The sequence below is a fragment of the Paenibacillus sp. Y951 genome, from assembly GCF_056786395.1.
On record NZ_JBXCIY010000006.1, the window covers coordinates 1 to 57,671 of the forward strand.

General features: G+C 40.7%; 53 protein-coding genes and 1 tRNA gene (1 of these 54 running past the window's edge). 19 read left to right on the plus strand and 35 right to left on the minus strand.

Annotated features, from left to right (window positions below; genetic code table 11):
- Positions 1-77: 77 nt before the first annotated feature.
- From AC1TPB_RS10135 to AC1TPB_RS10150, 4 genes are all read right to left on the minus strand, one after another.
- Positions 78-941 (minus strand): sulfurtransferase, encoded by an 864-nt coding sequence (locus AC1TPB_RS10135; RefSeq protein ID WP_482076374.1) that lies wholly within the window; start codon positions 939-941, stop codon positions 78-80.
- A 343-nt stretch (positions 942-1,284) separates the two neighbouring features.
- Positions 1,285-2,058 carry a type I methionyl aminopeptidase gene (map, locus tag AC1TPB_RS10140; RefSeq protein WP_482076375.1) on the minus strand — a complete coding sequence of 258 codons (774 nt, stop codon included), beginning with the start codon at positions 2,056-2,058 and terminating at the stop codon, positions 1,285-1,287.
- 203 nt (positions 2,059-2,261) lie between these two features.
- Positions 2,262-2,450 (minus strand): hypothetical protein, encoded by a 189-nt coding sequence (locus AC1TPB_RS10145; RefSeq protein ID WP_482062895.1) that lies wholly within the window; start codon positions 2,448-2,450, stop codon positions 2,262-2,264.
- Between the two features lie 232 nt (positions 2,451-2,682).
- Positions 2,683-2,850 carry a hypothetical protein gene (locus tag AC1TPB_RS10150; protein ID WP_482076376.1) on the minus strand — a complete coding sequence of 56 codons (168 nt, stop codon included), beginning with the start codon at positions 2,848-2,850 and terminating at the stop codon, positions 2,683-2,685.
- Between the two features lie 63 nt (positions 2,851-2,913).
- On the opposite strand from AC1TPB_RS10150, the gene AC1TPB_RS10155 reads away from it, so the two are divergent.
- Positions 2,914-3,144, plus strand: a complete 231-nt coding sequence (locus AC1TPB_RS10155) for a hypothetical protein (protein WP_482076377.1) — start codon at positions 2,914-2,916, stop codon at positions 3,142-3,144.
- On the opposite strand, the gene AC1TPB_RS10160 is transcribed toward AC1TPB_RS10155, so the two are convergent.
- The 6 genes from AC1TPB_RS10160 to AC1TPB_RS10185 form a co-directional block, all read right to left on the minus strand.
- The gene (locus AC1TPB_RS10160; protein ID WP_482076378.1) at positions 3,111-3,527 is read right to left on the minus strand and encodes a PaaI family thioesterase; all 417 of its coding nucleotides are present in this window, start codon (positions 3,525-3,527) and stop codon (positions 3,111-3,113) included. The two genes, AC1TPB_RS10155 and AC1TPB_RS10160, sit on opposite strands and share 34 nt — an antisense overlap.
- The gene (locus tag AC1TPB_RS10165; RefSeq protein ID WP_482076379.1) at positions 3,520-5,496 is read right to left on the minus strand and encodes a long-chain-fatty-acid--CoA ligase; all 1,977 of its coding nucleotides are present in this window, start codon (positions 5,494-5,496) and stop codon (positions 3,520-3,522) included. The genes AC1TPB_RS10160 and AC1TPB_RS10165 overlap by 8 nt, the downstream gene beginning before the upstream one ends.
- Before the next feature lie 14 nt (positions 5,497-5,510).
- Entirely contained in the window at positions 5,511-7,310 is a 1,800-nt protein-coding gene (locus AC1TPB_RS10170; protein ID WP_482076380.1) for an acyl-CoA dehydrogenase family protein, read from the minus strand.
- 96 nt (positions 7,311-7,406) lie between these two features.
- A complete protein-coding gene (locus AC1TPB_RS10175; RefSeq protein ID WP_482076381.1) occupies positions 7,407-8,618 on the minus strand; it encodes an acetyl-CoA C-acyltransferase in 1,212 nt (403 codons plus the stop codon).
- Between the two features lie 30 nt (positions 8,619-8,648).
- Positions 8,649-11,120 carry a 3-hydroxyacyl-CoA dehydrogenase NAD-binding domain-containing protein gene (locus tag AC1TPB_RS10180; protein ID WP_482076382.1) on the minus strand — a complete coding sequence of 824 codons (2,472 nt, stop codon included), beginning with the start codon at positions 11,118-11,120 and terminating at the stop codon, positions 8,649-8,651.
- A gap of 267 nt (positions 11,121-11,387) precedes the next feature.
- Positions 11,388-13,712: a (Fe-S)-binding protein gene (locus AC1TPB_RS10185; RefSeq protein ID WP_482076383.1), complete on the minus strand. Its 2,325-nt coding sequence runs from the start codon at positions 13,710-13,712 to the stop codon at positions 11,388-11,390.
- A 212-nt stretch (positions 13,713-13,924) separates the two neighbouring features.
- On the opposite strand from AC1TPB_RS10185, the gene AC1TPB_RS10190 reads away from it, so the two are divergent.
- The 3 genes from AC1TPB_RS10190 (at position 13,925) to AC1TPB_RS10200 (ending at position 15,921) form a co-directional block, all read left to right on the plus strand.
- Positions 13,925-14,755 carry an electron transfer flavoprotein subunit beta/FixA family protein gene (locus tag AC1TPB_RS10190; RefSeq protein WP_482076384.1) on the plus strand — a complete coding sequence of 277 codons (831 nt, stop codon included), beginning with the start codon at positions 13,925-13,927 and terminating at the stop codon, positions 14,753-14,755.
- The gene (locus AC1TPB_RS10195; RefSeq protein ID WP_482076385.1) at positions 14,755-15,762 is read left to right on the plus strand and encodes an electron transfer flavoprotein subunit alpha/FixB family protein; all 1,008 of its coding nucleotides are present in this window, start codon (positions 14,755-14,757) and stop codon (positions 15,760-15,762) included. The genes AC1TPB_RS10190 and AC1TPB_RS10195 overlap by 1 nt, the downstream gene beginning before the upstream one ends.
- Positions 15,763-15,844: 82 nt before the next feature.
- A tRNA-Asp gene (locus AC1TPB_RS10200) sits at positions 15,845-15,921 on the plus strand.
- 157 nt (positions 15,922-16,078) lie between these two features.
- Here AC1TPB_RS10200 and AC1TPB_RS10205 read toward each other — a convergent pair.
- From AC1TPB_RS10205 to AC1TPB_RS10220, 4 genes are all read right to left on the minus strand, one after another.
- On the minus strand, positions 16,079-16,912 hold the full coding sequence (locus AC1TPB_RS10205; protein ID WP_482076386.1) for a carbohydrate ABC transporter permease: 834 nt from the start codon (positions 16,910-16,912) through the stop codon (positions 16,079-16,081).
- Positions 16,912-17,754, minus strand: a complete 843-nt coding sequence (locus AC1TPB_RS10210) for a carbohydrate ABC transporter permease (protein WP_482076387.1) — start codon at positions 17,752-17,754, stop codon at positions 16,912-16,914. The genes AC1TPB_RS10205 and AC1TPB_RS10210 overlap by 1 nt, the downstream gene beginning before the upstream one ends.
- Before the next feature lie 122 nt (positions 17,755-17,876).
- A complete protein-coding gene (locus tag AC1TPB_RS10215; protein WP_482076388.1) occupies positions 17,877-19,268 on the minus strand; it encodes an ABC transporter substrate-binding protein in 1,392 nt (463 codons plus the stop codon).
- Between the two features lie 309 nt (positions 19,269-19,577).
- Complete coding sequence (locus tag AC1TPB_RS10220; RefSeq protein WP_482076389.1) at positions 19,578-20,234, minus strand: universal stress protein; 657 nt, start codon at positions 20,232-20,234, stop codon at positions 19,578-19,580.
- Positions 20,235-20,480: 246 nt separating this feature from the next.
- Between AC1TPB_RS10220 and AC1TPB_RS10225 the strand changes: the two genes are divergently transcribed.
- Genes AC1TPB_RS10225 through mnhG form a run of 7 tightly spaced genes read left to right on the plus strand, consistent with a single transcriptional unit; the run spans position 20,481 to position 26,293 of the window.
- Positions 20,481-22,880: a Na+/H+ antiporter subunit A gene (locus AC1TPB_RS10225; protein WP_482076390.1), complete on the plus strand. Its 2,400-nt coding sequence runs from the start codon at positions 20,481-20,483 to the stop codon at positions 22,878-22,880.
- A 3-nt stretch (positions 22,881-22,883) separates the two neighbouring features.
- The gene (locus AC1TPB_RS10230) at positions 22,884-23,309 is read left to right on the plus strand and encodes a Na(+)/H(+) antiporter subunit B (protein WP_482062910.1); all 426 of its coding nucleotides are present in this window, start codon (positions 22,884-22,886) and stop codon (positions 23,307-23,309) included.
- The gene (locus AC1TPB_RS10235) at positions 23,309-23,647 is read left to right on the plus strand and encodes a Na(+)/H(+) antiporter subunit C (RefSeq protein ID WP_482062911.1); all 339 of its coding nucleotides are present in this window, start codon (positions 23,309-23,311) and stop codon (positions 23,645-23,647) included. Before AC1TPB_RS10230 ends, AC1TPB_RS10235 begins: the two co-directional genes overlap by 1 nt.
- Positions 23,640-25,127: a Na+/H+ antiporter subunit D gene (locus AC1TPB_RS10240; protein ID WP_482076391.1), complete on the plus strand. Its 1,488-nt coding sequence runs from the start codon at positions 23,640-23,642 to the stop codon at positions 25,125-25,127. Before AC1TPB_RS10235 ends, AC1TPB_RS10240 begins: the two co-directional genes overlap by 8 nt.
- A gap of 32 nt (positions 25,128-25,159) precedes the next feature.
- Positions 25,160-25,636 carry a Na+/H+ antiporter subunit E gene (locus AC1TPB_RS10245; protein WP_482062913.1) on the plus strand — a complete coding sequence of 159 codons (477 nt, stop codon included), beginning with the start codon at positions 25,160-25,162 and terminating at the stop codon, positions 25,634-25,636.
- Entirely contained in the window at positions 25,636-25,920 is a 285-nt protein-coding gene (locus AC1TPB_RS10250; protein WP_482062914.1) for a Na(+)/H(+) antiporter subunit F1, read from the plus strand. The genes AC1TPB_RS10245 and AC1TPB_RS10250 overlap by 1 nt, the downstream gene beginning before the upstream one ends.
- Positions 25,898-26,293 (plus strand): monovalent cation/H(+) antiporter subunit G, encoded by a 396-nt coding sequence (gene mnhG / locus AC1TPB_RS10255; protein WP_482076392.1) that lies wholly within the window; start codon positions 25,898-25,900, stop codon positions 26,291-26,293. The genes AC1TPB_RS10250 and mnhG overlap by 23 nt, the downstream gene beginning before the upstream one ends.
- 85 nt (positions 26,294-26,378) lie before the next feature.
- Here the strand turns inward: mnhG and AC1TPB_RS10260 are convergent, their stop codons facing one another.
- Positions 26,379-27,296: an AraC family transcriptional regulator gene (locus AC1TPB_RS10260; protein WP_482076393.1), complete on the minus strand. Its 918-nt coding sequence runs from the start codon at positions 27,294-27,296 to the stop codon at positions 26,379-26,381.
- A gap of 110 nt (positions 27,297-27,406) precedes the next feature.
- On the opposite strand from AC1TPB_RS10260, the gene AC1TPB_RS10265 reads away from it, so the two are divergent.
- Positions 27,407-28,450: a phosphotransferase enzyme family protein gene (locus tag AC1TPB_RS10265; RefSeq protein WP_482076394.1), complete on the plus strand. Its 1,044-nt coding sequence runs from the start codon at positions 27,407-27,409 to the stop codon at positions 28,448-28,450.
- A gap of 2 nt (positions 28,451-28,452) precedes the next feature.
- On the plus strand, positions 28,453-28,992 hold the full coding sequence (locus AC1TPB_RS10270; RefSeq protein WP_482076395.1) for a GNAT family N-acetyltransferase: 540 nt from the start codon (positions 28,453-28,455) through the stop codon (positions 28,990-28,992).
- 257 nt (positions 28,993-29,249) lie between these two features.
- Here AC1TPB_RS10270 and AC1TPB_RS10275 read toward each other — a convergent pair whose 3' ends face one another.
- The 3 genes from AC1TPB_RS10275 to bshB2 form a co-directional block, all read right to left on the minus strand.
- Positions 29,250-29,501, minus strand: a complete 252-nt coding sequence (locus AC1TPB_RS10275; RefSeq protein WP_482076396.1) for a DUF2804 family protein — start codon at positions 29,499-29,501, stop codon at positions 29,250-29,252.
- A 265-nt stretch (positions 29,502-29,766) separates the two neighbouring features.
- Positions 29,767-30,294 (minus strand): DUF402 domain-containing protein, encoded by a 528-nt coding sequence (locus tag AC1TPB_RS10280; protein WP_482076397.1) that lies wholly within the window; start codon positions 30,292-30,294, stop codon positions 29,767-29,769.
- Positions 30,295-30,371: 77 nt separating this feature from the next.
- Positions 30,372-31,031: a bacillithiol biosynthesis deacetylase BshB2 gene (bshB2, locus tag AC1TPB_RS10285; RefSeq protein ID WP_482076398.1), complete on the minus strand. Its 660-nt coding sequence runs from the start codon at positions 31,029-31,031 to the stop codon at positions 30,372-30,374.
- 111 nt (positions 31,032-31,142) lie between these two features.
- Here bshB2 and AC1TPB_RS10290 point away from each other — a divergent pair, with 111 nt between their 5' ends.
- Positions 31,143-31,316, plus strand: a complete 174-nt coding sequence (locus AC1TPB_RS10290) for a hypothetical protein (protein ID WP_482076399.1) — start codon at positions 31,143-31,145, stop codon at positions 31,314-31,316.
- Between the two features lie 10 nt (positions 31,317-31,326).
- Here AC1TPB_RS10290 and AC1TPB_RS10295 read toward each other — a convergent pair whose 3' ends face one another.
- From AC1TPB_RS10295 to AC1TPB_RS10305, 3 genes are all read right to left on the minus strand, one after another.
- Positions 31,327-31,671, minus strand: a complete 345-nt coding sequence (locus AC1TPB_RS10295) for a YojF family protein (protein WP_482076400.1) — start codon at positions 31,669-31,671, stop codon at positions 31,327-31,329.
- A 541-nt stretch (positions 31,672-32,212) separates the two neighbouring features.
- Positions 32,213-32,716: a GNAT family N-acetyltransferase gene (locus tag AC1TPB_RS10300; RefSeq protein WP_482076401.1), complete on the minus strand. Its 504-nt coding sequence runs from the start codon at positions 32,714-32,716 to the stop codon at positions 32,213-32,215.
- Between the two features lie 33 nt (positions 32,717-32,749).
- Positions 32,750-35,500, minus strand: coding sequence for a HAMP domain-containing protein (locus AC1TPB_RS10305; RefSeq protein ID WP_482076402.1), 2,751 nt, complete (start codon positions 35,498-35,500; stop codon positions 32,750-32,752).
- Between the two features lie 289 nt (positions 35,501-35,789).
- On the opposite strand from AC1TPB_RS10305, the gene AC1TPB_RS10310 reads away from it, so the two are divergent.
- The 4 genes from AC1TPB_RS10310 (at position 35,790) to AC1TPB_RS10325 (ending at position 39,434) form a co-directional block, all read left to right on the plus strand.
- Positions 35,790-36,128 (plus strand): DUF4280 domain-containing protein, encoded by a 339-nt coding sequence (locus AC1TPB_RS10310; RefSeq protein WP_482076403.1) that lies wholly within the window; start codon positions 35,790-35,792, stop codon positions 36,126-36,128.
- A gap of 40 nt (positions 36,129-36,168) precedes the next feature.
- The gene (locus AC1TPB_RS10315) at positions 36,169-38,064 is read left to right on the plus strand and encodes an MORN repeat-containing protein (protein WP_482076404.1); all 1,896 of its coding nucleotides are present in this window, start codon (positions 36,169-36,171) and stop codon (positions 38,062-38,064) included.
- A gap of 60 nt (positions 38,065-38,124) precedes the next feature.
- Positions 38,125-38,592 carry a hypothetical protein gene (locus tag AC1TPB_RS10320; RefSeq protein ID WP_482076405.1) on the plus strand — a complete coding sequence of 156 codons (468 nt, stop codon included), beginning with the start codon at positions 38,125-38,127 and terminating at the stop codon, positions 38,590-38,592.
- Positions 38,593-38,774: 182 nt separating this feature from the next.
- Positions 38,775-39,434, plus strand: coding sequence for a hypothetical protein (locus tag AC1TPB_RS10325; RefSeq protein ID WP_482076406.1), 660 nt, complete (start codon positions 38,775-38,777; stop codon positions 39,432-39,434).
- 43 nt (positions 39,435-39,477) lie between these two features.
- Here the strand turns inward: AC1TPB_RS10325 and AC1TPB_RS10330 are convergent, their stop codons facing one another.
- The 12 genes from AC1TPB_RS10330 to AC1TPB_RS10385 form a co-directional block, all read right to left on the minus strand.
- Complete coding sequence (locus tag AC1TPB_RS10330; RefSeq protein WP_482076407.1) at positions 39,478-41,148, minus strand: hypothetical protein; 1,671 nt, start codon at positions 41,146-41,148, stop codon at positions 39,478-39,480.
- Between the two features lie 22 nt (positions 41,149-41,170).
- On the minus strand, positions 41,171-43,240 hold the full coding sequence (locus AC1TPB_RS10335; RefSeq protein WP_482076408.1) for a phage tail protein: 2,070 nt from the start codon (positions 43,238-43,240) through the stop codon (positions 41,171-41,173).
- A 595-nt stretch (positions 43,241-43,835) separates the two neighbouring features.
- The gene (locus AC1TPB_RS10340; RefSeq protein WP_482076409.1) at positions 43,836-45,992 is read right to left on the minus strand and encodes a baseplate J/gp47 family protein; all 2,157 of its coding nucleotides are present in this window, start codon (positions 45,990-45,992) and stop codon (positions 43,836-43,838) included.
- 15 nt (positions 45,993-46,007) lie between these two features.
- Complete coding sequence (locus AC1TPB_RS10345) at positions 46,008-49,139, minus strand: baseplate J/gp47 family protein (RefSeq protein ID WP_482076410.1); 3,132 nt, start codon at positions 49,137-49,139, stop codon at positions 46,008-46,010.
- 19 nt (positions 49,140-49,158) lie between these two features.
- Entirely contained in the window at positions 49,159-49,560 is a 402-nt protein-coding gene (locus tag AC1TPB_RS10350; RefSeq protein ID WP_482062933.1) for a GPW/gp25 family protein, read from the minus strand.
- A 20-nt stretch (positions 49,561-49,580) separates the two neighbouring features.
- On the minus strand, positions 49,581-50,297 hold the full coding sequence (locus tag AC1TPB_RS10355; RefSeq protein WP_482076411.1) for a phage baseplate assembly protein V: 717 nt from the start codon (positions 50,295-50,297) through the stop codon (positions 49,581-49,583).
- Positions 50,298-50,299: 2 nt separating this feature from the next.
- The gene (locus AC1TPB_RS10360; RefSeq protein WP_482076412.1) at positions 50,300-51,400 is read right to left on the minus strand and encodes a phage late control D family protein; all 1,101 of its coding nucleotides are present in this window, start codon (positions 51,398-51,400) and stop codon (positions 50,300-50,302) included.
- 18 nt (positions 51,401-51,418) lie between these two features.
- Positions 51,419-52,048 (minus strand): CIS tube protein, encoded by a 630-nt coding sequence (locus AC1TPB_RS10365; RefSeq protein ID WP_482076413.1) that lies wholly within the window; start codon positions 52,046-52,048, stop codon positions 51,419-51,421.
- 95 nt (positions 52,049-52,143) lie between these two features.
- Entirely contained in the window at positions 52,144-55,488 is a 3,345-nt protein-coding gene (locus tag AC1TPB_RS10370) for a hypothetical protein (protein ID WP_482076414.1), read from the minus strand.
- A gap of 75 nt (positions 55,489-55,563) precedes the next feature.
- Positions 55,564-56,004 (minus strand): phage tail protein, encoded by a 441-nt coding sequence (locus AC1TPB_RS10375; RefSeq protein ID WP_482076415.1) that lies wholly within the window; start codon positions 56,002-56,004, stop codon positions 55,564-55,566.
- Positions 56,005-56,034: 30 nt separating this feature from the next.
- The gene (locus AC1TPB_RS10380) at positions 56,035-56,199 is read right to left on the minus strand and encodes a DUF6760 family protein (RefSeq protein ID WP_482062939.1); all 165 of its coding nucleotides are present in this window, start codon (positions 56,197-56,199) and stop codon (positions 56,035-56,037) included.
- Positions 56,200-56,219: 20 nt separating this feature from the next.
- The gene (locus AC1TPB_RS10385; RefSeq protein ID WP_482062940.1) at positions 56,220-56,597 is read right to left on the minus strand and encodes a phage tail assembly protein; all 378 of its coding nucleotides are present in this window, start codon (positions 56,595-56,597) and stop codon (positions 56,220-56,222) included.
- 180 nt (positions 56,598-56,777) lie between these two features.
- Here AC1TPB_RS10385 and AC1TPB_RS10390 point away from each other — a divergent pair, with 180 nt between their 5' ends.
- The gene (locus AC1TPB_RS10390; RefSeq protein ID WP_482076416.1) at positions 56,778-56,936 is read left to right on the plus strand and encodes a hypothetical protein; all 159 of its coding nucleotides are present in this window, start codon (positions 56,778-56,780) and stop codon (positions 56,934-56,936) included.
- Positions 56,937-56,998: 62 nt separating this feature from the next.
- Here the strand turns inward: AC1TPB_RS10390 and AC1TPB_RS10395 are convergent, their stop codons facing one another.
- Together AC1TPB_RS10395 and AC1TPB_RS10400 are read right to left on the minus strand one after the other, a co-directional pair.
- Positions 56,999-57,436, minus strand: a complete 438-nt coding sequence (locus AC1TPB_RS10395) for a phage tail protein (RefSeq protein ID WP_258200848.1) — start codon at positions 57,434-57,436, stop codon at positions 56,999-57,001.
- A gap of 38 nt (positions 57,437-57,474) precedes the next feature.
- Positions 57,475-57,671: the final stretch of a phage tail sheath subtilisin-like domain-containing protein gene (locus AC1TPB_RS10400; protein WP_482076417.1), read on the minus strand. The gene runs 1,519 nt beyond the window's last position; only the last 197 of its 1,716 coding nucleotides appear in the window; its start codon lies off the right edge, out of view — the gene reads right to left on this strand; it ends in the stop codon at positions 57,475-57,477.

Consider the following 57,671-nt stretch of genomic DNA (forward strand, 5'->3'; position numbering starts at 1 on the left):
ACAAAGAGGCTAGCAACTATGCCTTAACGTCACAATTGCTAGCCTAAACGTCGTGTCACGACGGGATTTTGTGGATTTTAATTAGTGCCCGTTTCAACAGAATTTCCCAAATTGCTACTCCAGTCGCTCCAGCTACCCGCATAAAGCTTTACATTACTGAAACCAGCTTCCTGCAAAGCGAAGAAATTCGGTGTCGCCGTGACACCTGAACCACAGTAGACAATCACTTCAGCATTCTTATCTATCGATGCAAAACGCTGAGCTTGTTCTTCAGCACTTTTCCATGACCCGTCAGCTTTCTTACCTTCTTGCCAGAAATGATTGATTGCCGATGGAACATGTCCTGCTGCTTTATCAATTGGCTCTACCTCGCCACGATATCTTGCGCCATCTCGTGAATCTATAATTACTGTCCCTGCAACACCAATCTTGCTACGCACATATTGCTGATCGACCAGTATATGATCATTCAATAATACAGGTAGCTCGCAGTCTTGTACTCGATCTGGAATGTCCATACTAACTGCAAGTCCAGCTTCTTGCCAAGACTTGAACCCGCCTTCTAGCACATATACTTCTCCGTCAAAACCAATCCATTGCAACAACCAACGAAGACGAGATGCCATAGCACCACCTTGATCATCATAGGCTACAACTACTGATCCAGTTGTAATACCAATTGTTCCAAAAAATTGTGCCACCGTCTGTGGATCAGGTAACGGATGTCTGCCGCCTACTCCATCTGGACGTTTTCCACTTGATAGATCATAACTTAGATTAGCATAATGTGCTTGTGGAATATGACCTTCACGATAAGCAAATTCCCCAGCATCTTCATCTGCAAGATCATATCTAACATCTACAATAACAAGCTGAGCATCATCAGCGTTTGCTGCTGTTAACTGCTGCTGCAACCATTCCTTACTAACGAAATATGACATATTGCTCCTCCTAAAACTTTTTGTGACTTCCTGAGTTGCTTCCTGCAAATAAAAAGTTACTTCGGAAGCATTATCTAAAACTTTTTGTGACTTCACTTGTATTGCTTCATAATAATAATAATAATAAGAAGTCGCATCGGAATCCTTTTTAATTCAATACCTTTGCATTTAGTTTACTCCATTAATTAATTGTGTACTAGCCTATATATTGTATGTATTCACAGCAATGAACATGATTAATCAAATATGAATTTATTATGACTGCATTCTCCCAAACTAATTTATAGGTACAGCAACAAAGAGGACCATCTCAGTGAGAAAGCCCTTATATTTCAATAATAGTCTACCGCTTTGGCTTACTTGGCGTTAATTGTGTTAATATTTTGGGTCCTGCTTTCGTAATTGCAATCGTATGTTCAAATTGTGCAGTTAGCGCATGATCGACTGTTCTTGCTGTCCATCCATCGTGTTCAATATAAATTTCTGGAGATCCTGTTGATAGAATCGGCTCGATCGTAATAACCATACCTTCTTCAAGCTTAATGCCAGATGTTCGCGTACGTACATGGTGCACATGTGGAGCTTCATGTAACTCCCTACCAATACCATGCCCGAGAAAAGAAGCAATCACTTGAAAGCCCTCTCGTTGCGCCCTTTGCTCGATCGCATAACCAATATCTGAAATATCATTACCGATGTTCGCTTGAGCCAATCCAGCTCGAAAAGCTGCCTTTGCTGCTCTTACTAACCGACGAGCTTGCGGTGATACTTCACCAACCATATACGTCCATGCGGAATCAGCCTTCCAACCTTTATAATCAGCAACGATATCAATCGTAACGATATCCCCTTTTTCTAGCTTATAGGAACTTGGAAATCCATGACATGCTACTTCATTTACAGAGATACAACTCGCATATGGATAGCCTTTATGACCTTTTTGTGCAGGATATGCACCATGCTCAACCATATACCAATCAATGAATCGATCGATTGCCGCTGTTGTTATTCCAGGGACACATTTCCCCACTAATGCTTTATGACATCCTGCAACAATTTTACCTGCTCGCGCAATTCGTCTAATTTCCTCAGCTGTCTTTGGAACAATCGACTGCATCGTTAACACCTCCCACTTAAATATATTCCGCGAAACTAAGCTTCATGCTCATTTTATGTCGATGCATGTCCGATACTAAGTATGTTTTAACGTTCCAACTAAGCAATGATTACTACCTCAACGCTGAATTACTTACGCTGACAACGCAAAAAAGAGCCTGATGAGCGCTTTGCGCCTATCAGACTCTTTTCCGTATATTTGACCTATACAGCCGAGGAGTTCATTCTTCCAAGTTCATCCTCAACTAGTGAGGTTAATTCATCTTCATAGCCGCCAGTAATTCGATACTTACGGACATACTCTTTCACAAATTTCCTTGGGTCCTTAGGTTGGAATATTCTCGTCAATTCCTTCAGGCTTTCCTTGACTTCATTTTGGCTGTGCTTTGCCATGAAATCTCCTCCCTTATATAATAATGGATGGTCGTCCTATAGTACTACTCGAGAACAACAACAAGAAGTTGTCGTCATCGTTCCGACTCTTATTCCTCCTTAGGTGTAATTCATTCCACGGCTAATAGGTAACTGTTTCAATATTCTTACTATTATAACATTTCAGATAACAATATAAAAGCATTTCAATGATTAGAAAATTTTATCGATATTGTAAAGGTATGTGTGCTCTCTACAATAATTGTTCATCATTACTAGTATTGTCGAAAGAGGTCGAATCATGAGCTTTGTCCTGCGATTGTCTTTGCTTTCTAAACATTTGCAAATAGATAATTACACCGATAATGGCTACAACTACTCCAAATATCACCAATACGAGCGCTGCAACATTTTGCCACAATACGACCTCCTCCTTCCTACTATTATTTTACATTATTTTCTTGATTACTTCATTAGTCTATAGTTGTATTTTCAAAATGCGGGCTTGTTGAATTTCCTCTTAACAATAATAGTTCAACAAGCGGGCTTTCAGAGCCGAGAAGATGGAGTGCTACTTGAGAAAGGCGGAAGCGCAAGTGTACGTGTTTGGTACACGCGAACCGTACTTTCCAAGTTCACTTCATATTCGATGCCGATTAAGCTTCTTGCATCACTTCGTTATCAAAGTCTGCTTGTTGAATTTCCTCTTCTGTAAGCACCACTTGCCCACGCGAGTAACTCATCATGCTCATCATATAAAGAAGCTGTTATAGTATTAGTACGCTTGGTACAATGTAAAAGTTCCGCCTTGCAGAAAATTTTTCCAGAAGCGACATTAGATAAAAAATGAGTGTTCATCGTTGCTGTAACTGTATTCTCTCCTGTTCCAAGCATAATAATTAACCCCATAGCATTATCGAGCATTGACATCATTACTCCGCCATGTACTATCCCCATTAAATTTTTATGATGGTCAGCAAGTTCAAGCGAAATAATAACCGATTTTTCCGTAGCTTCAACCAATTCACAACCTAAATATCCCCAAAATGTTGATTTGGCAAGCTCCTGTAGCTGCTCATATCTGTTCTGATCATTCATGTTGTTGTTCCTCTTCTACCAACTTACGTCTAAGCACTTTTCCAACCATAGTCTTTGGCAAGCTATCTCTGAACGCATATTGATGAGGCACTTTAAATGCAGCTAACCTTTCTCGACACCAAGCATCCAATTGCTCATCTGAAACCATATAGTTATCCTTCAATACAATAAAGGCTTTCACCGTTTCTCCGCGATAAGCATCTTTAATACCCACTACTGAAGCTTCGGCTATTCCAGGATGTTCAAAAAGTACTTCTTCAATTTCACGAGGATAAATGTTAAATCCACTTGCGATAATAATATCTTTAATCCGATCCATAATGATGAAGTAACCGTCTTCGTCCATCTTCGCTAGATCACCCGTTTTTAGCCACCCATCAGCAAGAACCTCATCAGTTGCTTCTTGTCTATTCCAATAACCGCTCATCACTTGAGGGCCTTTAACAATAAGTTCACCTAATTGTCCTGGTGGTAATCGTTCACCAGTCTCAACGGAGATAATGGCAGCATCCGTATCTGGGAATGGCAAACCTATCGTTCCAATTTTTCGTTTCCCCCATATCGGATTAGCATGTGTAACTGGTGAAGTCTCGGTTAAGCCATAGCCTTCAATTAACCTGCCTCCAGTTAAGCTTTCAAATTGCTCTTGTACTTCTAATGGCAACGCTGCAGAACCACTAATACATACTTCAATTGAGGATAAATTTAATGGTGTTGTTTGTTTTCTTGCAGCTTGTATTAACGCAACATACATCGTTGGAGCACCTGGGAAAATTGTAGGCTTCATCGTATCTATCGTTTTCAATACTTCATTGACATCAAATTTTGGTAGGAGCACGAGACATCCTGCTGTTCGTACCGACATGTTCATTAGTACCGTTAACCCAAATACATGAAACAACGGCAACGCTGCTAAATACCTCTCTTCTCCAATTTTAACTCGACTACACCATTCCATCGTTTGTAATGTATTAGTAACGAGATTACGATGAGTGAGCATAACTCCCTTAGGAGTTCCTGTTGTACCTCCTGTATATTGCAAAGCAGCTAATTCATGATGCTGAGCTAATGTAGGTCGCTCATATGATAAAGATTTTTTGGTTAATAGTGTACTCCAAGCGACATATCCATCCTGACCATATGGGATTACCGACTTAAACCCTTCCTTGCGTTGCTTAATCGGATACAGTAAATTTTTGGGGAATGGTAAGCCATCCTTAATAGAAGTGACAATTACATTTTTCAATTTCGACAATGGCCCATTCTCAGGATCTTTGCCTCTAACTCGCTCGATTCTTGGGTAAAGTAGATCTAAAGTAATTAATGATATTGCACCGCTATCCTGCAATTGATGCTTCAGTTCGCGCTCTACGTACAAAGGATTCGTCTGCACAACAACTGCACCAGCCAGCAATACGCCGTAATAAGCAATTACCGCCTGCGGACAGTTAGGTAACATAATTGCTACGCGGTCTCCTTTATGGATGCCTAGTCTACCTAATCCTCTTGCTAGTTGATCAGCTGCTACATATAGTTGTTGATACGTTAACGTCTTACCCATGAAAGAGATAGCTGACTTATTAGCATAATTAGTCGCCGAATCAATCAAAAACTGAGCAATATTAACTTCAGGGTAATCGATTGTAGTTCGTATATCCTTAGGATAATGCTTATGCCATATTTTATCGGACGACTGCTCAACCTCAGTTTCTGCTTCTGCTTCTGCTTCTGCTTCTGCTTCTGCTTCTGCTTCTGCTTCTGCTTCTGCTTCTGCTTCTGCTTCTGCTTCTGCTTCTGCTTCTGCTTCTGCTTCTGCTTCTGCTTCTGCTTCTGCGCTAGTATCCTCGACTTGTTCCGTACTTTCAACTACTTCTTCGCTCGATACCTCTGATTCTACTTGAACATCTCTTTCGGTCTCTTTCTGCGTCTCATCATGAACATTGGAGTGTTGAGGATTTTGTGATTCCATACTAGATCACTCCTTCACACAATATATTGCTCACTTCCGATAACCTTTGCAGCGATTTGGCGTTTCAATGTAATGACGTCTGTGAGAGATGCTTTCGTTAATTTCTTCACAATCGATAATTGCATACGCAATGTGTCACCTGATTCCATTCGCACAAGTGCTGTTCTAGCAATACTCTCAATTTGTTCCATAGCTTCTTGCACATAAACTTTTGTCATCATTGCTACAATAGAAGACTCATCATGATCAAGTCGAAGTAGTAATCGTTTCTGAGCTCGTAAGTAAGCGCTCTCCATTGCAAACGTTAAAATCATTATATTAGCAAGCCCCTCTAATATTTCTTGTTCCTTTTCAAGCCTTGCACCATATCGCTGGACAGCAATACCACCAAGCATCAAAAATAACTTCTTCGCTTGCTTAATGCGATGACCTTCTAGACTTAGAACTCCTTCAAGATTAGGGGCCGATTGTGGTTCTAATAACTGCGCTTGCAGTTCTTGAATTTTATCAAGTAATGGTAGCTCGTTTTTCATTGCTTTCTTAATGAGTGTTCCGGGAATTAATAAGCGATTAATCTCATTCGTACCTTCAAATATGCGGTTAATTCTTGAATCTCGATAAATTCGCTCAACCTTATATTCCTTAATAAATCCATAGCCACCATGTATCTGCACAGCTTCATCACTTACAAAATCCAACGCTTCCGATGCAAATACTTTAACCATCGAACATTCCATCGCATATTCACCGATTGCTTTGGCTGCAAGTCTGCCGCTATGAGCAGCTGCATCGGATGAGGTTTGATCGATCTCAGATAGCATCGCATCCATCCAACCAGCAATTCGATAGACCATACTTTCCATTACGAAAGTAACAATATTCATATCCGCTAATTTAGCTCCAATTAGTGGATATGAGGAAATTGGCTGATTAAATTGCTTACGAACATTAGCATAGGAGGCTGCCAATTGAATCGCTTCCTTCGATGTACCTAGACAGGCTGCACCGAGCTTAAATCTGCCAATATTTAATATGTTAAAAGCAATCAGATGACCTTTGCCGATTTCACCTAATACATTATCAACAGGAACATGCACATCTTCAAAGTACAATGGACAAGTAGATGAGCCTTTTATGCCCATTTTATGTTCCTCAGGACCAATGCTAAATCCCCCCATATCGCGTTCTACAATGAATGCCGTGAACTGTTCATTATCTATTTTCGCATAGATGATAAATACATCTGCAAAGCCAGCATTCGTAATAAATATTTTCGAGCCGTTCAATATATAATGTTGACCATCGTCACTTAGCCTCGCACTCGTCTTCGCACCTAGTGCATCGGAGCCCGAAGCTGGTTCTGTCAGACAATAAGCGGCGATCTTTTCACCAGTTGCGAGTAGCGGCAAGTACTTTTCCTTCTGCTCAGTAGTGCCAAAAAAGACAATCGGAAGTGTTCCTATCCCTGTATGAGCACCTACCGACAAAGCAAATGATGAGCTTTTGGCTAACGTTTCTGCGAGTAATGTTGTACTGACCTTATCAAGACCTAGACCACCGTACTGTTCTGGTATATCCGCACTTAGCAAACCCTGCTCCCCAGCAATACGCATTAATTGAACCGTTAGTTCATAATTAAGTGCCTCAATCTCCGCATCCTTCGGAGCGATCTCAGCATCCACATATTGCTGTGCTGCTTCAGACATTAGCCGCTGCTCACTCGTAAAATCCTCAGGAATTGTAGTTAGCAGCGGATCACTATTCTCAATAACGAATCGTCCGCCGAAAGAAGTTACCTTCGTTATAGACATCATAATCACCTCCAAAATTATTGTTATCGTATTCCCCTTTCAGCAACGTTAGCCGATTATGCAACGTCAGCATAATCATCCCTCAGACAAGCGAATTGTTCAGTTGGAGTAGACCTCGAGCAAACCAGCTGCCCCCATTCCCCCACCAACACACATCGTGACAATGCCTAATCCCCCACCACGACGCGCTAATTCATGAATAAGTGTGACGCTTAACTTCGTCCCTGTACAGCCAAGTGGATGGCCAAGCGCGATAGCTCCCCCGTTCACATTTACCCGTTCAATCGGAATCGATAATTCACGAACAATCGGAATACATTGTGCAGCAAATGCTTCGTTCAGCTCGAATAGATCAATATCTTTGATTGTCACTTTAGCCTTGTCTAGTAACTTAGGGATTGCTACGATTGGACCAATTCCCATCACTTCTGGCGCTACCCCCGCTACAGCGTAATGACGAAATACAGCTAACGGCTTCAGTTCTAATTCCTTCGCCTTACTGCGACTCATTACTAATACAGCAGCTGCACCATCACTCATTTGCGAGGAGTTCCCTGCTGTAACTGACCCACCAATTGTGAACGCTGGCTTCAATGCTGCTAACCCTTGCGGTGAAGTCGTTGCACGAACACCTTCATCAAGCTTGAATTCAAAGCTTTTATCGCGATACTCGCCCTTTTCATTACAGATGGAACGCGTTACCACAATTGGTACAATCTCATCTTCAAATGCCCCTGAAGCAATGGCCCAAGCCGCTTTCTGATGACTACCAGTTGCAAATTCATCCTGATCCTCTCTAGTCACCCCATACCTGCGAGCTACTTCCTCTGCGGTATGCCCCATTCCCATATAAACTTCGGGGATACGATCAACGATATCGGGATGCGGTGATAATCTGAATCCTGTCATCGGCACATGGCTCATACTTTCGACACCACCCGCTACTATAACTTCAGCTTCACCGAGCTTAATTCGCTCAGCAGCATAAGCGATTGACTGTAAGCCTGAGGCGCAAAAGCGATTGACCGTTACCGCTGGTGTCGATTGCTCTAAGCCTGCATGAAGAGCTATTATTCTTGCCATATTCAAGCCCTGCTCACCTTCAGGCATAGCACAGCCAATGATGACATCTTCAATTAATGTCTTAGACATCGTCGGAACTGTAGCTAGCAGCCCTTCGATCACACTTTTCCCAAGATCTTCGGCTCTCGTATCTGATAAACTTCCTTTTTGGGCTTTCCCAACGGCTGTTCGTACCGCAGCTACAATAACCGCATCTGTATCATGATCATCGAAGTATTTGCTCGGCATCTCCCATTCTCCCTTCTAATTTGCTCTATATTAGTTACGAAGCGGCTTGCCTGTCTTCAACATATAACTCATTCTTGCCTGCGTTTTCGCCTCACCACATAGACTTAAAAATGCTTCGCATTCAAGATCTAGCAAATATTGCTCACTGACCATCTCACCGGAAGCAAGATCCCCCCCGCTTAATACATGTGCTAGCTTCGAGGCTATTAATTCGTCGTGACTGCTAATATATTTACCTAGCTTCATGGACTGAATAGCAAGCTTTAAGACGGCTTTACCTTCTTTGCCTGCTACCGCAACAAGTTGTTCCTTCGGCGCTTCATAACCTGCTTGGTCTAGTCGTAGTACTTCTTTCTTTGCCTCGGAAATCCGATTTTCCTGACGCATAATGACTCGATCCTGTGGCCTTGCAAAGCCTAAACGTGCAATTTCATGACCACTTGTTGATGTCTTGGCCATGGCAATTGTTTCAAACATATGATTGAGATGAGGCTGTAAGTCTCCCGCTAGCAGCTTCCGCTGGATGACTCCATTCGGCCCTGCACCAGCAGCAGCTCGATTCATCACAAATATAGCAGCCTCTTTACTACCACCACCAGCCGGTATTAAGCCTACCCCTGTTTCTACTAATCCATAATACGTTTCAGGGGAAGCAATAATAACGTCAGCTGGCAAGCAAGCTTCTACTCCACCGCCTAAAGTCATGCGATGCGGCGCAGCAACAACTGGGCGATCCAATCGTTTCAGTTGGAGCATACTTTGTTGGAAGAAACGAATAATGTCCTCCACTTCATCCCACTCTTCATTTTGCGCTTCCATAAGTAACAGCATAATATTGGCACCGACGCAGAAATTTTTACCTTCATTGGCAAGTACAAGCCCACGCCAATTACGAGCTACTTCATGACTAGCATAACGAATCGCACTTAATACTTCTGAGCCTATCGCATTGCTTTTGGAGTGAAATTCCAGTGCGACCACATCATCCCCAATATCGATCAGGCTTGCTCCCGAATTACTCCAAATCGTTGCTCCACGTTCCTTGCATTGATGAAGTGAAATAACATTAGCATCTTCATCTAGTTGTACAAATTGTTGTTGATGAACATGCCAAGTATTGCCGAGCTCTTGCCTATAGAAATGAGTGTGACCATTCGCAAGCCACTCCTCTACCCACTGCGGAATAGACTCGCCTTCTTCCTTCATCCTTGTCACTGAAGCCTGCACCCCAATCGCATCCCATAATTCGAAAGGACCTAGTTCCCAGTTGAACCCAAGCTTCATTGCCTTATCAATATCTACGATAGAATCCGCGATTTCACTTAAAACTTTGGCAGAATAAAGTAGAACAGGCTTTATCGTGTCCCATGCGAACAGAGCATGAGGATGCTCTGGGTAGGTATGGAGTAAAGCTTTCACCTTACCAGCTGCACCTTTACCTTTCTTCACCGCCTCGATAACAGGAGAAACAATCGGCTCGGCACTCTCATAGGTAAGCGAATCTAGCTGCAACGATTCGATAAAGCTTTTTCCAGCTGGTGATTTGGATTTGCGATAAAATCCTTCACCACTCTTTTGACCGAGTGCACCTTTCTTAACCAATGCTTCTAATAACGGTGGGCGTGTAAATACTAATTTCTCCGCTTCATCGCTACTTCGATTATGGACGTTATCTACAACATGTAATAACGTATCCAGACCAACAAGATCAAGCATGCGATAGGTGGCTGTTTTCGGACGTCCCATCGCGACACCGGTAAGTGCATCTACCTCATCTATACTTAACCCATAATGCTCCGTTGCCCCTAACGTCACGAGCATGCCATATGTACCGATGCGATTAGCAATAAAGTTAGGAGTATCCTTCGCACGCACAACACCTTTACCAAGTTTTTGTTCACATAAGTACTGAAGTGTATCGACGATTTGTGGTAGTGTATCTGAAGTTGGGACAACCTCTACGAGATTCATATAACGTGGTGGATTGAAGAAATGTGTCACGGCAAAATGCTCTCGCATATCTTTACTACAATGCTCAACCATCTGGTGAGCAGATAATCCTGATGTATTCGTGCTGACAAGCGTGCCCATTCGTCTTGCTTGATCAATAAGCGTACATACTTGCTGCTTAATATCTAGTCGTTCTACAACTGCTTCGACAATCCACTCTACTTCACCTAACTGCTTAGTATGGTCGGTTAAATTACCAGCAGTAATACGATGAACAAAGCTATTGTCATAGAGTGGCGCAGGCTTTTGCTTGACCATAACTCCAATTGCTGCATTGGCAAGTCGATTGCGTACTGCTGGAGATTGTAACGTTAGACCTAGTGATTGCTCTTGTGCAGTGAGCGTCACGGGGACAATATCTAGTAACCAGACGGAATAACCGCTATTAGCCATATGTGCTGCAATTCCAGCTCCCATAACTCCTGAACCAATGACTGCTACTTTGCGCACATTTATTACTGACTTCTTATTGTTCACAATAGTTGAACTCATAGTAGATCCACTCCTTTCCTTCTTCCATTCATACGCACTACTATATGTATGTGAAGGGGGCATATCTCATGATGGTTCCAATAAGCGGAATTTCAAAACTGAGCAGGTGAAGCGTTACTTGAGAAAGGCGGAAGCGCAAATGTACGTACTTGGTACATGCGATCCTACAATGTTTCTGCAAGAAACATTGTAGGAAGCTTACGCTATACTTTCCAAGTTCGCTTCAGATGCGATGCCGATTATGCTACGTCAGCATAATCATCGTTATCAAAGTCCGCTTTTTGAACTACCGCTAAAGCCTAGTACACTAACAGCTAGCACCTCAGCAACATCTTTCGTCGCCACGCTGCCATCCTCCACCAGTGCTTTTACCCCATCTTCTAGCATCGTTAGACAATAAGGACATGCCGAGCTTATCATCGTTGGCTGTACCTCCAGCGCTTGCGTCGTTCTAGCATAATTCACTCGAGTACCGCTATGTTCTTCCATCCACATTAATCCACCACCAGCACCACAACACATGGCATTTTCCTTTGAACGCTCCATCTCTTTCAGAACGACACCTGGTATTGCTTGCAATATCCTTCTAGGCGCATCATAAAGTCCGTTATACCGGCCTAAGTAGCAAGAATCATGCAGCGTAATCGTTTCATCTAATCGAATATTCGGCCTCAACCTGCCCTGCTGTACCAATTCATCAAGTATTTCTGTATGGTGCTGCACTTGAATATGAGTTGCCAATCCAAGCTGCGGATATTCCTGCTTGAAGGTGTGGAATGTATGGGGGCACGGCGTAACGATATGTTCAATATGATAGCGGTGGATCATTTCAATATTTTGCATTGCTAGCTCTTGATAGAGCATCTCATTACCAATTCTGCGTGCGGTATCACCTGAGCTTTTCTCTTCTAGCCCTAATACTGCAAAGTTAATACCCGCATGTGTTAGAAGGCGGATAAAATCATACAACAGTTTGCGACTACGATTATCGTAAGAGCCCATTGAACCGGCCCACAGTAAAATATCTGTTGGTGCTCCTAAAGCTTGCCGCTCCTTCATCGTCTCAACTGTAATTCCCGTCTTTTTCTGACAATCAAGCAGCCAGTCTGCACGCTCACTTCGACTAATCCCCCATGGATTGCTTTGTCGTTCAATGTTTTGCAATGCGCGTTGTGCATCCGCAGGCATTCTCCCTTCCATCAACACGAGATGTCTGCGCATATCAATAATTTTATCAACATGCTCATTGCCTACAGGGCACTGTTCTTCGCAATTGCGACAAGTTGTGCATGACCATAACTCTTCTTCTGTCATCACATCACCAATTAACTCTACTTGTAGCGGATTACGGCTCACATCGTATTGCCAAGCTTTACTTTGCTTGTTCATCGTCTCTGAAATATCTCCCTTCCATGTGGATTTGTTAGACATCGTTGCTGCTTGAGCGTTATGCACCTGACTATCTCCGTTTGGTGGCTGTTGCTGATCCGCTGTACTACACATTGTTTTCATAACATGAGCGCCTTGCGTAAGATCACCGATTCCCCAAGGGGGTTGTTGCCAAAGTCCTTGCGGCAGCCATGGTGACTTTGATGTAATCGCTGCCCCTTTTTCTGTTGCATGATCGCGAAGTTTAATAATCATATGCATCGGCGATAAGATTTTCCCTGTACTTGTTGCAGGACATACATTAGTACAGCGACCACATTCTACACAAGCGTACAAGTCTAACATTTGTTTCTGGTTAAATGCGTGAATATGCCCTACGCCAAAGGTTTCAGCATCCTCATTTTCAAGGTCGATATGACTCAACTGTCCTGTAGGAACAGAGCGTCGATACCATAAATTAATCGGTGCTACTAATAAATGAAAATGCTTCGACTGTGGAACATAGATAAGGAAACTTAATAGAATGAGTAAATGCAACCACCAGCTGATCTCGAATCCAATTGCCGCATTCTGGCTGCCTTCGTTAATACCTAGCGCTTGTATAGCTGTTGCAAGTGAATGACTAATCGGTGCGTACGTTGCCGCAAGTGGATCGCTCATCGATGCAGTTGCTTTAGCAGTTACAGATGCTGCAGTATGAGTTAATCTTTCAAAGCTCAATGACATCAGCACACTTACCATAAGCATGCCAATAAACCAATAAACTAACGACGGCTTTGCACCACGTTTTAACCGGGGTAGTCGTTCTCCATAACGACGAAATGCTCCTAAAATAATAGCAACTAATACAATAACTACGATCCATTCCTGGAGCCAACTGAAATAGCCATATAGCGGCATCCACGGAATTAATGGTATGCCAAATAAGCCCTTAAGCATTAGATCAAGTGCACCGAGCTGTAGCGATAGAAACCCATAAAAATAAATAATATGCAGCAAGCCGCTACGAATGTCTTTCAATAATTTACGATGCGTTATAATCTCTATTGTTGTTTTTGAGGATGGTTTTCTTTTGATCCATTCTGTAGATGTTGCCAGTGCTATATATTGGATTCTGCGCTTTATGATTTCGACAAACATCCAAATCGATGCTCCAGCTACACATACCGTAATAAATAGTCTAATGTAATGGGCATCATCCATATCGCTTCCCCCCTTTCGCCAGTAACCACATTAATTATTTGATGATCGTTGTTCAATTATATGTAGCCCAAAGAGTTAACATGCTCTCGCGTAATGAGTAAACTAGCGGTCTATTTTGCTGCATGCTTTCATATGGTTATACCGTACGAGCTATAATCTCTTCGGACCATGTTATATGTTCAAATGCACAACGCTATGAAAGGGGCATCCGTATGTTCAAAATTGTTGTCTTATTGAAGCAAACGTTTGATACAGAGGAAAAGATTCATATTGATAATGGTGTAGTTAATGAGGGCGGTGCGAAATTCATTATTAATCCCTATGATGAATATGCACTTGAAGAAGCATTGCGGATTAAGGAACAGCATGACGCAGAAATCATCGTCATTTCGGTAGGTCCGGAACGCAGTACGCATGCCTTACGCTCAGCTCTTGCGGTAGGCGCTGATCATGCCATTCTGATTGCTGATCATAATTTAAGTCAAAGTAGTTCGATTGCTCATTTACTAGCAGCTGCCATACGACCGATGAACGTGGATCTTATTCTAGCAGGATTGTTCGCAGTCGATAGTGGTAGCGGTAGCGTTGCTTTACAAGTAGCAGAATTGCTGCAATTGCCGCATGCTTCAGCTGCAATTAAGCTGCAGCTTGGTGATGCGCTGGAATTGAATATTAAGGCAGCACCATGGGAAGGTAAGCTTGCCTTAGTCGAGCGAGATGTTGAAGGCGACATAGAAACCGTGCTACTTCCACTTCCCGCACTTATTACAGCACAGCAAGGCTTGAATGATCCACGCTACCCTTCCTTGCCAGGCATTATGAAGGCAAAGAAAAAGCCATTAACAGAATTATTTTCATCTGATTTACTACTATCAGACGTAATAGAGAAAATCTCGACAAGCGCTACATATTGTGAACAGGTTCTCCCTCCAGCCGCTAGACCTGCTGGGCAGTTCATTACAGGAACAGCCCAGCAGCAAGCTTCTACTCTATTAGAGCAATTATTTGCACGTTCTATTATTAAAAAAGGTGGAGAATGCTAATGAGTCAACCTATCGTTATTGTCGCTGAGCGCAAAGGTCAACAATTACGAAGAGTTACATTGGAAGCTATTACTGCTGCCAGAACGCTATGCAATGGACAATCAAGAGTGATTCACGCCTTCTTATCAGGTAGCGATACCGATGATAGCTTAATGGCTTCAGCGAAGGAACTAATCCAACATGGCGTCCATGAAGTACATATTGCCAAACATGTTCATTTTGAACCGTATCAAGCAACGATTGTCCTACCTGCGCTAACAGATATCGTGCGAACATTACAGCCTAGTTATGTCATTATCGGGCATACATCTAATGGTCGCGAGCTTGCGCCTCGTCTAGCAGCAGCCTTACATAGCGGCTATATTGCCGACGTTACAACAATAGAAGCATCCCAGGATAAAGTTAGCTTTATACGTCCGATCTATGCAGGCAAAGCATTTGAACGTCGGAAATTTCAAGGGGTTGCCCCTTATATTTTTTCTATTCGTCCAAATAATAATGCCCCTGCACCATTCGTTGAACAGGCAACGATTACTGAGCTAGAGGAACATATACATCCTGTCAATTGTGAAGGGATACAACTCTCATCGATTGTGCAACATGTAGTAAAGCGTATTAATGAAGGAATTGATCTTACAGAAGCAGATATTATTGTCGCAGGAGGAAGAGGTGTTCGCGGGACTGAAGGTTTTGTAGTATTGAAGCAACTAGCTGATGAACTCGGTGGTGCTGTTGGTGCATCGCGTGCAGCTTGCGATGCAGGTTATTGCGATTATGCTCTGCAAATTGGTCAAACTGGAAAAGTTGTCACTCCAGAGCTCTACATCGCTTGCGGAATTAGTGGTGCAATCCAACATCTTGCTGGAATGAGTCAGTCTCGTACTATTATAGCGATCAATAAGGATCGTGAAGCACCGATCTTCTCTATTGCTGATTATGGTATTGTCGGTGATTTATTTGAAGTTGTGCCACTTCTTACTGCACAATTAAAGGAATTTCGACAATAATTCATTTATTTCGAAATAACTCTTGCTTATATAGTTCCTGCGTGATAAGATACTACTTGTCTCTAAGAGATATTTAATACATGGAGCTGTGGTGTAGTGGCCCAACATGCCTGCCTGTCACGCAGGAGATCGCGAGTTCGAATCTCGTCAGCTCCGCCATTATTTTAACGACATAGAGTCCTTCGGGGTTCTTTTTTTGTTTTAAATTTCCGCTACAAGAACCAATTGCTGATCAATGGTTAGTCCATGATCTTCTAGCACTTGCTTATACCCCTGTTATCGCAATTGACCAATACTTCGATCTTCCATTGGAGTATTAACCCTTTACTGCGCCTGCAACAACGCCTTCAATAATGTATTTCTGACAGAATAAATAGAAAATGACAATAGGAATAATCGCTAGAACAAGCATCGCCATCATCGCACCCATATCAATCGATCCATATCCACCTTTAAGATATTGGACAGCAATCGGAATCGTTTTATATTCTGTACCGATGATTAGAAATGGTAGTAAATAGTCATTCCATACCCACATGACATTCAAAATAGCTACTGTAATAGCGATTGGTTTCAATATAGGAAGAATAACTTTAAAGAACATTTCTGGTGGTCCTCCACCATCTATCATTACAGCTTCCTCAATTTCAAGCGGTATTGATTTGACAAAACCGCTAAACAAGAAGACTGAAAGCCCCGAACCAAACCCTAAATAAATAATTAAAATACCTATGGGGTTGTCTAAACCTAATACGTTAGCTGTTTTTGACATTGTAAACATAACCATTTGGAATGGTACGATCATAGAAAAGACAAACATGTAAAATAATGCGCTAGCCCATTTTGTTTTCACACGCGTTAAATACCAACCCGTCATAGATGTAAAAAATACAATTGCTGCAACTGCGCCTATCGTTATGAACAAGGACATTCCGAAAGCTGAAAAGAAATTAATTTTCTGAATACCGCTTGTATAGTTTTCAAGTCCAACATACGTATCACTGTTTGGGAATACAAACGGTGCATCACTTATGAAAAATTTCCCTTTAAAGGAGTTCATTAAAACAATCAGTATCGGGGATAGAAATGCTGCTGCCAATACGACAAGAAAGAGAAAGAGAAACGGTCGCTTTTGTTGTGTATCATCCATTAGTTTTCGATCTCCTTTCTTCTAGTTATAGCAAGTTGTACGACCACAATAATACCTACCATTAGGAAAAACATAACAGCTTTAGCTTGACCAACACCTTCAAATCCAGCTTTACCATAGAATGTATTAAAAATATCCAGAGCTAGCATTGCCGTTTGTTTGGCAGGAGCACCTGCAGTCAATGCTAAGTTTTGGTCAAATAGCTTAAATGAATTGGATATACTTAAGAACAAACAAATCGTAATCGAAGGCATGACAAGCGGTAAAATGATTTTACGAAGGATAACTCCATTCGAAGCACCATCAATTTTTGCTGCTTCAAGCTGCTCTTTCGGAACGTTTTGAATACCAGCAATGTAGATGATCATCATATAACCGATAAGTTGCCAATTCATTAGAATAACTAATCCCCAAAAACCAAAGGCAGGATCATTCGTAAGTGTAACATCGAACTTATAAAGAATACCGTTGAATATTAGTTGCCAGATATAACCTAGTACGATACCACCAATAAGGTTAGGCATGAAGAAAACTGTACGGAATACATTCTTACCTAGCACTTTTTTGGTTAGTAATAAAGCGATAAAAAATGCGAACACATTAATTGAAATTACAGACACAATTGTAAATCTAGCTGTAAACCATAAAGCATTAAGAAAGTCCTTGTCTGCGAATGCTTTAATATAGTTGTCTAATCCAACCCATGTAGCATCATTTACTGTTGTAAACTGTGTAAATGACAAGTATATCCCCATAATAAACGGAACAATGAAAGCTAGTGTAAATGCAATTAATGTCGGCAATGCAAAAAGAGCAAAATATTTCTGAATCAACTTCTGCATAGCGTTCTCTCCTGTTCTGCTATCTCGTGTAATAACAGATGTCACTATACGACTGTCTAGTATAGTGACATCTGTTTAAACTGCTTATTTATTGCTTAGCTTATTTACTTCTAACTTATCTATTACTTCGCTTTTTCACTTTTCCAAGAATCTACGACAACTGTGGATACTTTATCCCAAGTTTCGTTACCTTGAGCATATTGGAGTAATGCATCACCGAAGCTGTTTTTGAAATCTTCACTTGGGAATGCTGCGAATGTCCAAGCTACAGATGTTGTATCTTTTTCCATCCAAGCTAAAATTTCTTTAGCAAGTGGATCAGCTGGTTTTTCATTTTCTGCAAATGTATTGAATGGAGCGATGAAGCCAAGATCATTCGTTACATAAGCTTTACCCGTTTCACTTGTGAACAACCACTCAAGGAATGCGATTGAAGCTTGTTGCTTAGACTCAGAAACTTTGCTGTTAATGGCGAAGTAGTTTTCAGTACCAACAGCTAACCCTTGGTTTTCTTCACCAGTTACACCAGTGTAGATAGGAAGGAATTTAATATCCTCAGAGTTTACAGTGTTACCGCTAACTTCATTGATTTGATTCCAAGCCCAGTTACCATTTTGAACCATAGCAGATTGACCAAGTGCGAATTCTGCCATAGAATCTGCAGCTGTTTTACTACCTAGAAGCGTAGGTTTTACAGTAGAGTTATTGATGTAAAGATCAAAAATGTTTTTGAAGTTGTTGCCGTAAGAGAATTTGATCTCATCAGCAGAAAGACCTGCTCTTGTAGCATTGTCGAAACCTTGAATATCATTGAATTCATAGAACAAAGAAATGTTCGCTAGATGCGTTTGCCATCTCCATTGCTCACCAGCACCTAGAGAAGTAGAAGAGAATACACCTTTAATTCCAAGCGCATCAGCATTAGCTTGCATATCTTCAACTACTGATTTCAATGTATCGAAGTTATTTACTTCTTCCATTGAAGAGATGGATGTTGCTTTAGTACCTAAAGCAAAGTATTTCTCCATAATCGCGTTGTTGTAGATAATGCCATATCCTTCTACTACGTAAGGAATACCATATACGCCTTCGCCTTCGGATACTGCAAGGCTTTGATCAGAAAGGTAGCTGTATAATTTAGTATCTTTCAAATCAAGTGTGTATTCTTTCCAAGCATCGTATCCAACAGGACCGTTAATTTGGAAAATTGTTGGAGCTTCTGATTTTGCAATTTCTGATTTCAACATTGTTTCATAAGTACCCGCCGCTGCTGTTTCAACTTTAACTTTAACTCCAGTTTCTGCTTCGTAATCTTTTGCAATTTTTTTATATACTTCAGCAATTTCCGGTTTGAAGTTAAGGTAATAAATCGTTTCGTTTGATTTGGCACCTTCATTACCTTGACCATTATCCGTTCCTTTTGGAGCATTTGTTCCACCATTGTTAGAACAAGCTGCAATAAGTACTAATGACATTACCAAAAGCACACTCAAAACTTTGTTGAATTTCTTCATTCTAAAATCCCCCTCTAAAATGAAATTCATAAAGTAAAAGCGTATTCCGGAAAGCTTATCGGAAACGATACCGAAAACGATTTCACATGCAAACATGTGGTATCACAGACATTTATAAATGACAATTGTTTTTTTGTATCTCTCTCCTTTTTCCAAATTTAATTCATATTTTTTTCTTAATAACTTTTGATAATACTAACTTCCCCAGTACTTTCTTAGATTATTCTTAAAATTTTCGAAACGAAAGAGAGCTATCAACGTATTACTACGTTGATAGCTCTCTTTGTCATTTATCGGGTGGTTCTTTAATTAAACATTAATTCGTTCATTTATATTTTTCACATAATCATCAGTAATACGAACCTCAATCATCTCATCTTCTTTCAAGAACTTAAACACTCCATTGTTAAAGTCAGTGCCAACTTCTTTATAGAAGATACCTTCGTATTTTGCATTATGTGTATGATTGAAGCAAAGTTTATATTCATCCTCCGTACATGTCAAGTATGCTCTAATTCCTTTTTCGTAGAACTCATCTTGGTTGTTAGCGCCACGGGAAACTGAAATAATATGCAAATCTATGAAAGGAATTTCGCCCAACAATACGTTGATAAATGAACCGCGAGTAATCTCTTCCCAACGATTTTGTGCAGTTTGACCGAGCACTACTTGTGTAATCTTTTTATCAGTCGCAACTTCTGCAATAACTTTTGCAACTGGTCGTTTTTCATTATATTTAATAATAAATTGTTCAGCGCCATGCTCCTGTGCTAATCTTTTCCAGGCGGAAATGTAATGAGTTTTTTCTATATCCCATTCACTTTCTGGTTGAGCGTCTACTGTCAAAACGTAAAGAGGACAATTGAGCATTTCTGCAATTTTGCCGCCTCTCCGAATAAGTCGTTCACCGTTTGGTCCATAATACACACAGACCAGTATGCATTCATCCATACCTGCAGTCTTCATGATTACTCATTCACCTCATCTTAATAATAGCTTTAGCCTACATAACTGGGGTGCTCTTGTCAATGTAGTTGTTGTATAATTAATAGAAATTAATCAAACTTATGCTTTCGATGTTACTTATTATATACAAGTGGTTGCATCGTGAGAAGAACATAAAAAGTTTAAGCTTATGCTTACGATGCTACTTTTTATATACAAGTGGTTGCATCGTGAGAAGAATATAAAAAGTTTAAGGAGGAAGCCTTTTTGTCTACATTACATCTAGCGATCTTACTTCCCTTTGTATTTGTCATAATAATCCCATTGTTATACAAATACACATCTGCTATACATACCGGTTGGATTGCGTTATTTGTTCCTGTCGCTTTGTTTGTCTATTTCGCAGGCTATTTCTCGATCTATGAAGCGATTGAGCCAATAATCGTTTCTGTCCCATGGATTCCCTCGCTTGATATTCACTTTACGCTTTATTTAGATAGCTTATCATTGCTATTTGCCTTACTTATAACAGGTATTGGTTCATTAGTCGTTCTTTATTCCATCTTTTACTTATCTAAGGACCGCGAACGACTTCATCACTTCTATACCTACCTTATGTTATTTATGGGCGCAATGCTTGGTTCGGTACTATCAGATAATTTACTTGTATTATATACGTTCTGGGAGCTTACTAGCGTTTCATCATTTTTACTAATTGCTTATTGGTATCAACGACAGCGTTCAAGATATGGTGCTCAGAAAGCAATGTACATTACGATGACAGGCGGTTTTTCCATGCTGCTAGGCTTCATTATTTTATATGTAGCCTCCGGCACGTTCAGCATTCGTGAAATTATTGCAATGAGTGATACTGTTTCTGCACATTACTTGTTCATTCCAGCAATGTTCTTTATTCTACTAGGAGCATTTACGAAATCAGCACAGTTTCCGTTCCATATTTGGTTGCCTGATGCGATGGAAGCACCTACACCAATTAGCGCATACTTACATTCAGCTACGATGGTGAAGGCTGGTGTATATCTAGTCGCTCGGATGACGCCAATATTCGGTGCTCAGCTAGAATGGTCTTGGACAATTATTATTGTCGGTATTGTAACGCTGTTCTGGGGCTCATTCAATGCGCTCAAGCAATACGATCTGAAAGCTTTGCTTGCTTATTCAACCATAAGTCAACTCGGCTTAATTATGAGTTTGCTCGGTGTCGGTTCTATGGGGATGAATGGAATGTTTGAGGATAAAATCAGCTTTGCTTTTATGGGCGCATTTCTTGCAGCGATCTTCCACCTTATTAATCACTCTGTGTTCAAAGGTAGTCTGTTTATGATGGTAGGTATTCTCGATCATGAAACAGGTACACGTGACATTCGTAAACTGGGTGGTATTATGCATCTTATGCCAATATCATTCACATTGACGATGATAGGTGCCTTCTCGATGGCTGGTTTACCGCCATTTAGTGGATTTCTTAGTAAAGAAATGTTCTTTACTAGCATGCTTACGTTATCTGAAAACAATAGTTCATGGGTCAACATCATTCCTGTTGTCGCATGGATAGCAAGTATTTTCACATTTATTTACTGTATGATTATTATTTTCAAATCGTTCACAGGGACGTATCACGCGAAGCTATTAGAGCGTGTGCCGCATGAGGCTCCCATTGGCATGCTAGCTTCACCAACAGTATTATCTATATTAGCAATTGCGCTTTTCTTATTCCCTGGGCTTGTCGTAACGTCTATTCTAGAACCTACGGTCAAAGGGATGGCACCTAATGTATTTGCAAAGGATCCCAACTGGCATGCACCTCATATTACTGCTTGGCATGGACTTAACTTAGAATTATTTATGACGATTGGGCTCATTGTTATCGGAATATTCCTATTCTTGAGAATAGAGAAATGGAAGTCACCAATCTTTTCTTTATTGTCCAAACGGTATAGCTTGAATCATTTATATGATAAAGGCATTGTAAACTTAGAAAAATTCGGTACGGCAGTAACTCGTAGTTATATGACTGGCTCTACGACACATTATTTAATCTATATTTTCTGTTTCTTAATCATTACAGTACTTGGAACTTTGTTAGCAACAAATTCCTTCTACTTGGATATGTCCAATGATTCGCCAATTGAATGGTATGAATTCGTATTAGGTATCGCGACTGTTATTGCTGCAGTATTTGTTCTATTCTCCAAATCACGACTAATGTCTATTATGGGAGTTAGCGTTATTGGCTTTACAGTGTCGCTCTACTTCGTTATTTTCCGAGCACCGGATCTTGCCTTAACTCAGCTAGTTGTTGAGACAATCTCTACAACACTGTTCTTACTATGCTTCTACTTCTTGCCGAAGTTGAAGACGAATATTACATCGATAAAGTTCAAACTTACTAATGCGATTGTAGCTATAGGAGTTGGAACGACATTAACGTTAATTGGTCTCTCTGCTTATGGTCATCGTATTTTCCAGCCTATCGCATCCTACTTCAACGATGCCTATCAATTAGCTGGTGCGAAAAATATCGTTAACGCTATCCTTGTAGATTTTCGCGCTTTCGATACGATGCTTGAAATTGTTGTACTGTTCTCAGCCGGTATCGGAATTTACACTTTGATTAAATTAAGACATGCGGGAAGGAATGAATAAAATATGAAGTTTACTGATGTTTATTTGCAAACAGCTACGAAAATTCTCGTATTTATAATCATGACCTTCTCTATCTATGTACTCTTTGCAGGTCATAATAATCCTGGTGGAGGTTTTATTGGAGGGTTAATTACTGCTTCTGCGCTAATATTGCTCTATATTGCCTTCGATCTCCAATCGGTACGTGATATTATTCCTGTAGATTTCAAGAAACTTGCTGCAACAGGTGTACTTATTGCTGTATTAACAGGCGTCGTTTCACTTGTGCTGGATGTTCCTTTTCTCTCACAAACCTACACCTACGTTGATCTGCCTTTCCTTGGGAAAACAGAGCTCGCAAGTGCAGCGATCTTTGATCTAGGTGTATACTTGACCGTTCTGGGGACGACAATGACGATCATTACGAGCATAAGTGAGGATGACATCTAATGGAAACATTTATTATTATTATTGCTGGGATACTTTTTACGATTGCAGTTTATCTTATTTTGAATAAAAACTTTCTGCGGATCATTCTGGGTGTAACATTGTTCAGTCATGCTACTCATCTTATGTTAATCGCTATTAACGGACTTAAGAAAGGTAATGCTCCATTGCTAAGTGAGCACGGTGAAATTTATACAGATCCAATTCCACAAGCATTAATATTAACATCTATCGTCATTAGCTTCGCCCTTACTGCATTATTACTTGTGCTGGGCTATCGAACCTATATCGAGCTTGGAACTGACAACATGAAAAAGCTGAAAGGAGAATCGCATGAGTAATATTCTAATCTATCCCATTATTATCCCTTTGCTAATGGCAATGGTTCTTGTATTTATTCGCGAAAAAATTAAGCTGCAGCAATGGTTAACTGGTATAAGTGTACTCGCTGCTATTGCGATATCTGCTTTCACTGTCTACTATGTTTCTGAGCAAGGTATTGTCGTACTTGAGCTAGGTGGTTGGTCCGCACCTTATGGTATTGTGCTCGTTGGTGATATGTTAGCTGTTATTCTAGTTACGGTAGCAAGCTTTGTAACGTTAATGTGTTTACTATTTGGCTTCAATTCATTCGAAGTTGGTCATAAACGCCATTTTGTCTATCCGATGATTCTTATACTACTTGCGGGTGTCAATGGTAGCTTCTTAACAGGAGATATTTTCAATCTATTCGTATTTTTTGAGGTTATGTTAATTGCATCGTATGTACTAATCGTACTCGGTGGTAAGAAAATTCAGCTGCGAGAATCCATTAAATATGTACTTATCAATGTTATTGCTTCTACCTTGTTCGTTATCGCAACCGGTTATTTGTATTCTGTAACTGGAACGTTGAATATGGCGCATCTATCTGAGCGTGTTGCAATGGCTAGCCTAGATGGCCTACTTACAGCAATAAGCTTCTTATACTTAACCGTATTCGGATTGAAATCAGGGCTGTTGCTGTTCTTCTGGCTGCCTGGTTCATACAGTGCCCCACCTGCACCGATTGCAGCATTGTTTGCAGCATTGTTAACGAAAGTAGGTGTATATACGATTATCCGTATGTTCACACTTATTTTCTACCATAATCCGGAGGTTACACATACAGTGATGATGTGGATGGCCGCCATAACGATGATACTCGGCGCTCTTGGCGCAATCTCACAATGGGAAATTAAGAAGATTCTCTCCTATAATGTTATCGTTTCTGTTGGTTTCATCTTATTCGGAGTATCGATAGCGACCGAGCAATCACTTAGTGGCTCTCTCTTCTATCTCATTCATGATATGCTTTCTAAAGCATTAATCTTTATTACTGGCGGTGCGATCATTAGTATCTTCGGTACAGACAAGCTTAAAGAATTTAGCGGCTTAATTCTATTCCGTCCACTGCTTGGCTGGTTATTCTTTATCGGAGCATTAGCATTAGCAGGTGTTCCACCTCTCGGCGGCTTTGTCGGTAAAGTAATGATCTTGAAAGGTGCCGTAGCCGAAGGAGAATTAATTATATCGATTATTGGCTTGTTAACAAGCTTACTCGTGCTATACTCCGTCATGAAAATATTTATCCATAGCTTCTGGGGCGAGACATTAATGAGTGAAGGCCAAGAATATTCTACTGGCACAAACGCATTACTACCAGGTACGATTCTTGTCATCTGTATTGCTGGTATGGGTATTGGTGCAGAATGGATCATGACATTTATCTCACAAGCAACGGATGTTATGGTCAATCCAAATATATATATCGAGGCGGTACTCCAGCAGATTAGTCCTTGACCCCAGCCTAAGTAAAAGGGAAGTGTAAATCAATGACAACGCAGATACTAATTAACCTATTAATTGCTTTTATTTGGATGCTACTGAATGAAAGCTGGAATATCGTTATTTTTGCAGTCGGCTACGTAGTTGGCTTTATCATCATCCTAACGATGCGACGCTTTTTTGCTACTCCATTCTATGGGAAGAAGCTGTCTGCTGCAGTAAAACTGTTGCTACTATTTATCGTTGAACTATTCAAATCAAGCATCACCGTTCTGAAGGAAATTCTTCGTCCTAGGTTAACGATTCAGCCCGGTATCTTCAAATCAGAGACGATTCTTGAAACTGATTTTGAAATTTCATTACTTATTTCATTGCTTACGTTAACACCAGGATCAGTCGTGATGGAAGTCGATCCAAAGCAAAAGGTATTGTATATACACGCAATGGATGCAAAAGATTTTCATAACAATATTACAAAAACTAAGAAAAAATTCGAAAATGCGATTATCGAGGTGATGCGATAATGTTTAATACAATTATGTTGCTTGCGATGTTTCTCCTTTCTATCTCACTTATTATTACGCTTTATCGTATTATTAAAGGACCGACGATTCATGATCGAATTCTGGCGCTCGATTCTATTGCCTACATCATTATCGGAATAGTGGCCATATTATCGATCCATCTCAACTCTCATGCTTATCTGGAAACGATATTATTAATCGGTATTCTAGCATTCCTTAGTACGATTGCATTAAGCAGATATATGGAAAGAGGTGTCGTCATTGGGCGTAAACGGAATGATTGAATGGATTGTCATTATCCTCGTACTATTTGGCACAGCGATGAGTTTGCTAAGCTCATTCGGACTAATTCGCCTGCCGGATGTATATAATCGTGCTCATGCCACAACGAAGAGCGCTACATTAGGAATACTATCCATATTGTCCGGTGCATTTATTTATTTCTCGTTCACCCATGGTGTTTCAAGTGTTCGTCTATTGCTAGCGATCGTGTTCGTGTTTCTAACCGCTCCTGTCGCTGGCCATCTTGTTACTCGTTCTGCACATCGTTACGGTACACCACTGGCTCCCATAAGTGTACAGGATGATTTGAAAGTATTGTATGAAGAACAAGTTGTAAAAGATGAGCAAGAAAGACCTGTGGATGCAGATAACTAGATAGAACAGTAAGCAAAAAGGTGATCTCCAAGCTGGAGACCACCTTTTTGCAATTTTTCTGACTGTAGCAACATCCCCTTGATCTTTAACAAAGTCCCTCTTTTACTGTCAATGACTTGATAGGAATATAAATATCCACCTCACAGTAATGATTAGTAGCTAATTTCTCATCGATATATTCATAATGAAAGAGTTCGGATTGATAGAAACTTGGCTTATGTAAACGGACATAGTTCTGGATATAAACCCCTATCTGTTCCAAATGCTTGCTAGTCAAACTCCTCGGATGGAAATCACCGATGTATGTAAAAATCGCGTACTTGCTCGCCGGAAGGGAATTCATTTCCATGCCAGCAGGAATTTCGTTGAATGAAGACACTTGGACAGAAGGGAAATAATAGCTGTATGACTCCTCTTCCCAAGACTCGTATTTTGTCAATCCGATATAAACTTGATCGTAGATCTTATGCTTTATGGAATCTCTATGTTTCATAACAAACTCATTCCCAACCGTATTTGCCCGGAAATTATTCAAGTTTTCTTCCTGCATAATTTTATGTTTGGAACCGACTAAATTGATAGCAGACTTGAACACAACGGTTGGTGTAAAAATTAGGGCCCCATGAAGTTCCGTTAAATGGGATAGGTCAGCTTTCTCTGTCAGAGATAACTCGGGCTGTGTTTTTCTGAATTGGGTGGGGCTTAAACCGTACAACTTTTTAAAGGCACGAATATAAGACTGCTCATGCTCAAATGCGAAGTAATTGCTAATATCGATAACGTTGTAGCGCGACTCTAATAACAATTCGATGCTCGCGGATAGCTTTCTTGCACGAATATAGTTCATAAGTGATTGCCCGACTGCGCGACTTAGCAATCTATGCGCATGATATTTGGACATATGAACAGTTTGTGCAATTTCTAAAATATTTAATTTGTATTTCAACCTCGACTCTATATAAATCAGAGCGGATTCAATCGTTTCAAGCATGCTTCTGTTCATTTGTGTCTCTAACCCCCTTCGAAAAAGCGCAAGATTGGTTCATTGCCAAGCTCATTTGTATAGTAGTATATTCCATATTACCATGAAATGAGAAAACTCGAGGGTAGCAAATGAATAGTTTTTTTCAATTAGAGATGGAGGAAGATGTAAGTGGACTGCTTGCACAGGCAAGAAAAGCAGCATTGTCAGCACTACAATCGTACGACCTGGCATGGACAAGTATCCACTTTAATCAATTATCTGATACGATCACTTTCAAGATAGAGACGGAGAAGGATGGTTGTTTCCTGCTACGAATTCATTCAAATGATATGACTAAAGAGGAAATTCTTTCTGAAATCATATGGCTTAATGCGCTAGACCAATGTGAGGGTATCATCGTTCCGAATGGGATAGCAACACGTGACGGCGTCTATGTGCTTGAGATTGAAACAAATCACGACAGTCACATATACGTTACTTTGATGAGCTGGTTAGAAGGAGATCAGCAGTGTACCGGTCTAACAGATCGTCAGGTGATGAATATGGGGTTATTAATGGCGAATCTACATGAAGCAGCCGCAACCTTCGTGCCATCTCATGATTTTACGCGTCCAACTTGGGGAGCAGATAGCTTAAAGAGTGATATGACTAAGCTAAAAATTTACTATGAGTGTTTTTTAACAGACCAGGCATGGAGCTCGTACCAAGAAGCTGCTGAGAAAATTGAGCTTCAACTTGCGGCAATGCAAATAAACGATCATAACTATGGGTTAATTCATGCAGACTTGCATACAGGCAATGTTGTATTCAAAGCCGATGATCCGTTCCCTATCGATTTTGGCAGATGTGGATATGGGCATCATCTCTATGATATTGCAGGAGCTCTTGTTGGATTGTATCCCTATCAGCGGCAATTGTTTATCCAAGCTTATGAAAGCGTTAGAAATCTTGAACCTAACTACATCGAGGATTTATCTTGTTTCTTTGTAATGGCCATGATCACGAATTACTGTAGTCATGCCTCCGACCCGAGAGAAACTGCCGGATTAATCGAAGAACAACCATACGCTCAAGCCATAATAAGAGAGTATATTAAGGGTGCTCCATTCCTGTTCAATCCTATCGAGCCGGTCGAGATCAAAGAGCCCCGTAAAATAGAAAAGAGGATTTAAAAATGGATATTAAAGTTCAGCTCTGTGATGTAGATAACAAGTTTATTATAAATAATATCTACCCGCTCTATCTGCACGATTTATCTGAAATATGGGAAAACAAACCTAATCGGTTCGGGGTGTATGAAGAAAATGACATGATGACGCTGATTGAGCAAAATACAGTGTTTGATATATGGTGGGAAAAACCATCCGTATTATTCCCTTTCCTAATTACGGTTGATGACATTCCTGCTGGACTTGCTTTTATCGCAACCCCGCCATTTACACCTTGCCCTTCATATATTAATTATTATTTGAATGAATTTTTCCTGCTACGCCCTTTCCGTAGCAAGGGTGTGGGAGAAGAAGCTGCTAGGCAGGTGTTTGACCAATTCAAAGGAAACTGGGAAGTACAGACAGGGCTAATAGATCGAAATATGAGAGCGCAAATGTTTTGGCGTAAGGCTTTAGCCGCTTACACCAATGGACAATATTCGGAAGAGCATGCAAAGGATACAGAAGGAAGTGATAAGTTAGTATTTCGGTTTACTAATTCGTAGGTGCACGAAAAGTGGAAGGTTTTCAGTAGATAAAATACTTCGCGGCGGAGAGAATATAAACTAGCTGAATAGCAATAACTTTGCCCTTATGTCTCCCATTTCAAATTAGTCAAACATAAGAAACGGGAGCATAATAGCGATGGAAGCAGTTCTTATTCTCTTAGCGATGCAATAACGATTACATGAGACATTATGTCTGTAGAAATAGCCTCTGATTTCCCCAAAAGTTATTTAATATCTAATCTTTTTTTGAAACTCTACCAATTATTAATCGCATGCTCCACAAAGCCTACCAAATTATTAATCTCCAATACTTCTCCGTTATCCAGTATGACTTTACCATCAAATCTAGCAAATACTTGATAGAAATCCCATTCTTTAATTTGCCATGGAGATGCTTTAATATGTTTGCGATTATACGTTAATACTGCAGATGTACTGTAGCCTTTCTGGTTCAACATACCATCATTACTAAGTAGTAGACCTGGAGTAACAATTTCATATTGCATAACTACACCTCCGTTATTTTTGAAAACGCGATTTGGCAAAACGTCCTGCTGGAATTAACGGTTGATTGTTCAAACATAACCGTTTTTGTCCATTACGATCGCTCTAGTTGAGGTCTCGGATAATGGGGCAATATATGATCTGGTGTAACTTGATCTGCCCATTTCGTTTTTAAACCTTTGCTTCCTATTTCCCACTTATTATGGATGTCCGTCCTCATTAAATTCCCCCGTCAGCAGTAGTCATTGTAGAGTTAGTCTTCCAGCATTATAAAACGCTTTCATACTTTTTAATATTTATTTTTCCATCGAACGGGAATTGTTTAGTGGCAACGAGTTGCTGCAGCTTTGCTAGCCCTAATTGGGCACCCTCAATTAACGCTTTAGGATAATTATATGTTTGTTGATTATGAAGGAATTCATCTTCATCTACTACTTTCCAATCCTCATGCGGCTCCTGCAAATAATCAAGATCTAGATCAACAAATGAAATAATACCATTATCCAATCGGGATGGCATTGCTACATTACAATAGTGCATCATTTCACCATTTTCTCGAAATGATACCGAAAACGTATACCACTCTTCAAAAAAGAAAATTTCTATGGATGGGTAAGGCATAATAAATTGCTTCTGCTTTGTATAATGGTGAAATTTCCGACCTGCGTGACAGGCAACCATCGCATATTGTTCATTAAGCTCAATTAAGTCAGCTTCCCATTCATAATGTAAGCGATTCGGATACTTAAATGCTTGAATTTGTACAGATTTTCTCAACTTGTTATAATGCTCCACTCTAGCTCTCCTAGCTATAAGTACATAAGAAGAGCCATCGTAAGATGACTCTTCCCATACCACCTATATTGTTTATTTTACTTGTTAAAATGATATGTCCAGAAATGTTCCTTACCGAATTTCGATTTAACTTCTGGTGATTCAGTATCATCATTACCAAACATCTCTGATATTTGGAACTGCGTAGCATGTGCCGCAATCGCATCTTTTTTCTGCTTAAGATACGATGACACATCGACAGTAATATCAGGTTCCCCATTCATATCGTACATATCATGTGCGAACGCAATGCACCACACTGGGGGACGTTCACTTGCTGGTATATCCTCAAGAACGCGAATGACCGAGGCACCAGTAGCATCATGATCGGGATGAACACTGAACCCAGGGAAGAATGTAAGCACTAACGTTGGCTGGACATCGTTATATATCTCTCTAATGACCGAATCAATATATTCCTTCGGCTCAAATTCAACGGTTTTATCAAGAAATCCTAACATGCGTACATCTTCAAAACCAATCGCCTTACAGGCTTGAATTAATTCTTGCTTACGATAATGGGGCAAACTAATTCGATCAGCAATCAAAGGATTACCAAGTCCTCGTCCCATCTCGCCTAATGTTAAGCATGCATAAGTGACTTGAGCACCTTCATCTATAAATTTCGCAAGAGTACCTGATAACCCGAATGCTTCATCATCAGGATGCGGTAAAACAACCAATATTTTTTCTGACATGGTGAAACCTCCTATTATTAGGTCTGTTAAGTTGACATATTCGATTCCGGTGAAGCTACGTTAGCATAGTCATCGTGGTCACAGTCGGACGTTTAGAGTTACCAAATTAAAATGAAAGTTCAAAAAGCGGGCTTTCAGAACCGAGAAGCTGGAGCGCTACTTGAGAAAAGCGGAAGCGCAAGTGTACGTGTTTGGTACACGCGAACCGTACTTTCCAAGTTCGCTTCAGATTCGATGTCGAATATGCTACGAAGCCAATCATCGTTATCAAAGTCTGCTTTTTGAACTTCCCCTTCTAGAAGGGGGTTGTACTGAGTTGTAGGGCTACGACCAGCTTCCCCTCCGAATTAATTCCTGCCAATGCCAACCTACCTTGCTCATCATCCACAAAATGTGTTAATCCTTCTGCATAAACCCAACCATGCTCAAGCTTTAATCCAACTCGATATGGGCCTTTCCCTTCAATTGAACCATGTGAATACGTAATAACTGCGTTCCGTATAAAATTAGCTGCTGGATGCTTTGTTACATCCAAATGTGCAGCGTAAGCGCCTGTCGTTAATTCCAAATGGATATATAATGGAGTGTTTCGAAAAGCATCGATATGTTTCTGAATATCTTCAACCTCAATTGGATTCATAAATACGCCTCACTTTCTACTCTACTTTCCATTATACAAGATATTGCCCGATAGATTAAATAATAATCTGATTCCAGCTAAAAAAAGGTACTACACTTCTGCTGTGACCATCTATTGAATGTTATCAATGAGATCAAATCACAGCATAAGTAGCACCCTATAAGTAACAAACAACACAAACTTCCGAGGAATGGCATCTTCGCCGCCGACTAAGCTTCGGCAGCATACTCATCGTAATCACAAGCGATGAAACAACACTAAGCAACGTGTACGGATTGAGTATACGAGCGCCCACTTGTTCGAAGCTTTCAATAAAAGTTCAAGCAGTCGGACGTTTAAAGCTTCTCATTCAAATCGAGGTTCAAAAAGCGGGCTTTCAGAATTGAGCAGGTGAAATGTTACTTGAGAAAGGCGGAAGCGCAAGTGTACGTGTTTGGTACACGCGAACCGTACTTTCCAAGTTCGTTTCAGATGCGATGTCGAATAACCTTCGAAGCAAATCTTCGTTATCAAAGTCCGCTGTTTTGAACTTCCCCTACCTCTACAATTGCTTTATATATAACAGCTTCCCTTCACCCGGATAATAATACTCCGGCATATGACACATAAATGTAAAACCGTTGCGCTGAAACATTTTTCTAGCACTTTCATACTCAGGCAGATCGCAAGTAAACGTCTCAATATAGCGGCCTTGCTGCGCTTGGCAATATTGGAACATAGCATCCATCAGCTTCCAGCCTAGCTTACGGTGACGATATTCGCGATGTACACCGAAATATTCTAATCGATAACCACCACTACGATGTTCATTTTCAACAAATATGATTGCAGAAATAATGTGATTATCCTCTTCTTCAAACCAACAAAATACATGTTTCTCTTGTAAACTTCGCATCGGCAACCAACGTAATTGCTCCGTCTCCCCAGGTGTAAATCGTTGGTCATCAAAACAATCCTCACCTAGCAAAAAGTCTGATACTTTGCCCGCTTCCGTTCCAGTTGTGACAGGCTTAATATTAATATGTTGTTGAATCATCTCATTCATAATTCACCCTCATTTCCAGCATCTGTTGATCACTTATGATATTTTTAGAGCGGCATTCCAGTTTAATTGCGCACCCTCTTGATAATAACGATCACTTTCAAAGAAATATAACTTCGCAATAAGATCATAACGATTGCGCTTCACTACCTGTACAAAACCTTCACGCGCATCATAAAATCTTCCGTTGCGATAAGCTTCAATCGCCGTTTCAAATTGTTTCTTTGTTTCTGCTTTCAATTGGCGAATATGGATAGAATCACCCTCATACCAATCAAATAATTGAATAGGCGCTTGATCCGAATCTAGCTGAATCCACCCTAGAGAACGGCATTGCATCGTTCTTGCAAGATCTAACTGCTCTCTTGCATGCGCAGTCAACAATACAGATACGCCAAGCTTTTCAGATAACCGTTCAAGGTCAAGTGTAAGCTGTACATGATTAGAAACAACACTACCCTCAAGACGCTGCTCTTCACCAATAATACCTAGCATAACATCGCCTGCATGAATAGCTACACCAATATCAATGAACGGCAAACCTTGCTCTGTTCGTTGCTCGTTGTACTCTTCAAGTGCACGACGTATATGATACGCTGCCATTAGCGAATGATTCGTGTCATTCGGGAACATCGTTAGCATGCCAGGTCCTAAGTAACGGCTAATAAATCCACCATGCTCACGAATAATCGGTCCAAATTGCTTCAGAAATGAATTGATAAAAATAAAGTTTTCAGCAGTACTCAGCTTACTGGACATATCATTGAACTGACGCATATAACAAACGAGTATCGTCATATTACGCGTCTGTTGTTCGCCTAGTTGTACATCGGACATCTTCTTTTTTCCAAGTACCTCCAAAAATTGCTGTGGTACAAATCGGAAATACATATTGCTTAATTTGGTCACTTCAAGCACATACCTTTTGATGGCACCTGCCATCATATTGAAGCGATCCCCTAATTCAGCCACTTCATCTCTTGTCGTAATTTGAACATTAACATCCCATTCACCACTCGCAATTTGATTAACACTACGACGTAGCTTACGAATTGACGCCAAAAAGTAAATCGTCATAATTGTAATAACTACAGCTAGCACAATTCCGATCCATGCAACGATTGCTAGTACTTTACCAAGTAAATTCATATTGCTGCGTGTAATACTCGCCATATCTTTACCTGTCTCATAAATTCCAATGATTTCGCCTGCACTATTGTAGATTGGTCCAAGCCCAAACATCCATTCACCACTGGAATCCTGCCATTCACCTAATACGAGTTCACCTTTCTCAAGCACAAGTTGATTGTCTTCCGTTATTTCAAATGGTGTAAACATCGTAATACCATCATCATCGTCCATTACAATATATAGCTTGCCATTCATGTAACGATAGATCGTATTGTATAGACCATCACGTTCCTCACCAGAAAGTGAGAATACTTCGTTCAATCGTTGCTTCACATAGACAAACGAGCTACTCTTATAATCTAGCGGAGATGTTAATTGCTCCAGCTCGTCTCCATCAACAAGATAGTTACCATTGGCAGCTAATATTTTCAATTGTTTAAATGCGTCTTGCTTCTTCTCTGCCGAAACTGTTTGATAGACTGTGTAAGACAACCAAGCCATACATAGTAATAGTACAGGCAGTATAATAAGCAACTGCTTCATCAGAAGATACATTTTGCGCTTCATCAAATCGCGATAAATAAATCGAATCGTATAGATAACAACAAATAGAAGCAACGCAGCAATTATCCAGAATGCTACAGCTAACACATTGTGCATTGAACTATATTTGTATCCATCGTAAATGTTTGCAACCTGACCCTGCGAGTCAAGCTCAATAATATGCTCAGACGTCGTAACGAGAATATTTCCATAGTCAAGCGATAGATCAGTAAAGCTAGACCATTCGATATCGTCATATTGCTGCATAAGCTGTGATCGTGAAAATATTTGCTCTGGGTTTGCTTGCTGGTTGTCCAATGCAATACGCATGACAGCTTCAGCATGCTGATCCAAATAATAAATATAAGAATTTTGTGCTATATCAATTTCAACCGGAAAGTTAAGGATATCTGCCTCAGCAGCAGGGAATAGCCCCGTTGATTCTGTTCCTTTTTGGGAGAAAAGGAATCCTTGCTTTGTAGTATAAAAAACTGGGGAGTTAGGTTTGCCAGTCACTTCTTTCAAAAAATGATTACTTGGCATTTCAAATCGGGAAACTTGAGTCGGATATTGCAGCAAGCCACTATTAACATTCATACTGAACATCGTTGTCGCATGTGTCTGTACATTGAAAAAATAAAGTTCCGAGCCTTCGATGTACAAGTTTTGTATGCGCCCTACCCGCATTAGAGAATCTGATGCGTCATATTGCTCGCTATGAATAACTAATTGTTCCTTACCATCGGCGCTTATTTTCAATATTTTCTCGCCTGTCACTTGCAGTCCATAATCATCGAGAATGGTAAGTAATGCATAGGCATTTCCATATGTATCTGTCGTGACATCATTGAACATATAAGTATGTCTAGCATCTTGATTCATCTCACTTGCTAGCGAGTAAATAAGCTTACCTGAAGCATCGATTTTCCGTAAAAACTTTTTGGAATCAGCAATCGTGTACAATGATCCTTGCTCATCTTTAATAGCTTGGGAGATCATTGCGTATTGCTCGCTAGATTTAACCGGCTGGAAGGTGGCCATCTCTCTTAAACTAACGATAAAAATAATACAAATAAGTATACTCACAAGTAATAACATTAGCTTTGTTCTCAATACAATCTCTCCTGTACTTGAAATTGATTTATGTTAATCCATCGAGAAACCTAGCTATTATACGGCACTTAACTTTATTTTACTATATTTAAGTAATTTTGTGTTGATTTTGTACTTATTTATTGCCCTACTACAATACTAATAGTAAAATGAAATGGAATCCTCCCTTTCTACTCATATGTATGTGATATTCCTCTCAATATGGCATACGAATATTATTATATAAAGATAGGTGATAAACATCGGACAACTCGTTTGCGGCGGAGCATCGCTCCAGTGTAGTTTTGGAATGGCACCTAGTATCTTTCTCTCTCTCCCAATCAATAGAGTGACAACCACACTTCCTTACGCCAACATATTAGATAACAAACCTATGGTTAATATATTACCTTTTGCGATGTGCTCATCACTTGCTAATCCCGCAGTAGCTGCTGCTACCACAGTTGCACTCGGTGTATTAACACCAATGCCCTGCATTCCTGTAACGGTTGCACCATGGGCACCAGGCTCTCCCACCGTAATGATCGCGAATATGCCTGCACTTAACAATTCGTCAAAATGTATGTGCTCTTTCGGAGGTGTAATCTCGATTAATACACCAGGCCAATTTACTGTTCAGGTACCTTAGCTATCTTATCACCTATAGAAGTACAAAGGAGTAATGGCTCATGATTGAAAAAATTATTAAGCCGTTTCTTAATCCGATTAAAAAGCGTATAATTATGCCGCTTAAGCGGTTAAAAAATTGGCCTAAGCTTCTTGCAAAATGGATTAAACGTAAATTTAAACAAATATTAGGTAAAAAAGAAACGACGAAGGAAAGTTATTTTGCTCTCGGTAATTATTACATATCCAAAAAACTCGTTATTATTATTATTATCGTTATTCTCGTCCTATATTTCTTTATTTTTATTAAGCCACCTAAATTCATCAATAAGTTATTAAATCGTACACCTGCGATTACAGTACAGGCAGACGGTGCAGCTACAGCTTACACGGGCAAAGCAAAGCTATTGACTAGTGACAAAGCGCTTATATACGAAGGTGAACTTGCTAATGGCAGCTATGAAGGTAAGGGTAAACTCTATTATTTGAATAAAGAGTTACATTATGAAGGTCAGTTTTCAAGAGGACAGTTCCATGGTATAGGAAAACTATATACTGATAACGGTTTATTGGTCTACGATGGTAGCTTTGCTAATGGTCAATATGACGGAGCAGGAAAGCTATTCAATCCGGATGGCAAACTCATTGAGCAAGGGGTCTTTACGCTAGGTATATTAACTGAAGGCTCCCAGTATCATAACGATGGCTCACTCATTTATACCGGTAGCTTTGTTAATCGTATCTATGAAGGCGAAGGAACGTTATATTACAGCAATGGTACTGCATCTTATCAAGGTAACTTCAAGGCCGGTATCCCGCACGGGCAAGGTAGGAATTACACCGAGAACAACGCGCTAGTCTATGAAGGTGAATGGTCTAATGGCATTTATACCGGAACAGGAACGCTATATGACACGGAGCAAACGATTATTTATCAGGGTCAATTTTTGAATGGAAACTACCACGGAGCAGGAAAAACATTATATGATAATGGATTTATAGCGTATGAGGGTAGTTTCAGTAATGGTAAACGCTCGGGTCAAGGCACGGAGTTTTTTGAAGAAGGTAATGTGCAATATCAAGGTGAATTTCTGTCGAATCAATATCATGGAAATGGCACGCTATTCGACCTGAAAGGAAATACAATCTATACTGGAAGCTTTATGAATAATCAATATCATGGTTCTGGTGAGAAATATAATAGTGACGGCTTGTTAGAGTATGATGGTAGCTTCAAATACAATAAACTTAACGGAATTGGCAAATGGTATGAGGATGGAACTCGCATTATCTACATCGGGAACTTCCAAGATAACTATATCGATTTTAATGAAATAATTAAGCTATCATTTTCTGAACGAGAAGCATTACTCGGTAAGCCAGCTTCCGTAAAGACACAATTAGATGAATTGCCTGAAGTTATCCCACCTGTTGAACCTATTATTGACGAGCAAGCTGATCCTTCAGAAGCAGCTTCTAAGCCTATGGAAGCACTTGCGCTTAATAATAGTAGTTCTACAATCGTTACCGCAGCATTAGAGTCTATGTTATCGTCTGAAGTAGCTGAGCAGCCTACTACAACTGCTCCAGTAACAACGGAGCAGGCAGCTATTATACAAGGAGCTGATGTACAGCACTTCTATCCTCAGCTAAGTCTAACGTTTACAACGAGGCAGCATGATATTTCAGTTGAGGAATATGAATTGCTATCGATGACGATATCAGAGGGGCATGTACTCGATCAATTTTATAAGGAGCTGCTGGAACGAGTAACAGCTGCACCAGATAGAGTTAAGTTAATCGCATCTGGATTAACGCGATCTTTCTCAATCGATAATATTACGTATCAAATCAAACTTAATCGTGATGAAAAAGCTGTCTCGGCAATAGTAGATCTAACGACGCAATCAATAAACGGTTTACCAACACCGTCCAAAGTACCCGATGAACCAAAATAACAAATAGGAGCATACCTCGTCATGTGAAAATGACTGGGTATGCTCCTTCTTTTACTGCTTATGTGGCGCTTTGGGATACTTTTTGGCGCTATAGACTCCATTTTTACTGCCTATGAGGCGACTGGGTTACTTTTTGGCGCCATAGACTCCATTTTTACTGTCCATGGGGCGCTTTGGTTACTTTTTGGCGCTATAGACTCCATTTTTACTGTCTATGTGGCGCTTGGGGTACTTTTTGGCGCTATAGACTCCATTTTTACTGTCCATGGGGCGCTTTGGTTACTTTTTGGCGCTATAGACTCCATTTTTACTGTCTATGTGGCGCTTGGGGTACTTTTTGGCGCTATAGACTCCATTTTTACTGTCCATGGGGCGATTGGGATACTTTTTGGCGCTATAGACTCCATTTTTACTGTCTATGGGGCGATTGGGATACTTTTTGGCGCTATAGACTCCATTTTTACTGTCTATGCATGGGGCGCTTTGGTTACTTTTTGGCGCTATGGACTCCATTTTTACTGTCCATGAGGCGCTTGGGGTACTTTTTGGCGCTATAGACTCCATTTTTACTGTCTATGTGGCGCTTGGGGTACTTTTTGGCGCTATAGACTCCATTTTTACTGTCTATGGGGCGATTGGGATACTTTTTGGCGCTATAGACTCCATTTTTACTGTCTATGCATGGGGCGCTTTGGTTACTTTTTGGCGCTATGGACTCCATTTTTACTGTCCATGAGGCGCTTGGGGTACTTTTTGGCGCTATAGACTCCATTTTTACTGTCTATGGGGCGATTGGGATACTTTTCGGCGCTATAGACTCCATTTTTACTGTCTATGGGGCGATTGGGATACTTTTCGGCGCTATAGACTCCATTTTTACTGTCTATGGGGCGATTGGGTTACTTTTTGGCGCTATAGACTCCATTTTTACTGTCCATGGGGCGATTGGGCTACTTTTCGGCGCTATAGACTCCATTTTTACTGTCTATGGGGCGCTGGGGATACTTTTTGGCGCTATAGACTCCATTTTTACTGCCTATGTGGCGCTTGGGTTACTTTTCGGCGCTATAGACTCCATTTTTACTGTTTATGGGGCGATTGGGCTACTTTTTGGCGCTATGGACTCCATTTTTACTGTCCATGGGGCGATTGGGATACTTTTTGGCGCTATAGACTCCATTTTTACTGTCTATGGGGCGATTGGGATGCTTTTTGGCGCTATGGACTCCATTTTTACTGTCTATGAGGCGCTTGGGATACTTTTCGGCGCTATGGACTCCATTTTTACTGTCTATGAGGCGCTGGGGCTACTTTTTGGCGCCATAGACTCCATATTTACTGTCTATGACGCACTTTCGCTAAAGCGCTAAACCCATTAAATCCTAGATGACGTAAATAACTACTCTAATCCCATCAAGCTTGGCCTGTAGCCGCGCTATTGTGACTTTGCTCGATCGCTTCAGCGGCTAATCCTGCCGCTTCCTCTTCTACTGCCTTCACTGCCCACCAGCGTACTCGCAAACGTAATCTTTCCGTCTTCTGATTCACCTTTATCCCAATCCGGAAGCTACCTTTACTCGGGTATTGAATATGTGCTAGTGATACTTTAGGGAAATCTAATTCGTACTCACTTCCCTTAAATACATCTTTATCCCCCACTACAATCGTATCACTCCTCTTCCACATTTCAGGAACAGGAATATTACTTTGCCCATCCTCATCACTAAGCGCAAGTGTAAGCAGTACTGGAAGATGAGCATCGAATCCATGCTCAATTTCCTCTGAAATAAAGCGACGTTGCTTACGATGATACCACTTCAACTTCTTCGGAGCCTCAATCGAGATTTCTGCAATTCCCGTAATAACCTGCTGCTCTTCTAACTCTTCAATCTGAGGTGGGATCAGTCTAGCAAATTCCTCCTCAATGGTCGGGAACGGAATAATCTGTTCTTCTGACTTAACAGATTCCTCTTGCACCGTTTGCTCTACATGCTCATGAGCGGAAAGATTACTAGCTAGCAGCATTTTATAGAGCAGTGTTGGATTCACAACATAATCGTGAAATGGCTGCTGAATGACTTTGTCGATAACATAACTTGCACCCATTTGTAGCAAATTAATTTGCGCGATATAAATACAAGGATCACTCGGAGCCTCCATCGCTTGATCCAATGGACGTGCATAGTACGCATGAAGAATTCGCTCTGCGACGGATTCTCTACTAATCTGAACCGTCTGCTTAGGCTGAGATAACTCATACAACAAGCGCTCTCCAATAACTAGCTTAGCGCTACTTGAAACGGATGATAATTGAATCTGTTTGCTCTTTTCATCTCCATCAGCTGGATGCGCACGTAATGTAATTATTTTTTCATATCTTGTGCCATTCGCATCGGTTGGCTCACTGAAAACAACTTTACCATCGACAAGACCATCAATAATATCAGCATGCTCAAGCTCTAGCTCATATTGGAAAGAGACCGGAGGTGTTTGAAGCGTTTTTTCAACAACTAGCTTTAGCTCGAAGCTTTGTCCATACTCCACATAGCGTGGTAGCTGCTGATAGATCCGGACTTGACCATCATCGTACCAGCTCCATGTATCTTCAATGAGATAATCATATTCGAGTTGCTGCGGCTTAGGCGCTTGCTCTGTAATGTAAATGCGATAGCTTTCGAGAATACGATTATGCTCGCTAACTTCCTCACTAGCACCAACGCCACCTCCTACAGTATGCACCGGTTCTTTGCCCTTCTCATCATAAGCGATACAAAGATAGACGTTTTTTGCATAATCATTGTTTGTAAAACCGTCTACATTTGATAGTTTAATAGTAACAGGCGATGCGACTACAATTTCTCTGCCTAATTTATCAAGAGCAACTCCTGTTTCCATCGAGATAGACTTGTCATCTACAGCAACAACCTGCAGTCCCGATACAACTCCACTTCCGAATAAAAGCCGATTGCTTAGCCGGTGTTTATCTGAATTATACGTTTGCTCAGACATGAAATCTCGTACCGTCAGCAGCTTGCCATAGAAATAACGATTACGTTCGAACGGAACATACCTTGATTTATTCATACGCTCATTCCTCTCCTTCATCTTATTCCAAACGAGAATTCAACCCTATTCTTGTATGTTTATCCATGCGATTGTCTTGCCCGACATCTATCGTAATTGTATGATGTGGCATAGATGAACGACCATCTAATGTAAGTAACATAGGCTCTGATAATACAGTGTTCATCCCTAGATAGGAGTGAAGATCCATATATACCCACGGTTGTAATATTACTAATTTGAACGTTGCAAATACAGGCTTGTAGCTCTCAACAATATGCTGCAATGTCACTCGCTTAAGTTCGGTATCAACATGCTCTGCTTTCACAAGTACATTGAATGCGTGTGGATCTGCAGCGTATAAACGGTCCGCCACATCTCCGAGCTCTACATTCTCTTTCAATGGCTTCACTTGCTCATATTCAAGTACGATTGGCGTAAATCCCGTATAAATTCGTACTAATGTTTCAATTGCATACTTTGTACCACGCATACTGTATAGTTTCGGTGCTTCCTTCATTAACTCTCGCAATTGAGCCTCTGACCAATAATCATCGGATTCGATACCGAGCCATCCGAGTAACCATTTCAATGATCGCCCCGACACTTGATTCGGCTCTAAGCTTCTCGTAACCGAAGCAATTTGTTGATCAGTATCTTCGATTAAGCTTTGATAAATACTTAAGTAGCGCGATAGAAAATCTTGTGACGTTGCATCTCGTTGATAAATGCTTGGTAAATAAGTAAGATAAGAGCTTCGCGGGAAGTATACTTCCATACTTTCAACAATTGGAGAATGCATACTTGAACCAATTAACTCTATAAAAATCCATAAGTAGCGCCCATTCGCATGATGTAATAATGCATCCTCAGCATCCTTCAAAGGGCTAATCCAATACGGAGCAAGCGCATCTAGCTTTTCCAAAACCGGAATAGCATCATTACGGATAAATTCGTCCAAATTAATTATTTCATGACCGATCGCTATTTCCTGCTGATCAGCAGCATAATAACTGACATTCCATTGCGTATCTTGTTGCTTATGTACTTGTAGCTTCACCCTATGCCACTGCGTACCAGCAACACCACTATCAAGACTTTGGCTACACCATACCCCGATATGCCCATGTCTTTCTTGCCAGTAGGCTGTTTCAGAAATCGGATGAACCGTATAGATTTCTTGCATCTTATCATTCCATATATATAAATTATGTTGGCCTGCTTCTACTTGTTCACCACGTGCTAATTCTAGTTGGCCTCGCTTATGAATATCTCCATCAAGTGAGAATGAAATCAGCTCACAACCTTGATCTTCATCCGTTGGCGAGACTAGCGCCCAATACTGATGATTCGCATGATAGCAAATAGAACGAACACTTTGAAAAGGTAATGCCACCATAATCATGGACAACATATTATTGCTTAATTGCCAACGCAGGAGACGTTGCTCATTGCCATCGAGAATAAGTACATTATGTTGATCATCTAACAGTAATTGATAATTGTCCTGCCCTGTTGGAGAATGTAGTAGCTCTTCAGCCAATACTTTGCGCTGTGGTAGTTCCACATTAAGCATCGGCTCACCAATCGCATCAAAACGGAGCAACTGTATATCCTCAGAAGAAGATAATAGACCAATAATAATAACCCCATCTTGATCATCATTGATTAGTTCATAACCAGTGAATTTATCACTATACCAAGCTGTTGTACTCCATTTCAATTGTGCCCGATCAAGTAAATACGATTGCAGCATACTGCCCTGTTCCCCATCGTATAATACAATGATCGACTCTCGACTCACGGCAATTCTAGCTGGCTGATAACTCTCCTCATAAGGAAGACTCATAACCAATTCTACTAACGGACTAATGAGATCAGTTCGCCATATGCAACCTTTAGAGTCAAGCATATACCAACGTTCATCATCTGTTAACACCGTATCTATAATCGTCTCATGTCCATTGATGAAAGGAATAGTTGTTCGCTTCACTTGACGGTACATATAGTCTCTAGCTATCTGTAACCCCGCAAGCTCACCTTGCAGTTGGAACGTCGTCCCACTGCTCCAATCAGAGGGCTTTCGAAATGTAAAAAAAGTAGGTTGATTCATAACGTAATCCTCCTAAAACTTTTCATAGCTTCCGATGTAACTTTCCGTAAATGAAAGGTTACATCGGAAGCTAAAAACTAAAGTGCATGATCATACTTTAACGTCATATAGATATGAGATAAGCGGACATCAGGTACGTTATATTGCATGATTGGTCATTTTCAGCAAACTTGCGGACACGGTGAACCTTATTAGCTTCATATCACTCTCAATTCTCTGTTTTTCGAGGTAATAACGTCTCTCGTGTCCGCTCGTATTACTTCGTGATTACAAGCAATGTAACAAAACCCAGCAATGTGTACGGTACAAGTACACGAGCGGTCATCTGTTCGAAGCCTCCAATAAAGGTTCAAAAGGTAATTTGTTCGAAGCTTAAAATGAAGGTTCAAAAAGCGGGCTTTCAGAACCGAGAAGATGGAGCGCTACTTGAGAAAGGCGGAAGCGCAAGTGTACGTACTGGGTACACGCGATCCTTCAATGTTTCTGCAAGAAACATACATCGGAAGCTTATGCTAGACTTTCCAAGTTCGCTTCATCTTCGACGTCGAATAAACTACGTCAGCATACCCATCGTTATCAAAGTCCGCTTTTTGAACTATCCTAGTACAAACTCAATATCATGTTCTCCCGAGTACGCCAACCCATTAGGCGGAATAATAATATCTCCACCTTCATCCTGATACACATTATTTCCTTCTGCCATTAACCATACATCTTGGATATACTGTACCCCTGCGACCGTATGAATCATGTCATAAACATCACTCTTATAGATCGCCCTACCAAATTCCCAGCCTTCCGATTGGACCGAGCTTTCTGGCTTTAGCCAACCATTTAACGCTTGGATTACGTCGTGTTCTTTTCCCTCATATTGCGGAGTAACAACAATAATGGCACGAAGCGTAACTTTAATATATTCCGGTGCAATAATATGAAATTGCGATGTAAGTAAACGATACGGCTCAAGATGAGTGGCAATTGTTAAGCGAAGCCCTTCACTCGGAATTGGAAAGCTGCGTAAGCTTTCTGGAACGACTACAACTGAAATATGACCCATTGCTCGTTCATTAGGATAATTCGTTAATCTTGTATGGTAACCTGAGATCGCTCTTACTCGCGCGATACGAATTCCGGGAATTTCAAGTACACGTTGTTCGATATCTACAGTAGTAATACCGCATTTCGGTTCAAGTACTTCAAGCTTCATACGATTCAATGCTTCACTAACGCTTTCTTCTTCTGCCCCACCATAAGCAGGAAATAAGTTGGTTAGACGCAATGCATTTTTTCTTAATACCATTTCACGAATCGTATCTTCCTTCACATTACCAGCAATTCCTACACCCGTTCGATAGCTAATAAATCTAATATTGCGAGTATGAGAGGCTGATGGCGCTATCCCATGTATTCCATCTGAAAACTGAATATGCGATTCTTCATTAGATAAAATATAATGTCTGCTATGCGTATTGGAATCATCAAAATCTAATACCGATTCCCAATCCTCCCATAGCATGCAACCGAGCTTTGTTGAATAATGACCTACCTGCAGACGGATATGGTTAGTAAATACGGACGGTATCGGTAGATCATACTTTTGATATGAAATCCCATTGCCAGCTGCCATATATTGTTGCTCAATAAATTCAGGCTGCATCGCGATAATCCGGATAGTATGCGCGCCTATAGGTACCCATGACGATGGTAATAATATGACTTGCAAATGCGATGGTTCATATACCAATTCATACTCACTGCTCGCTATATCAATCCAGCTATTATGAACAAAGTATTGAACTTGAATATGGCCTTCCATAAATAATGCATGATACAAATAGACATGAATCGGATCTAGCTGACCAATCATCATATCTTGCGCCGACCATCCATCGAAGGTTTGCTCCATACACCACGTCTGCCCTTGTGTAGCAAATACTTCATTCCACACTAATCTGCGAATCCGTGGTACATCATCAAAGCTACCGCTAACTAGTTTGGTCCGTAATAATGTAACTTCACTTGAACCAGTCGGAATTTCAAATAGAATAGGACCACTTTGATGGATGCAATAAGATTCATCTCGTTCCATCCGAACAGGTTGCCAGCTGCCACCCTGCTCATCTTCTTCGTAATAGCTCCATTCCACGTAAGCAGATGGTGTGAAGTTTTTGTATCGTGCTGGAATACGGATCGTTGGTTCTTGACGATCCAGCTCAATCCATAACGATAAAGGAGTGTTACGAGGTAGCGGCTGTTCCAGCTTCAATTGCATCATTGCATCCTGCTGGGCATGCTCGCCAAAAGGATAAAATACTGTTCGACCATTCGTCATGTCCTGCGATAAATGTGTAATATCATCGACACGAGTAAGCGTAATTAATTGATTCGTATTAGGAATAATTGTAATCGAACGAACCGTTTCAAAAATTAACTGACCTACTTTCAATTGCGTTCCAAGTGGTATATAGGTTAGCTGATTAGCATGAGAAAAGCTTAGTGATGTCATAGCAGGCATACGATCTCGTGGTATCCCGCCAAGTAACTTTAGAAATTTCCGTTCGTGCGTAACAGAAAGAGCGTCTAGCTCATATTGCTGCATTTCCAGATGCCAAGCTAGCATTTCGAGCAATGTAATACCTGGGTCATGAGCATTCTCATCTGTCCAATTAGGTGCGATGCGTGGTATGAGGTCTCTTGCTTCACGTACAAGCTGTTCAAAACTACGATCATCCAGATTTGGTATTGGTAACATGACAATGACTCCCTTCTATTGGTGTAATTCAATCGTCAATCGATGTTGACCAGGTATAACAATGCTATGTGGTAGCTCATCTATTCGATCAGGATTCCATTCGCTACGCTCACCATTTTCAAGCTTATACGACTCTAGTAATAGCTGTGGAATATGAACAACCGGACCTACAGATTTCATCAGTGCGTAGAACATTGACGGATGAATCATTCCACCAATTTCCCAGCCGCGTCCGTCCGTATTTCCCGTTAGCGGATGTAAAAACTGCTCTAATTTCAACAATAATTCACGTTCAACTTGCACGACTTCATCCATATTACGAACCCAAATCGTAGCTCGCACACCAATTTCTAAATATACAGGCTCAATGACTTGAAGCTTATTCGGAAATGCAATACTTGCAGCTGTAGCCTGCAATAACGTATGCTCTACAGCCTTTTTCAACTCTTGAAAATGTGTACCTTGTCGTCTGCCTGATTGCGGCATTACAATAATGGTTAATGCACCTAATTCCTTTTCTAGCTTCACATTACGATTGGGCAAACATTTCACTTTTGCTACGTTCGGATGTGCTTCCTTCGTCATCCATTCAAAATCTTCAGCTACAACAGCTCTCCTCCGATGAGCAAATCCTTTCGATCCACGTTCCATCGCTTCTTGGATCGTCCCTGCATTACAACCGCCTGCCGCTTCCTCTGCATTATAAACCGAATCAACAAAGGCAATCGCATTTTGCATCGTAGTAATTTCCCCTTTGCCTACATTACCACGGCTTCCCCCGCCACAAATGTAATTAACCTTCACTTGGTCATCGCCAACGACAGACACTGTTCTACCTTGCTTACCATCGCCAAACGTAATCCGTCCCGATGCTCGATCAATTCGATAATGTCGATCTGTAGGCTTAGAACGGAGAAATTGTTCAACATGCTCATAACGAATCCAAACCTTCATTAATTGCTGTTCAGAATCGTGCATTAGCATCAAGCGATGTGGAATATCGATTTGTAATTGGCTTAATTCATGTGTGCTAATACTATCCGTCTCATCTACCCACACTTCCTCTGCAAGCACAGGCGCTAGTGATAGCGCATAATAGCTAGCATGAATATCTTGAGCAATATGATATCCATCAATGAAACTTGGCAATTCATCCTCTATCGTCATTTGCTGTAGTACCGTTAACGTGTTCAGCATAATCTGCTTCACTTTAGGCTCATACATCTGCTCGTTACTTGCATAGTAGCGAGTATCTCGGTTAATTGCTCGTAGCCAGTATGCTTGCTTACCAAATTGTCGGCTATAAGCAAAATCTTGTGGACCGACAAATTGAATCGTTCCGCTTTGTGTAAAACCTTGCGTTTCATCGGCTATTGCTAAGGAAGTCCATACTGCTGATGTGCCTACGCTTCGCAAATATTCCCATTGAATATGCGGTATTTCTTCACTTGTCCAATTTTTGGTGACCATATCAATGTATAAATGAATTGGTCCGCGAGTCGGAGCCTGATCGAAACCAAACCATACGGTAGGCTGATAGCCACTTAATGGTTGAAACGGGCGAAAGGGCATTCCGCCACTACGCATTTCTGGGGAATGATCGCGCAGTTCTAGGTTGTTTAATGTTATAAATTGTTCTGGAGCAAATAATGGCTCCGCGTATTTATAATTCAATTGCAGCTGCGATATATATGGTGAATAATATACGGCATCAATCGAATAGGCGTTGTTGACTGAAACGATGCGTCCACGTATCCAGTAATTCAATTCTGAATTAACATCGGTACTCTCCATATCTATTGGGCATATGAAGCTTAGCTCACAAATCTGCTTACCTTCCCAAACTACGTTGAACATTGTACTAGCTGCATCCGCTACTTGAAGCTGAACCCACGAGCGGCCGTTCCAATATTCCCACTGTACATGTGTAATCGTTACGATATCTGGTTGGTCTACCTTATCTAGATCATCACGCTTCATGATCGGTTTCCAATTAATCGGCTTTGGCTTATTCGGAAATAAACGATGCGTATGATACTCTAGCTGGAACGATATTGTCGTTAATGCCCCGCGCTTAGATAATGTCTCCTCACTACCAATATAGAACAATCCATATGGAGCGAAGAAATCACCAAATGGTTCAGCACCCTGCACCGTATTGACACCCATATCATTATAATAAGTACGATCTGCATCCATCCCGACTGTATCTTTTGCGGCCGCATAATCTGTCTTCATAATGACTCTTTCGAATTGGACTTTACCTATTGCTGAGCCACCAGCCACATCTGAAAGCGATAGGGCACGACAACGAATCCAGCGACCTTCTCGCTCTTCCACAATCGTTAGTTGGAGCTTGCGTCGCGATAGCTTGAGCAATCGAATAGTGACACCATGACTATGAATTGCATCGAACTCCCACCATTGCCCATCACTGTAATATTCCCATACCACTTTATCCAAATCAGCTAATAAAGCTACTGATTCCAGTAGTGCAGATTCATGCTGTGGATGGATGAATGTCAGTGCGATAGCGGCAGGTTCATCAACTAAAAATAAGAAGTCATGGGCGAGATACACCGTATGCTCTTGAATATTAACCCCAACACTTCCGTATAATGCAATCGTTGCTTCCTGTTCGCTCGACGGACTATAGCTATTGTCGATGCCATCATTGCGGTGTACAATAACTCGATCTTTACGAGGATAGACTGCAACAATTTGCTGTAGCTTAGCTGTTGTAAGTAAAGCTGGTCTCGACGTTTCAAATACGATTGGATCACTGCTATCGGTGCTGTTAGCTGATAATTGGATACCTTTATCGATAAAGACAGCTTCAGGTGTTCCTTCAGCTAGTTTGAACGTCACTTGAGCAATTGCAGATGTTGCATGCGCACGCTCCACATTGAAATGATTAAGGAATGTCAAATAGCTTTTATACGGTATTTGATTAAGCCTTTGAATATTCCCCTCTAATAAATGGAGAAACATCAATGCGAGTGCGCTACCAAAGTCAGGGTCATCCTCATTGAATTTCCATTCTGGTGCATAATAAGGAACCATCATATTCAATTGTTCAATGAGTTGTTGATGCTTACGGGTATCAATCAATGGTGATTGAGTAGCCATTCCTAAGCTCGTATTCATGATTTATCGCTCCGATGGTTTAATTTGCCCCTTCATATAGGTAGAAAGGATACACTTGGTTATATAAATTATTAGTTGTTCTTACTGTATATTGAACATGAATATTCAATCGATTGTCTTCGTTCGTATCAGGTTTTACTTCAACCTCTACTTCATGCACGCGCGGCTCCCATTTCATAATGGCGCTGAGCACTTCATTTTCAATAAGTTGCAGAGTTAGCGCATCATTGTTCTCGAACAAATATTGCTCGATGCCACTACCATAATCAGGACGCATCACCCGTTCGCCCTTCGATGTCCATATTATAATTTTGATTGCCTCAGCTATATCTTCCTCGAACTCGGAAGACTTTACACGACCTGTTAATTCGTCCACCTCAATCGGAAACTTCCAGCCACGCCCCAAAAATTCTTTAGACATTTCCGTCCTCCAATCGTAGATTAATTAATCTTCACCATAGCTCCTTTAATATTTATGAGGCCACCACTATTAATATCGATCGAAGCATTGGCTTTCAATTCTAATTTACTGTCAGCCTGAATTTTGACCGCCATAGCTTTCAAAGTAATATCAGCGCTGCCCTCTAATTTAATCGAACCACTCTTAGTAATTGTTACTTTCGTATTACTACTACTAACTACTATATTGCCACTCGCGCTATCCATCGTTAACTTTTGCTCTTTGTTTTTCGTTGCTAATTGTACCTTCTTGCCTTTGTCATCAAGCTCTAGTTGATGACCTTCAGCCGTTGTAATGGTAATGCTACCTGCTTTATTCTCATCATTAAATACGATTTCATGTCCCGCCCGTGTTCTAATCTTGCGAATATCATTATTATCATTTTTACCTTCTGGTGGCTTTTCTACATTATTCCAAAGGCTGCCTATCACGATCGGTGAGCGAATATCACCGAGAAGAAATGCGATAAGCACCTCGTCGCCAACTTCTGGAATGAATAAGGCGCCACGACTTTGACCGCCCATCCATGTTACAATTCTCGACCAATCTAATTCCTTCTGATCATCAATAATCGGAATCTTCACTTTAACTCTACCTAGCTTTTCAGGATCTTTATTATCCGTTACAAATCCTGTATATACACCCTGCATCACATCATCGGTATGTTCAGATGAAAAAGCATTAAATATATTTTTCATTGCTACACCGCATTTCCTTGTAATGTAAACTCGCAACGATAGCCTGAGCCGTCAATAATATGTTTAGCACTATCCATATAATACGTATTGTTCAAACGCGTCCCCAAACCACCAAGCTCAATATGTCTGCCTGCTCGTAGCTCCGGCAAACCGATACAGCTTGCTTGCACTTTAACTAATTCCATACTTAGCTCCTGCATTCGTGCTTCTGCAATATTACGAGCTTCTGCTTCATCATCCACTGTTTTTTGGATAACTTCCACGAACTCTCCTATTTTACTTAATATATTGGGACCTGTTCGAGTATTAGTTCCGATTTTATCTACTTCGCTCGAATCTACAGTTATTGTTTTTTTCTGGTTGCGCAATGTCGCCTTTACAACAACTTTTGTAACCTGCTCTGCTAGCTCTTGTGTTAGCTTAAAGCTACTAAGATGCTTGCCCCATTCCAGCTTCATAACGGGAGTTTTGTTAGCACTCATCTCACGGTAGTACAATTTTTTTCCTACAATAAAAAAGTTATAATCTAATTTCTCCGCAAGCCTATCCAAAAATGCATGGTCGCTTTCAACGTTTTTCACAATTTTCGGGTATGTAGTCGGTGTAGCGTCAATGTCGAAGCTAGTTATGCCATACTTTCTACCCAGTTCTTGCACAATATCACTAATCTTTTTATTAGCCCACACCTGCGGCTCCTTGCTTCGCATCATATAGAAACTAATATCCATAGCCGTTATCGAAATCGTTGGTGCATCATCGGTAGAAAAATCAAATGCTACAGTAGATATATAGCCGAAGAAAAGTGGTGTTAATCGATCCGTATAACCGAAAGATACTTCAACAGAATTGCCTAACATGAGTAAGCTATTCGTCCAAGTGAAATCTCTTTTAATTAAGTCATAGGCATTCGTAACTGTAAAGGTAGCCATATCAGCTGTTTCAGAAGTAGAAGTATCAACCGTGATAGTATCTACTGCCATACCTTCACTTACAATATCTTTATTATTAATGACTATTTTGAAGCTAGGAGCGATAAATCCACGATAATGCTCTTCAAGCTTATCAAAACTCGTCTTAGAATTATCTAGCTTTACACTACTCATCCTGCTCTCCCTTCTCTTCTAGCCGTACAGTCGTGGAATTTTGATGACAGAGCCTGGTTCTAACTGGCGTGGATCGGAAATCCCATTAGCACGAGCAATCGCTCGCCATAATGCTGCATCCTCATATTCTTCAGCAGCAATTTGCCATAATTGATCGCCCTGCTTCACCGTTCTTTGCTTCGTACGGTCAGCGGATTGACGTGGAATCTCTTGCAACTGCTCCTTTACCGTCTTTACTGACTTGAATGCTACGTCGAGCTTGGCACGAACTGGCTTTCCGCTCTGATTGAACATCGTATAACGCTGGCTTACTTTTTCAACGACACCTTGAAACGATAAGGAGCCCCATACGAATTTACACAATGGCGGTGCATGTAAATCTTTATCGACATTCAATAATCCAACGATTTTCATCGTATATTTGCGGACATCTTCTGATGTTTCATAGCTGTCAAAAAACAGTTCCATGGATAGAGTCGTTGCTTCACCAGAAACAAATTGAGCAATTGGCTGGGAAGAGCCTGGAATCGATTTCCATGAAAATTTATTAGATGATTCTAACGAGTATTCCGTAGGATTAAATAACACATTCACGCGCTTTTCCTTTGATCCTGGGTTTACGATAATCATCGCTTTTTCTAAAGCCATTACTGCTCAGCTCCTTGTCTACACGAATGAATGTACCTTACTCTTCAATTTCACAATGCTATATTGCGAAGCATACTATTACTTGCTGCTAACGATTAACGACCATTACGCCGCTGTTCCAGCCGTATTCTTTTTGATAACTGATCAAACAGCTGATCTGATAATTGCCTAATGTTAACATTAGGTTGCTTTTTTGTTTCTTTGGCTGTAGTGAGTTCCTCTTCTAATCGCTTTACAGTTACTTCAAGCTGCTTCACTGCATCTTGTTGCTTCGTATCATCCTGCTGCTTACTTTGCTGCTTCGCTATATGTAAATTTATCGAAGAATGCGTATTACGTCTCACTTGCTCGACGATTTGTGATGTACGCTTACTAGACTGTTCATTCACAATTAGTTGTAAATTCTGTTCATTCGTTGGTTTCACTTGTACAATCGACAAAGGTGACTGGGTACTTATAATGTCTTTCACCTTACTTAGTGTTGTAAGTTGCTTCAATCGCTTTGTTAACCGCTCGCCTTGCTGCTGTGAGGAGTGAATAAGGTTAATTTGCTTTGTCGCAATACTATTCATTGCTATTGAAGCTATAGACAGCGGCTTGTAAATTAATTGCGTATCTATAGCTTCAGCGTTGTTAGTAGCACTTTGAGTTATGCGACTACTCGTTTTCTGTAATTCATTAATTAATGCTCCTAATTGTTGCGTGCTATTATTGCTATTAACACGATAATACAACTGCTTTAATTGGGAATGGTTCACATTGTAATTAGTTTGTATTACAGATAAAGAGCCGTCATTGCTCGTCACTCTTACTGACTCCGTCGAGTGCCCGATTGTAGTTCTCAGCGTATCATTACGATTGCTACTAGAGTGATCACTTTGGTCTTTAGTATAGTTCGTATTTGTAGCTCCACTGTTTGTACTAGTCGCTCCCATGCGCGAGGTTTGCGGCACAATAAGCGTGACCGCTTGCAGTTGTTTCAATTTACTTTGTAATACCTTCACCTGCAGCAATTGCGTTTTATTCACTTTACTTATATGAGTAAGCTGACCTGTTATGGACAATTTAGTATATTGAGGGCGCTGTGTAATCAACTCATTCGATAAACTAGTTGAGCCTGCTCGTTGCTTAATGCGCTCCTCATTGGTTAATGTAATAGCTCGAGCTAAGGTCGGCTGCAAATTGGTCTGCTTATGTTGGGTTGTTTGTTCTCTGACTTGCTGTGATGCTTGTTGGGATACTTCTTGTGATGCTTGTTGGGATACTTGCTGTGTTACTTCTTGCGTTATCTGCTGTGATACTTGTTGCGTTATTTGTTGTGACACTTGCTTCGTTACTTGCTGTGATGCCGCTTGTGACACTTGCTGAGATACTTGCTGTGTTACTTCTTGCGTTATCTGCTGAGATACTTGCTTCATTACTTGCTGTGATGCCGCTTGTGACGCTTTCTGTGTTATTTGCCGAGTCGTTTGCTGATCGTTGCTTGATTGATGATTCTGATTCACCGTGTAAATAAGCTCAGCTTGACGGCGTATCCCAGATTGCTTTGATAATAACGGACTCAGTAATTCAGCTTGTCGCCCCTTGTCTACTGCAAGCTGAGCCTGAGGTATATGGACAAAACCTCTACGTTGTTCCTCTGGTAATACTCTATAACTGAGCTTTACGACAGGAACTAGCGATAGCTTGCGGGCTCTTGGTGTCTTTTTCTTCTCCACCATTTCAATCTGATAAATTAATCGCTCATTGCGCTTGATCAATTGCTGATGGAATGATGTGACCGAACGAATTTGGCCCCCAGTTGCTTCAATACGCCGTTGCTGTTTCTTGGTCACTTCTCCAGTAATTATTGCTATCTGTCTTGTAGCGAGCGATGCAGCATTGCTGCTTTCCTTATGCTTATGTGAATCCTTGCTATTAATAATTTCTTGCATATGTGAATGCTGATTATTAGTAATTTCTTGTTTATGTGAATGCTGATTATTAGTAATTCGTGAATCTACTTGTGTAAGTGGATTACGATAGATCAGCGTTGCTTTCTCATTGACCGTTGTAGCATCCCTATTAACGAATGGAATGTATACAAGCTTTTGTACGCCCTGAAGCGTTCTTTGATGGTACTTAATCGTATTAATATGATGTGCTGTCGTTTTCAAATAATATTTCATATCATTAACAATCGTCTGATTTCGCTGTTCTAAATTAGTATGTGATATTTCATGCTGTGATTCACTTCTTCTAAGGCGAACACCTTGTTGTTTCTGTTGGCGCAGCATTGTAATTTGCGCTATGGTCAGCTTACGATGCCATTGTTCTAATACAGTCGATAGTGATTTATTAATCATTGCTTTTCTAGCAACAGAATGTATCTCAGCATGTGTTACTGCTTGAGTTTCACGTAATACTTCCCGTTTCTTTACTGCCTGCATCTCATGTAATACTTCTCGTTTCTTAACAACTTGCGTCTCATCTAATTGCGTTTCATATAATACGGCCTTCTTACGATAGCGAGTATTACGTTCAACCAATTCGGCTGTAATCCGCTCCTGCTCTTCTCTTACAATATTTCTTATGTATGGACTAAGCATCATCTTCGCTACTGCCACTTGCTTGTCATTAACTCGCTGCGTCGTTTCAACATGCTCAATATGATGCAATCCGGCCACGGAGTGATCCATCGAAAAACTAGTTGAACTAGCATTAACCCCAGATGATGAGACTGTCGATGTCGTTCGATTACTCGCTTGATTTACAGTAGCTAATGGCGTGTTAATACTAGACGGATTGATAGCAGCCATTGGTGTACGAGTACTAGATTGATCAGTACCAACTAATGGTGTACGAGTACTAGATTGATTAGTAGCAGCCATCGCTGTACCAGTTCTAGACTGATCCGTACCAATTAACGGCGTACGAACTAACTTTGCTGTAGACTGAGCTTGCTCCCCATTAGTAGCTATAATTCCTTGATCGCTTTGTGCATGATGTGAAGTAGTCAGTATCGTTTTACGTTCAATCTGAGATTGGACTTGCTGTAGCCGTTGTCGCTCAGTATTGTCTCGTGCCGTTTGCTTCACTTTTTCCAATAATGTCGCTGTACGCTGTGTAGTAGTATTCGGAACTGCATCTTCAGTTGTAGTGATTGCTACAGTAGACAATGGTGAACTTATTAGTAATGGTGCATTTTTATATTGGATAATTTGATTAAGCTGGTGGTATTCATAAATGAGCTTAATATGAAGCGGTTGAATAACCTTCGTCAATTGAATAATTGGAGATTTCGCAAATGTCATAGCATCATGCTTCTTCGGCTCAATCCGATGCTGAAGCTTACTTCGTGCAAAACCGTTGTCAATTCTCCAACCATATTTTCCAACAATTTGATTCGCGAATTGTTGGTCTGCTAGATGTATTTTCCTAATCGGCTTTTCTCTAAACATTGCATAATCTCTCCTTTCCTCTCATGATGGTTATCCTGTTGCTGCAGTTAGCAGCCATTGTCATTGCCTTTGCTACTACAACAGCTTAAAGCCATTATGTACAAGCTCAATTTGTTCGATTGCAACCTCACTAACGCTGGCGTTCAGATCAGGTCCTACCCATTTACTAGGGAAGGCATCGTTAAATGTCCAGCGACGATACTCTCGAAACTGTTCATCAAAAAGAATGATCGAGCCACTGCGACGGACGATTTTCCCTTGTACCACATCGTTATACCAATCCCATAGCTCGTAAGAATCTGTTAAGCCATGCTTTAATATAATCGGGACATGCTTTGTTCGCATCGGCAATTGATGGGCGTACTCATTGACCCCACCTTCGTTATATTGCTCTAGCTCTGTTTCGACAACTAGACCACTAACCTCCGAAAAGCTGGCGACGAGTAGATGCTCGATTTCGACCATGAATCGATAGTTACCAACGACTTTAGAAAAAAAACCATCTAGATCTGACATATTGTTCACCTCATCTTAATGAAAGCTCTCTTAGAACACATCAAATGGATTTTTGCGATCTTTATCATCGCCCATCTTACGATTGATCTTCGATATTTCATCGCACCATTTCCGTCGTTCACGATGTTCCATATTCATAATATCTTCATGCTTCCAGTGGAAGTAGTAAGCGATAAATCCCGCTTCCTCATACAAGCGTTGCTCAGGATAAACGCTTATGCTCCTTCCATCTCGGACAAAAAAGAAATATCAACCTCATGCTCATGCTCGCATTTGGGACACATTGTGCGAACAGAAAGCTTTTCTGTTTCATTAATTTCACGATAAAAGTTTTGTAGAAACGCTAGATCAGCAGTAAAAAATCTTTCAATTGTTTTCGTGTCTACTGCACGAACATCTCCAAGCTTTGTAATGACGCGAGCTAACAATATAATTGTTAAATATCCTGGATTTTGCTGTACACGTTGATCTCTCATCGGCAGAATCTCATCTGCTGCTGTTGCCAGTCTCATCGTGCCACGACGATGCAAATTACCATTCTCATCGACATAACCTCTCGGCAACTCAAATTCAAACTCCGTACGAAATGACATTTTTTATCCTCCTAAAAACTTTTTATATGTTCTTGATATACTTCCTGTTGATGAAAAGTTACTTCGTAAGCAAAATCTACTTTTTATGACTTCTTGATGTGTTATCAGTTAATGAAAAGTTACTGCGTAACTTCGTTAACAAGATCTACTTTTTCGAAGCTTAAAATAAAGGTTCAAAAAGTGGACTTTCAGAATCGAGCAGGTGAAGCGTTACTTGAGAAAGGCGGAAGCGCAAGTGTACGTTGTTGGTACATGCGAACCGTACTTTCCAAGTTCGCTTCAGATGCGACGTCGAGTAACCTTCGAAGCAACTCATCGTTATCAAAGTCCACTTTTTGAACTACCCCAAACAGACGAAGGAACAACATATTTGGAATGTTGTTCCTATCGCCTGGTCGCTCTTAAAGCGTCCGCAGCATGCCTTCATGCGCAAGCTCTAGAAGCTCAATCGCAACTTCAGAAGCTGTTGCATTGAAATCAGGTGCTGTATACTTAGTCGGCCACGCTTCATTCACTTGCCATGTTGCAACATCTTCGCCTTCTTCGCTAATTGCAATAATCGTAATCGTTTTACGTTCTACCGTTCCTTCTACGATACAGTCTTGGATCCATTCGAATAGATCCAATGAATCGGTAGCTCCCCATTTCAATGAGATGTTGCCATACTTTGCAAGACCCGGTAATTTACGAGGTGTTATCGTATCTGTACCTTCTCTGTATTCAATAACGTCCAGTGATGCATCAAATCCTGAAACCTCACTAAAGCCCGCTTGTTCTATACCTTCAACCTCAACACGGAATCGAAACTTGCGGAATGGATCATTTCTTTCGCCTGCCATATGTTAATCTCCCTTTCTCTAATTAATAGTTTTGTTCATTATTGTTCGTTCGTTTTCTGTGTAATGCGGAATACGACGAATTCAGCTGGTTTCACTGGTGCAATACCAATTACACAAATTAAGCGACCATTATCGATATCATCTTGCGACATTGTGTTAGCACTAATATCAATGTAGAACGCTTCACTTGGTGATGAACCTTGTAATGCTCCGCCACGCCATACACGTGTTAAGA

Bases quoted from the DNA above. Each gene is read 5' to 3' on its own strand.
- AC1TPB_RS10135 (WP_482076374.1), bottom strand. From the start codon at position 941: ATGTCATATTTCGTTAGTAAGGAATGGTTGCAGCAGCAGTTAACAGCA.
- map (WP_482076375.1), bottom strand. From the start codon at position 2,058: ATGCAGTCGATTGTTCCAAAGACAGCTGAGGAAATTAGACGAATTGCG.
- AC1TPB_RS10145 (WP_482062895.1), bottom strand. From the start codon at position 2,450: ATGGCAAAGCACAGCCAAAATGAAGTCAAGGAAAGCCTGAAGGAATTG.
- AC1TPB_RS10160 (WP_482076378.1), bottom strand. From the start codon at position 3,527: ATGAATGATCAGAACAGATATGAGCAGCTACAGGAGCTTGCCAAATCA.
- AC1TPB_RS10165 (WP_482076379.1), bottom strand. From the start codon at position 5,496: ATGGAATCACAAAATCCTCAACACTCCAATGTTCATGATGAGACGCAG.
- AC1TPB_RS10170 (WP_482076380.1), bottom strand. From the start codon at position 7,310: ATGATGTCTATAACGAAGGTAACTTCTTTCGGCGGACGATTCGTTATT.
- AC1TPB_RS10175 (WP_482076381.1), bottom strand. From the start codon at position 8,618: ATGCCGAGCAAATACTTCGATGATCATGATACAGATGCGGTTATTGTA.
- AC1TPB_RS10180 (WP_482076382.1), bottom strand. From the start codon at position 11,120: ATGAGTTCAACTATTGTGAACAATAAGAAGTCAGTAATAAATGTGCGC.
- AC1TPB_RS10185 (WP_482076383.1), bottom strand. From the start codon at position 13,712: ATGGATGATGCCCATTACATTAGACTATTTATTACGGTATGTGTAGCT.
- AC1TPB_RS10190 (WP_482076384.1), top strand. From the start codon at position 13,925: ATGTTCAAAATTGTTGTCTTATTGAAGCAAACGTTTGATACAGAGGAA.
- AC1TPB_RS10195 (WP_482076385.1), top strand. From the start codon at position 14,755: ATGAGTCAACCTATCGTTATTGTCGCTGAGCGCAAAGGTCAACAATTA.
- AC1TPB_RS10205 (WP_482076386.1), bottom strand. From the start codon at position 16,912: ATGGATGATACACAACAAAAGCGACCGTTTCTCTTTCTCTTTCTTGTC.
- AC1TPB_RS10210 (WP_482076387.1), bottom strand. From the start codon at position 17,754: ATGCAGAAGTTGATTCAGAAATATTTTGCTCTTTTTGCATTGCCGACA.
- AC1TPB_RS10215 (WP_482076388.1), bottom strand. From the start codon at position 19,268: ATGAAGAAATTCAACAAAGTTTTGAGTGTGCTTTTGGTAATGTCATTA.
- AC1TPB_RS10220 (WP_482076389.1), bottom strand. From the start codon at position 20,234: ATGAAGACTGCAGGTATGGATGAATGCATACTGGTCTGTGTGTATTAT.
- AC1TPB_RS10230 (WP_482062910.1), top strand. From the start codon at position 22,884: ATGAAGTTTACTGATGTTTATTTGCAAACAGCTACGAAAATTCTCGTA.
- AC1TPB_RS10235 (WP_482062911.1), top strand. From the start codon at position 23,309: ATGGAAACATTTATTATTATTATTGCTGGGATACTTTTTACGATTGCA.
- AC1TPB_RS10240 (WP_482076391.1), top strand. From the start codon at position 23,640: ATGAGTAATATTCTAATCTATCCCATTATTATCCCTTTGCTAATGGCA.
- AC1TPB_RS10245 (WP_482062913.1), top strand. From the start codon at position 25,160: ATGACAACGCAGATACTAATTAACCTATTAATTGCTTTTATTTGGATG.
- AC1TPB_RS10250 (WP_482062914.1), top strand. From the start codon at position 25,636: ATGTTTAATACAATTATGTTGCTTGCGATGTTTCTCCTTTCTATCTCA.
- AC1TPB_RS10260 (WP_482076393.1), bottom strand. From the start codon at position 27,296: ATGAACAGAAGCATGCTTGAAACGATTGAATCCGCTCTGATTTATATA.
- AC1TPB_RS10265 (WP_482076394.1), top strand. From the start codon at position 27,407: ATGAATAGTTTTTTTCAATTAGAGATGGAGGAAGATGTAAGTGGACTG.
- AC1TPB_RS10270 (WP_482076395.1), top strand. From the start codon at position 28,453: ATGGATATTAAAGTTCAGCTCTGTGATGTAGATAACAAGTTTATTATA.
- AC1TPB_RS10275 (WP_482076396.1), bottom strand. From the start codon at position 29,501: ATGCAATATGAAATTGTTACTCCAGGTCTACTACTTAGTAATGATGGT.
- bshB2 (WP_482076398.1), bottom strand. From the start codon at position 31,031: ATGTCAGAAAAAATATTGGTTGTTTTACCGCATCCTGATGATGAAGCA.
- AC1TPB_RS10290 (WP_482076399.1), top strand. From the start codon at position 31,143: ATGAAAGTTCAAAAAGCGGGCTTTCAGAACCGAGAAGCTGGAGCGCTA.
- AC1TPB_RS10295 (WP_482076400.1), bottom strand. From the start codon at position 31,671: ATGAATCCAATTGAGGTTGAAGATATTCAGAAACATATCGATGCTTTT.
- AC1TPB_RS10300 (WP_482076401.1), bottom strand. From the start codon at position 32,716: ATGAATGAGATGATTCAACAACATATTAATATTAAGCCTGTCACAACT.
- AC1TPB_RS10310 (WP_482076403.1), top strand. From the start codon at position 35,790: ATGGCACCTAGTATCTTTCTCTCTCTCCCAATCAATAGAGTGACAACC.
- AC1TPB_RS10315 (WP_482076404.1), top strand. From the start codon at position 36,169: ATGATTGAAAAAATTATTAAGCCGTTTCTTAATCCGATTAAAAAGCGT.
- AC1TPB_RS10320 (WP_482076405.1), top strand. From the start codon at position 38,125: ATGTGGCGCTTTGGGATACTTTTTGGCGCTATAGACTCCATTTTTACT.
- AC1TPB_RS10325 (WP_482076406.1), top strand. From the start codon at position 38,775: ATGGACTCCATTTTTACTGTCCATGAGGCGCTTGGGGTACTTTTTGGC.
- AC1TPB_RS10330 (WP_482076407.1), bottom strand. From the start codon at position 41,148: ATGAATAAATCAAGGTATGTTCCGTTCGAACGTAATCGTTATTTCTAT.
- AC1TPB_RS10335 (WP_482076408.1), bottom strand. From the start codon at position 43,240: ATGAATCAACCTACTTTTTTTACATTTCGAAAGCCCTCTGATTGGAGC.
- AC1TPB_RS10340 (WP_482076409.1), bottom strand. From the start codon at position 45,992: ATGTTACCAATACCAAATCTGGATGATCGTAGTTTTGAACAGCTTGTA.
- AC1TPB_RS10345 (WP_482076410.1), bottom strand. From the start codon at position 49,139: ATGAATACGAGCTTAGGAATGGCTACTCAATCACCATTGATTGATACC.
- AC1TPB_RS10350 (WP_482062933.1), bottom strand. From the start codon at position 49,560: ATGTCTAAAGAATTTTTGGGGCGTGGCTGGAAGTTTCCGATTGAGGTG.
- AC1TPB_RS10355 (WP_482076411.1), bottom strand. From the start codon at position 50,297: ATGAAAAATATATTTAATGCTTTTTCATCTGAACATACCGATGATGTG.
- AC1TPB_RS10360 (WP_482076412.1), bottom strand. From the start codon at position 51,400: ATGAGTAGTGTAAAGCTAGATAATTCTAAGACGAGTTTTGATAAGCTT.
- AC1TPB_RS10365 (WP_482076413.1), bottom strand. From the start codon at position 52,048: ATGGCTTTAGAAAAAGCGATGATTATCGTAAACCCAGGATCAAAGGAA.
- AC1TPB_RS10370 (WP_482076414.1), bottom strand. From the start codon at position 55,488: ATGTTTAGAGAAAAGCCGATTAGGAAAATACATCTAGCAGACCAACAA.
- AC1TPB_RS10375 (WP_482076415.1), bottom strand. From the start codon at position 56,004: ATGTCAGATCTAGATGGTTTTTTTTCTAAAGTCGTTGGTAACTATCGA.
- AC1TPB_RS10385 (WP_482062940.1), bottom strand. From the start codon at position 56,597: ATGTCATTTCGTACGGAGTTTGAATTTGAGTTGCCGAGAGGTTATGTC.
- AC1TPB_RS10395 (WP_258200848.1), bottom strand. From the start codon at position 57,436: ATGGCAGGCGAAAGAAATGATCCATTCCGCAAGTTTCGATTCCGTGTT.